Here is a 57218-nt window from a genome sequence, read left to right on the forward strand (position 1 = left end):
ACCCCGACCAACCGGCCTTCACACCCCGCACCAGCAGACTCACCCGCCTCAGCCACCAACTCGCAACCCAAACCCCGAATTAAGCAGCAGAGTCGCAGCAGGCGGCAAAGCACCCGGAGGCAGGGCACCCGGAGGCAGGGCACCCGGAGGCGGGGCACCCGGCGCCCAACCCCGACCACGGTGCGGACGGTAACGACCCCGTCGGCACCGGGTTCGACCTGGTGGTGGCCGGGCCTGGACCCGGCGACCCCAACGACGCATCCGACGCGAAGATGGCGACCATGCGGCGGGTGATCGCGGATCGGCTCGCGGCGCGGCGGCCGCTGCTCGGCGTCTGCCTCGGCCACCAGTTGCTCGCCGGGCTGCTCGGGCTGCGGCTGCACCGGCGCGACGCCCCGTACCAGGGGCTCGCGCGCACCATCGACCTGTTCGGCCGGCCGCGGCGGGTCGGGTTCTACTCGACCTTCACCGCGATCGCCGGCACCGGCGAGCTCGCCACCGCTCATGGGCCGGTCCGGTTGGCCCTCGACCGTGCCGACGGATCGGTGCACGCGCTGCGCGGGGCGGCGTTCGCCGGGGTGCAGTTCCATCCGGAGTCGGTGCTCAGCGAGGACGGCCTGACGGTCCTGCGCGAGCTGCTCACCGAGCTACTGCCATCCACGGACGCGCCAGCCGCCCGCGCCGCCGCGCCGAGCCCGCTGCGCGCGGGGCCAGGAATTGCTGGAGGTTGATGACGGTCGTCGTCGCTCGCGACCGCCACCAACCTCCTGCATCTCCCTGCGTTGATCGTCCACGGGGAGGCGCCCGCCGTCGCTGCCACCCGGCGGTCAGACCATGCCGAGGGATGAGCACGGCATTTCGGACTCAAACCGTACCCAGCCCTCGGCTCGATCCCGTGCCCGACCGACCACGCAGGGATGCTGGCGGTCCGCAGCTCTGTTACGGCCCCGTGACCGGCGCCGGCGCTGTCCCCGCCGGACGTCGGCGCGGGGGATGATCCGCGGACATGGTCACCATCAGGGCAGCGCACCCGTCCGACGCGGCGGGCATCCGGGCGGTCTACGCACCGTTCGTCGCCGGATCGCCGGCGACCTTCGAGGAGGAGCTCCCGACGCGGGCGGACCTCCAAGCGCGGATGCTCGCCTCTCCCCGCCGGCCGTGGCTGGTCGCCGAGGCCGACGGGGAGATCGTCGGTTACGCCTACGCCAGCGCGCACCGCACGCGGGCGTCCTACCGCTGGTCGGTGGACACGTCGGTCTACCTGGCCGCCGCGCACCACCGGCGCGGGCTCGGCCGCCGCCTGTACGACGAGCTGATCGCGCAGGTGCGAACGCTGGGCTACCTCAACCTGTACGCGTGCATCACGCTTCCGAACGCGGCGAGCGTCGCGCTGCACACCGCGGCGGGTTTCCGGCCCATCGGGGTGTTTCCTCACGCGGGACACAAGCTCGGCGCCTGGCATGACGTCGGCTGGTTCGGGCTGACCCTGGTCGACGAGCNCCCCGCCCNCCCCGCCGAGCCACGCCCCTGGCGGCCCGAGGACGCGCCCGACGCCCCCTGAGGGCACAACCAGCGGAACACTGTGGGTGAGCAGAACGACGTTGGGCACGACCGGTTGGGCACGGGACGGCAGACCGGCGGACCGGCGGGTCGGCGGGTCGGCGGGTCGGCGGGTCGGCGGGTCGGCGGGTCGGCGGGTCGGCGGGTCGGCGGGTCGGACGGGTCGGACGGGTCGGACGGGTCGGACGGCGAGTGTGGGGTGGAGGGCGGGAGGGTCGTGCGGGCGGTGGGGATGGTGCTGCATCCGCGGCGGGACTCGGCCGAGGCCGTCGGGGCGGTCCTCGACTGGGCCGCGGAGCGGGACGTGACCGTGCTCGGCATCGACGGCGAGATCGAGCGGCTTCGGTGCACCGCGGTGGCGGTGCCCGCCGAGGAGTTGGCCGAGCGTAGCGACCTGCTGGTCAGCCTCGGCGGGGACGGGACGATGCTGCGCGCGATGCGGTTGGCCGACGGGCGGACGGCCCCCGTGCTCGGGGTGAACCTGGGCCGGCTCGGCTTCCTCGCGGAGGTCGACGTGCCGGAGCTGGCGGCGGCGCTGTCGGCGATCGACCGCGGCGAGTACACGGTGGAGCCGCGCCTCGCCGTCGACGCACGGATCGGCGCGGCGACCGTGAGCGCCTTCAACGATGTCGCCGTCGTCCGGGTGCCGGGGTACGGCGGCAGCGCGGCGGTGGCGCTGCGGGTCGACGGCCGGCCCTTCGTCCGCTATGCCGCCGACGCCGTCGTCGTGTCGACCCCGGCGGGCTCGACGGCATACAGCTTCTCGGCCGGCGGGCCGATCGTCAGCCCGTCCGTGGAGGCGCTGCTGGTCACCCCGGCCGCGCCGCACTCGGCGTTCAACCGTGGGGTGGTGCTGTCCGTGCGGGACGCCCTCGCCCTCGACGTGCTGCCCGGCAGCGCCCGCCTCGCCGTCGAGGTCGACGGCCGGGTGCACGACTACCTGGAGGCCGGCGCGACGGTCGAACTGCACCCGCGGCCCGGCGCGGCGGGGGTCGTCCGCCTCGGCCGGACAACCTTCTACGAGCGGGCCGCCCGCAAGCTGCGCCTCGCCGGCTCCGCCGAGGTCGACGGCCCCCGGGCCGGCCCGACCTGACCCGCCGGCCCCGTCGGGTCGGGTCAGCGGGCGGGTCGGGTCAGCGGGCGGGTCGGGTCAGCGGGCGGGTCGGGTCAGCGGGCGGGTCGGGTCAGCGGCCGGCGGTCCAGCGGCGGTCGGACTCGTCCCAGGCCTCGTTGCGCTCGTCCAACCGCTGCCGCCAGTGGGCGGCCTGCTCGGCGCTGTCGTAGGGACCGAGGCGACGATGTCCCGGCGCGTCCGGCGGGTTCTCCGCCCGCCCGTGATCGAGGCACCACCACCAGCCGGTCGGATTCCATGCCGAGCTGTCCGCCGCCCGGCCACGGCCCCGACCGGACACCCGCTGCAACCACCTGAACATGTCTCGATCAGTACCCCGGATCGCCCCGCCTCCACCCCGGGCAACCGGTCGAGCGTGGGAACCCGCAGGCCTACCATTCGACCTATTTGCGATCTGGCCCATTTCGGCAGCCCTGCGCGCCCCGGGAGTCGCCTCATGCCCGTCGACGGAGAACCAACCACCCCGATCCGCTCCCCCGCGGGGCTCGCCGCGCTGCTCGGCGTGCGGATCCCCATCGTCCAGGCGCCGATGACCTACATCGCCGGGGCCCAGCTCGCCGCGGCCGTGTCGAACGCCGGCGCGCTCGGCGTCATCGAGACGACCTCGACGCAGGGCCGCGAGGACCTCAAGCGGGTCCGCGACCTCACCGACGCGCCGGTCGCGGCCAACATCGCGCTGGCCGCGCGCAACGACCCGTCCACCGTCGACGTGCTCGCCGACGCCGGCATCCGCACCGTGATCACCTCCGCCGGCGACCCCAGGGTGATGACCGGGCGGCTGCGGGACGCCGGGATGACCGTGTTCCACGTCGTCGGCAGCCTGCGCAACGCGCTCAAGGCCGCGGACGCGGGCGTCGACGGGGTGATCGTCGAGGGCGTCGAGGGCGGCGGGTTCAAGAACCCCCAGGCCGCGTCGACGCTCGTCCTGCTGCCCCTGGTCGCCTCCCGGGTCGACCTGCCGATCATCGCCGCCGGGGGGATCTGCGACGGGCCGTCGATGGCCGCGGCGCTCGTCCTCGGCGCCCAGGGCGTGCAGATGGGCACGCGGATGCTGACGTCCGCGGAGTCGCCGATCCACGACAACCTCAAGAACGCGGTCGTCGGCGCGGACGAGACCGCCACCGTGATGCTGTCGGTGCGGGGGCTGCCGACCATGCGGGTTCTGCGCACCCCCACCGCCGAGCGGGCCCTGGCCGCGGGCCGCTCCGACGTGGGCCTCGACGGCATCCCGACGCTCTACTTCACCGGCGACCTAGCCGCCAGCATGGCAAACACGGGCCAGGTGGCCGGCCGGATCGGGCGGGTCGAGGCGGTCGCCGACATCATCGGCCAGACGTGGGCGGGCGCCCGCGCCGCGCTCGACGACGCCCGCGCCCGCCTCGACGCCTGACCGCCTCGACGCCTGACCGCCTGGGCTCAGAGCCCGGCGGCCGCCGGGATGAGGCGCTCGCCGAGCAGCTCCAGCGGACGCAGCGTGTCCACGTCCGGCACCNATCCGTGGTAGTGGGTGACGCCAAGCCCGGCCAGCCGCTGGATCTCCGCGAGCAGGGCGTCGATCTTCTCACCGCCGGGCCCGGGGTCGAGCGGGCCGATCACCGTCTTCTCGATCTCGTCGTAGTCGCGCCCGACGTCCTGGCAGTGCGCGCGCAGCACGTCGAGCTTGTGCTCGACGTCGGGACCGGCGAACAGGTTGCAGGCCTGTGCGTAGCGCGCGACCAGGCGCAGGGTCTTCTTCTCGCCGCTGCCGCCGATGAGGATCGGCGGGTGCGGCCGGCGCAGCGGCGCCGGCACGTTGAGGGTGCGCTCGAGCTGGTAGTGCCGGCCGCTGTAAGGGGCGTCCTTGCCGCTCCACATCTGCAGAATGATCTCCAGCGCCTCCTCGAGACGCTCGAAACGCTCGGCGGTCGGGGGGAACGGCAGGCCGAGACCGCGCGCCTCCGGCTCGTTCCAGGCGGCGCCGATGCCGAGCCAGGCCCGACCCTCGGACAGCACGTCCAGCGTGGTCACGAGCTTCGCGAGNAGGCCGGGCTCCCGGTAGACGACCGCGGTCACCCAGGCGAGCAGCTCGATGCGGGTCGTGCGCGCGGCCAGGTAGCCGAGCGTCGTGTACGCCTCGAGCATGTCGTGCTCGGGCGGGCCGATCATGCCGATCTGCCAGACGTGGTCCATGACGCTGAGCTTCGCGAAGCCCGCGTCCTCGGCCGCGACCGCGACGCGCGTGAGGTCCTGCGCGATGGTCTGCGGCCCGCCGGACCAGGTGAAGTCGGAGACGTGCAGCCCGATTTCCATGGCCGTCCTTCCCGTCGGATGGGACCGGTCCCGGCGCGTGCGGCGCGCGGGGTGGGGCGGAGGAGTACTGGAGGATCCACGCAGTACTGGAGAGTCCTGGAGTACTGGAGTACTGGGAGATCTCGGAAACTGGAGATCTCGGAGTACTGGAGGATCCTCCGTTTACGACCCTACCGCCGTTCGCGACGCAGCCCCGCCCCGGGCGGTCTGCGCCGGAACCGGCCCGGCGCCGAGCTCAGTCGAGGACGACGACGAGCTTCCCGCGCACGTGGCCCGCCTCGCTGATCCGGTGCGCCTCGCCGAGCTCGGCGAGCGGCAGGGCTCGGGCGACCGGCATGGTGAGCCGGCCCGCGGCCGCGAGCGTCGCCGCCTCCCGCAGCGAGTAGAAGGCCCGCCCCTCCGCCCCGGTGGTGAACCGGACGCCGTGCTCCGCCGCGGTGACGTCACCGATGGACACCACCCGGTCCGGGCTGCCGGTCAGCGTGATCAGATCCGGCAGCGCACCCGCGCCCGACACCGCGAGGGCGGCGTCGACCCCGTCCGGGGCCAGCGAGCGGACCCGGTCGACCAGACCCGGGCCGTAGTCCGTCGCCGCCGCGCCGAGCGAGCGCAGGTACTCCTGGTTGTCCCGGCTGGCGGTGCCGATCACCCGCGCCCCACGCGCCTGCGCGAGCTGCACGGCGGCGAGCCCGACGCCGCCGGCCGCGCCGTTGACCAGCAGCGTCGTCCCGGCCGACTCCGACCCGGCCGCCGACTCCTGACCGGCCCCCAGCTCCAGGCCGGCCCCCGACTCCTCGCCGGCGGTGATGCCGAGCAGGTCGAGGCCGCGCGCGGCGGTCTCGACGGCCATCGCCAGGCCGGCGGCCTGCGCCCAGGTCAGCTGGGGCGGCTTCGGCGCCCACTCGTCGAGCACGGCGTACTCGGCGGAGGCGTTCTGCGCCGCACCGAACACCTCGTCACCGACCGACACACCCTCGACACCGGCGCCGACCTCGTCGACCACACCCGCGGCCTCCAGGCCCGGGATGTGCGGCAGCGGCACGGGTATGGTGCGCAGGGTCGAGCCGTTGCGGATCTTCCAGTCGACCGGGTTCACCCCGGCCGCCCGCACCGCGATCCGGATCTGCCCCGGCCCCGNGTGCGGCTGCGGCACGTCGACCAGGTGGAGGACCTCGGGGCCGCCGGTCTCCGCGAAACTCATCGCCTTCATGCGAGCATCCTCGTTGTCCATGCCCTCATTCTGGTCCCGCTCCCTCCGTGCCCCTCGGCGCCGGGTCGCATCCTCGCCGGTCCGGGGCCGGGGCGGCGGGAACCGGCGCGGCCGGCGCGCGTCGCCCCCGCTCCGCACCCGACCGGGCTCGGCGGAGCGGAGACCGTCCGCCATATTTCAAGTTTCTGACACGATGTATTCCTGTAACTCAACAGACTTCACTATCGAGATGATCGGCCGGGCTCGACGCAAGTCCCCTGCCAGCCCTCGATACCCGGCATTCCGGTGGCCCGTCGTCGTCGCGAGCCCGACTCGCCCAGCCGGGTAGGTGCCACTACCACACCGGAGCGGATCGCATACTCTGACATAGATGTCCGAGAACGAGATCCTCCGACGGGCCAGCTACGGTCCGACCAGCCCCGTGGTCGGCGCGCGCGGCACCCGCACTCGTGCGCGCATCGTGACGGCAGCGCTGGACCTGTTCGAGTCGCAGGGCTTCCACNGGACGTCGGTCGACGAGATCGCCACCGCGGCCGGTGTCTCGCGCGCCACCCTCTACCAGTACTTCGAGAGCAAGGAGACGATTTTCGTCGAGTTGCTCAACGAGTGCGGCGGCGCCCTCATGCGGGTCGTGCGCCGGATCGGTCCACTCGGGCCCACCGCTCTCGGCTTCGACAACCTGCACTGGTGGCTCGGCGAGTGGGCCTGGGTCTACGACAAGTACGCCACGATGTTCGTGCAGTGGGCGAACGTCGACTCGCCGCGGACGTCGGTCCGGCCGATGATCAGCGGCTTTCTGGAGTCGTACTACGACCGGATCGCCGAACGCCTGGTCTCCTCGCAGGTCGAGGGCATCGATCCCGTCGACGCCGCGATGACGCTCACCACCCTGGTGAACCGGTTCAACTACTTCCGGCACAGCGGATTCGGGGACNGGCAGCCGGCCGAGGCGCTCGTCGACAACCTCGCCGTCGTACTCCAGCTCATCCTGTTCCCGCACACCCCGGCCAGCGCCTTCGCGCAGCTCGGAGCCGAGCCGGTCGGGTCCGCGCACGCTGTCCGCCCGGTGCGCCGCCCCCCGCTGGCCGCGGTCCCGTCCCCGCCGGTGCCCGAGGTGACCGAGCGGTTCGCGTCCCTGAGCCCGCGGGCGTCGGCGACCGTCCGGCAGATCCTCGACGCCGGCATCCAGTGCTTCGCCGAGCGCGGCTACCACCTCTCGTTCGTCGACGACATCGTCGCGACGGCCGGCCTGGCCCGCGGCACCTTCTACAAGTACTTCGACGAGAAGCTGGACCTGCTGCTGGCGCTGAGCGCCGAGGCGTCGGCGGTCAGCACCCGCCTCGGCGTCGAGATCCGCGGCATCACGCTCGGCCCGGAGGGTCTCGGCCGGTTGCGCGNCTGGCTCGCCGACTTCGTCGCGTTCCACCTGCGCTACGTCGGGGTCACCCGGACCTGGATCGAGTCGGCGCCGCAGGACCCGCGCCTGGACGTGGTGCGCCGCCAGGTGGGGCACGAGATGTGGGCCGACTACGCGGCCCTGCTCGAGCAGGTGGAGCGGACCTATCCCCTCGACCTCGACGTGGCCGGCCTGGTGTTCTTCTGCCTGCTCGAACGGCTGCCGGACACCGCCGTCAACATGGCCCCGCCGAAGACCCCCGACGAGGCCGCCGCACTGCTGGGCACCGTCATCGAGCGGGGCCTGCTCAACGGCCGACCGATCGGCCACGCCGCAGCCTGACGCACCCCGCCGGCACTACCCCGCCGGCACTACCGCGCAGCCACCACCGCGCAGGCAGCCACTACCGCGCAGCCACTACCGCGCACGGGCGAGCACGCGGCGAGCGGCGACGGCCAGCGCCTCGTCGATCATCTCGCCGTCGAGACCGACCGCGCCGGCGCCGCGACGATGCGCGTCCGCCAGCGCCGCGAGCACCGCCCGGGCGCGGGCGACCTCCTCGGGCCCGGCGGTGAACGTCTCCCGTACGGTGCCGATCTGCGCCGGGTGGATGACCCACTTGCCGTCGTAGCCCAGCTCGCGGGCATGCTCGGCGGCCGCGCGCAGCCCGGCGTCGTCCGCGGTGCCGAGGTAGGGCCCGTCGATGGCCCGCAGGCCGTGGGCGCGCGCGGCGGTGAGCACCTGGTCCTGGACGTACAGCCAGCGCTGCGGCGGTGTGCTCGGGGCCCGGCCCAGCGACGCGCCGAGGTCGGCGTACCCGAGGATCAGGCCCTCCAGCCGGCCGCCGTGCGCGGCGATCTCCGCCACCCGGGACAGGCCCTCGGCGTTCTCGATCAGCGCCTGCACCCGCACGGGTGCCGTGCGCCCCGTGGCCGCGATGATCCCGTCGAGCAGCCGCTCGACGAAGGCGAGATCGCCCGCGTCCGACACCTTGGGGATGACGAGAGACAGCGGCCCGTCGCCGGCCGCCACGCAGGCCGCGATGTCGAGATGGCACCACGGCGACCGGATCGCGTTCACCCGCACGGACACCCCGGCCCCGCCCGCCCGGGGCCTCGCGAGGATCTCGGCGAGCACACCGGCCAGCAGCGCGCGGGCGTCGTCCTTGCGCTGCGGCGCCACCGCGTCCTCGAGATCGAAGACGAGCTCGTCGGCGCCCCGGTCGAAGGCGCGCAGGATCCGCTTCTCCTCCGTCGCGGGCACCGACAGGATCGCCCGGCAGCGACCCGCGCCCCCGCCCGGCCCGTCGTCCCCCGGCCCCGCGGGGCCGCCGTCATCCGGACCCGCGGGGCCGTTGTCCCCCGGACCCGCGGGGCCGCCGTCGGCGCTGCCCGTGATCCGCCCCTCGTCGTGCTGCCCCGTCGGGTGTCCCGACACCTCATCACTCCCTCGGACCTGGCGCGCCGGCCACCCACGGCCGTGACGTGTTCGTCAGACGCACGATACATTTCCGCCCGGTTCGCCGGCCGCTCCGGACGGTCGACAGCCGCCCCCGACCAGACTCGCGCCCATCCGGCTCGCGCCGAACCACATGTACGAGCCGTCAGACACGGACACCGACCCCTTGCAGATCATGCCAGATGTGGCATAACGTGCCACGTATGGCAGGTCACGCCGCCCCCGTTGCCGGACGGGGCGGCGCGGCCGCCGTTCACGACGTTCCGCCTGGAGCGGCCGGCGGGCAACCGGATGACGGTCCCTGCGGCAGCCATGTCCGTCCGGCCCCCGTGCCGGCTTCACGCGAGGAGTCCCGATGACGTTGGACCTGAAGGCAGCCGCTTCGACGCTGAACGGGCTGCGGCCGTTCCCCGTGGCGGTCACCACCATTCTGAACGGCCGGGCGAACGGCCTGATGTCGCTGTCGGCCGGCGCCGCGAGCATCGTGCCCGAGGCGCCGCGCGTGACGATCAGCCTCACGAAGTACAACCTGACCCACGACCTGGTCCTCGAGTCCGGCGTCTTCGCCATGCACCTGCTGGCGGCGACTCCGGAGGAGCAGTTCGCGATCTCCCTCGACATCCTCATGGGCCTGGGCGGAAGCTCCGGCCGCGACGGGGACAAGATCAGCCAGTTCCGGACGAAGCCGGGCGTCACCGGCACCCCGATCCTGCTCGACGCGCTCAGCTACGTCGAGGGACGGGTCGTGCACTCCCTCGACATCGACGAGAGCACACTGTTCGTCGCCGACGTCGTCGCCGCGGAACAGCTTCACGACGGCGAGCGGCTGCGCGTCGGCCCGGCGTGGGGCGCCCTGCCCAAGGAGTGGATCGAGCAGTACGACCGCAACCACCACCCTCAGCTCGAAAGCGCGCGCAAGTACCGCGAGCAGGCGAAGTCCTGACGCCCCGGGCCCGGCCTCGCCGCCGGGCCACCGCCCCCATCGACCCCATCACGGGAGTGTGAGTGAGCGACAAGCACGAGCTTCTGGTCCGCCAGTTCCTCGACCGGCTGGTCGAACGGGACTACGACGCGGCGGCCGCCCTCGTCGCCACGACCGCCCGCTACCACGTGAGCGCGTGGCAGCCGGCGGTCGTCGGACGTCCGGCCATCCGCGCGGAGTTCGACCGTCAGGCTGCCCTCTACTCGGCGTTCCAGTACGAGCTGGTCACGGTGGCCTCGACCGACTCCGTGGTCTTCACCGAACGGCTCGACAGCCTCACCATGGGCGGACGGTCCGTCGTCCTGCACTGGTGCGGGGTGTTCACGTTCGACGCCGACGGCCTGATCTCCGTCATCCGCGACTACTACGACATCAAGGAGCTGGAGCAGGCCCTCGCGCCCGCCTGACACGACTTCCCGCGCCCGGGCGCGGACGCGATCCCCGCGTACGGCCGTCGAGGCGTCCGGTACGCGGGGATTCGTCGTCCCGGGGGGCACAGGCCGGCCGCCAGGCTCCGCTTTCTAGCCGCGACCGGGCGTCCCGGTGACGTCCGGGGCCGGTCCGGGGCCCAGTCCGCCGCCGAGCAGGTCGAGCGCCTCCATCAGGTGCGCCCGCAGGCTCCCCCGGCGCGCCGCCCAGCGGCGGGCACCGACGACGAGCGCGGTGGCAGCGCTGATCCCGGCCAGCTCCGGCCACAGATCGTCCGTGGCGAGCCCCGCCCGCCCGGCGAGGGCCTCGGTGAGCATCGGACTGGTGACGGTGACGACGAGCTGCTGCACCCGCTCGTTGCCGTAGCTGTGGGCCATGGCGCGCTGCCAACGGCGCAGGTAGTCGTTGGTCTCCCCGGTCAGCGCGTCGACGGCGTTACGCAGCGCCGCGAACGGCGCCTCCGCCGGCGGGCGGCGGGCGGTCTCCTCGGCGATCGCCGTCGCGAGGCGGACCGGCAGCGCGGTGAGGATCATCTCCTTGCCCGGGTAGTACCGGTAGAAGCTGCGCACCGACACCCCGGCGGCGGCCGCGATCTGCTCGACGGTGACCTCGTCCATCGGCCGGGTGGTGAACAGCTCCAGCGCGGCCTGCTCGATGAGGTCCGCCGCCATCGCGCGGCGCCGCATCGCCAGGGTCGCGGACAACCGCCCGTTCCCGGCCGGGTCGACCGGGGGGACCCGACCGTTCCCGGCCGTCTCGTCCACCGGGCGGACCCGATCATTTCCGGCTGCCACCTCCACCGGGCGGATCCGGCTGTTGCCGCCCGCGTCCACCGGAGGTGTCACGCCGCCGCCCCGGGGCCGGACCCCGCACGCACCGGCACGCGGACCTCCACCGTCTCGAATCCCCTTCGTCGGACCCCGGCAGCCACCCACCGGCGCCGCCGGCCTGGCCGTGATGCCGGCGTCGCACCGTTCGTCACCATGGCCAGGCCTCCATCGTACGGACGGCGATCCCCTCGGACGGCGATCCCCTCGGACGGCGATCCCCTCGCCCCGCGGGCCGGACCCGCCCTCGGCCGCCGTCCGTCACCCGCGGGCGGCTGTCGACCATCGCGGGCCGGCGGCGAGGCTAGCGGACCAGGGCGGCGAGGGCGGTGCCGATCCGCTCGATGNCCTCTCGGAAGGCGGCCAGGCTGCGGCTGGTCGGCTCGATGGTGATCCACGTGACGCCGGCATCCTCGTACGCCCGGTAGGACGCCGCGACCGCGCGGGTGAAGGCGTCGACGTCCGGCAGGAGCTCGGCCTCGTAGGGCACGAACGACACGTCCAGCGGGGCCGCCCCGGCCTCGGCGCGCCGGTCCTGCACCCCGCGCACGGCCTCGGCCAGGGCCGCCACGTCCTCCATCGGCGGCGTCTTGGTGATCTTCGCGACGGCGACGGACTGCCCCATCGGCATCCAGCCGTCGGCAAGGGTGACCGCGCGCCGCCGCGCCGCGTTGCTGTTGCCGCCGATCCAGATCGGCGGGCCGCCGGCCTGCGCCGGGCCGGGCAGCGAGGTGTGCCCGTGCAGCGGGAACGTCGGGTCGTCCCGGTCGACGCTGCGGCCCGTCCACACGGCCCGCATCGCCGGGATGGCCGCGTCCAGCAGGCGCCCGCGCTGGGCGAAGTCGGCGCCGAGCGCGGCGAACTCGGTCTTCAGGTAGCCCGCGGCGACGCCCAGGGTGAGTCGCCCGCCGCTGAGCCGGTCCAGGCTCGCCGCGGACTTCGCCAGCAGGTACGGGCTGCGGTAGCCGGCGACCGCGACGTAGGTCATCACCCGCAGCCGGGTCGTCGCCGCGGCCAGGAAGCTCAGCGAGACGAACGGGTCGAACGCGTGGTGCCCGCCATTGCCGAGCCAGGCGTCGTCGGGGATCGGATGCTCGCTCATCGAGACCGCGTCGAACCCGGCCTCCTCCACCAGCCGGCCGACCTCGGCCAGGTCTCCGTCCCCGATCCAGCGGTCGTAGTGCTTCACCGCGCGCATCGGGAACATCAGGTTCAGGCGCATGGACACCTTCCGTCGTTGCCTGCCGGGGACCGGGCGGTCCCGCAGGCTCACTCGTCATCTGCCGGGGACCTGGCGGTCCCACGGGTCGTCGCTCGCAGGGAACCGGGCAGTCCCACGGGTCGTCATCCGCCGGGAACCGGGCAGTCCCCCGGTCCGCCCGCCGCCGGGCGGGAACCGGCGGCGACGGGCGCGCGGATGCAGGCTGTTCTGACACGGGTCGCCCGACGGGGGTCGGGGGGTGCAGGCCGCCACGGCACCGGTGCGCGTCACCTCCGGCGTGGCTTCGGGCCGCCTGCGCGGCCCCTGCGCACCAGCCGCCGCCCGGCGCGGGTGCTTCCGGAGGCGGATGGGCAGCCATACCCACTATGCTGTTCTGACAGCCACGTCACAAGTGTCGGCGCCGCGGGCCGCTGCCGAGACGCCCGCCCGACGGCGGGAAGCGCGGCCCGCCGCCCGGGCCGCCCGATCTCGTCCTGTCCCCGCGGCCCGCCGCCGGACCCCGCGGCCGCGGGGAGCCCGACGGCGAGGTCAGGGAAGGAAGCCACAACGATGGGTACCCGCCTCGCGGGCAAGACCGTGCTCGTGTCCGGATCGACCCGCGGCATCGGCCGCTCCATGGCGGAACTGTTCGCCGCCGAGGGGGCGCGCGTGGCCGTGACCGGCCGCACCGTCGCCAAGGGTGAGAAGGTCGTCGCGCGCATCCGCGCCGCCGGCGGCGAGGCGGAGTTCTTCCCCCTCGACGTCACCGACGAGACCAGCGTGCACGCCACGATCGACGCGGTGGCCGCGCGCTTCGGCGCGCTGAGCACGCTGGTGAACAACGCCGCCCCGACCGACGCCGTCGCCTCGACGATCAAGAAGATCGCCGACTACACGACCGAGGAGTGGAACCACATCCTGCTGGGCACCCTGACGGGCAACGTGTTCTGGGCGTCGAAGTACGCCTGGCCGTACCTGCGCGAGGCCGACGGGGCGGCGATCGTGAACGTCTCCTCGGGCCAGTCCATCGCCGGGTTCACCGGGTTCGGCGCCTATGCCGCGGCCAAGGGCGGCGTCAACGCCCTGAGCCGTACGCTGGCCGTCGAGGGCGCCGCCGACGGCATCCGCTCCAACACCATCGTCGTCGGGCGGGTCGTGAGCTCGCCGGGTGACTCCGGGGCGCTCACCGGCGGCGGACGGCTCACCCGCATCGGCAACCCGATGGACATCGCGTACACGGCCGCGTGGCTCGCCTCCGACGAGGCCGCCTTCGTCACCGGTGCGACGGTGACGGCCGACGGCGGCTTCAGCGCCAACGGCGACGCCGCCGCCGGCGAGGGCTGAGCGTGCCGGTCGCCACCCACCGGGGCACACGCCACCGGGGAGCACGCCACGAGGGGACAGTGGACATCACTGTCAGATCAAGGATCACCCAAGCCGGGATCGCCCGATCAGGGAGTGCCGGACCCGTCGCCGACGGGTCCGCAAGCGGGCACGGCGGGGCGGGATCCCTGCTGAGCACCGACGAACAGGAGCCATCCATGCCATCAGCACCCGCCGCACCGCGGCGGCAGGTCCGATGAGCGCGCCGGGCAGCGCCGCCACCGTCCCCGCCGCGTCAGGCCCCGCCGCGTCAGGTCAGGGCGTGTCCGGCCCCGCCGCGTCTGTCCAGGGCGTGTCCGCCCCGGCGGGCCCGCTCGGGACCACCGTGCTGCACACGGTCGAGGGGGGGATCGCGACGATCACCCTGAACCGGCCGGAGGCCGCGAACGCGATCCAGCCGGCGATGCGCGACGTCATCATCGATCTGCTCGCCCAGGCCGACGCCGACCCCGAGGTCCGGGTGGTGGTGCTCGCCTCGAACGGGCGGCACTTCTGCTCCGGCGCCGACGTCACCGGGATCGCGGCGAGCCGGGCGCAGGGCGCCGAGAAGCGGGTCACCGACGCCATGCGGCGCATCATGACCGGTGCGCAGCGGCTGGTGTCCTCGGTCCTCGACTGCGGCAAGCCGGTCATCGCCGTCGTCCAGGGGCCGGCGGCCGGCCTCGGCGCGCACCTGGCGTACGCCAGCGACCTCGTCGTGGCCGCGGAGAACGCGGTCTTCGTCGAGTCGTTCGTGCTGCGCGGCCTGGTCGTCGACGCCGGTGGCGCCTACCTGCTGCCGCGGCGCATCGGCATGCAGAAGGCCAAGGAGCTGGCGTTCTTCGGCGAGAAGCTGCCCGCGAGCGAGGCACTCACCCTCGGCCTGGTCAACNGGGTCGTGCCCGCCGAGGAGCTCGCCGCCACCGCCGCCGGGTTCGCCGAGCGCCTCGCCGGCGCCGCGACGAGCGCCATCGCGCTGACCAAGCGGCTGTTCAACGAGTCCCCGGATGTCGACCGGGCCGCCGCCTTCCTGGCCGAGGGCATGGCCCAGGAGCTGCAGTCGCACGCCCACGACTCGACCGAGGGCGTGACCGCGTTCGTCCAGCGCCGCTCCCCCGAGTACCGCGGCTACTGATCCGCGGCCACGCGAACCGCGGCCACTGATCCGAGGAGGACACCCATGGCGACCGGCGCACCCCGGGTCGACCTGCCGACCATCGAGGACGAGAACCGGCCCTTCTGGGACGCCGCCCGCCAGGGCCGCTTCCTGATCGCCCGCTGCGCGTCCTGTGGGCGGGCGCACCACTACCCCCGCCCGTTCTGCCCGTTCTGCTGGAGCGAGGACGTGTCCTGGGAGGACGCCAGCGGGCAGGCGACCCTCTACACCTACTCGACGGTGTTCGTGAACGACCTGCACCCGTTCGCCGAGCGGATCCCCTACGTGGCGGCCCTGGTCGACCTGGTGGAAGGGCCGCGGGTGATGACGAACATCATCGACGCCGACCCGGCGGACCTGCACATCGGCATGCCGCTGACGGTCGCCTACCGCGAGCTGACCGACGAGATCACCGCGCCGGTCTTCCGCCCCGCCGACCCGGCCGCCGGCGGCTGAGCTCGCCCCGTTCCNGCGACACACCCGTTCCAGCTACCCACCCAGGGAGTTCGTATGGCAGGCCTGCTCGACGGCAAGATCGCACTGGTGACCGGCGCCGGCCACGGCATCGGCCGTGGCCACGCGCTCGAACTCGCCAAGCACGGCGCGACCGTCATCGTCAACGACCTCGGCAGCACGGTCAGCGGCGAGGGCCGCGGCCGTGATGCCGAGGAGGTCGTGAAGATCATCGAAAAGCGCGGCGGCACCGCCGTGGCGGACTTCGGGGACGTCGGCGACGAGGAGCAGGTCGAGGCCAGCGTCGCCCGGGCCTTCGACGAGTTCGGCCGCCTCGACATCGTCGTCAACAACGCCGGCATCGTGCGCGACAAGGCCGTGTGGAACATGAGCACGGCCGACTTCGACCTGGTCCTGCGGGTGCACCTACGCGGCACCTGGCTGGTCAGCCGGGCGGTCGCGAAGCGCTGGCGGGCCGCGGCCAAGGCCGCCGACAGCGGCAAGGTCTACGGCCGGATCATCAACACGACCTCCGGCGCGGGCCTGTCCGGCCACTTCGGCCAGACGAACTACAGCGCGGCGAAGGCCGGCATCGTCGGGCTGACCCTGACGCTGTCGCTGGAGCTGGCGAGCATCGGCGTGACCGTGAACGCGATCGGCCCGGGCGGCCTGACCCGGCTGTCGGGCACCATGCCCGGCCAGGCGAAGCCGCTGGAGCCCGACGAGCGGCCCGAGGACGAGTTCGACCCCAAGGACCCGTCGCTGTGCAGCCCGGTCGTCGCCTGGCTCGCCAGCGACGAGGCCGGCCACGTCAGCGGCCAGGTCATCAAGGCCATCGGCGAGCGCATCCAGCTCATGGGCGGCTGGCACGAGCAGGCCGTGGTGAACAACGGCGGCAAGCGCTGGGACGCCACCAAGCTCGGCCCCCTGTTCGCCACCGACATCTTCCGCACCCGCGCCCCCGGCCTGCGCCTCGGCGGCTGAGTGCGCCCAGCTCAGCCCGCGGCCAGCGTGCGCAGGGCGGCGGTGTCCACCTTGAGCATGCTGGTCAGCGGCAGCGCCTCGACGACCTCGAGGCGGTCCGGCGCCTTGTAGTCGGCCAGCCGTCCCCGCACCCAGGCCCGCAGCTCGGCAAGATCCGGCGGGCTCGCGGGGTCGGCCGGCTCGACGAAGGCGACCCCGATCTCGCCGATCACCGGGGCCGGCGCGCCGATGACCGCCGCGCGCCGCACTCGGGGATGCTCCGCCAGCACGTTCTCCACCTCCAGCGGGTACACGTTGTACCCGCCGCGGATGTAGAGGTCGCTGGCCCGCCCGCGCAGCCGCAGGTTGCCGTCGGCGTCGAGCGCCCCGAAGTCGCCGCTGATGAGCCAGCCGTCGCCGCGCAGCACCGCCGCGGTCTGGTCGGCGTCGTTCCAGTAGCCGCGCATCACCGTGTCGCCGCGGACCCAGACCCGGCCGACCTCGCCGGTCGCGACGTCGCGCCCGGCGTCGTCGCGCAGCGCGATCTCGATACCGGTCTGGGGCCGGCCCACCGTGCGAAACTGCACGTCCGGCGGGTCGTCCGGCTCGGTGCCGCAGATGCTCGGCGACTCGGTCATGGCGTAGCGGACGACGAGGGGCACCCCCAGCCGGGTGACGACCCGCTCCACCAGCTCGGGCGCGGCGGGCGCGGTCGCGGCGAGCCCCAGACGCAGCGTCGCGACCGCGCGCACGGTCCGCTCGGCGTCGGGCAGCTCCAGCAGCTTGGCCCACTGGGTGGGCACGGCGCCGGCGACGGTGATCCGCTCGTCACGCAGGATGTCCGCCATCCCCGCTGCCGACCAGGGCACCGGGCTGATCACCATGGTGGTGCCCCAGGCGAGCTGGTCGACGATCTTCGCCATGTACCCGGCGTGCGCGAAGGGCGTCGCGACGAGCCGGCGGTCGAACGGCCGGCTCATCACCCCCGCGGAGGCGACGGCGGCGGCGAGGTTGCGGTGGTCGAACCAGGCCCCCTTGGGCAGCCCGGTCGTCCCGGACGTCCAGATGATCACCACCGGGTCCGCCGGCGCCACGGCCGGGCGGTCGCGGCCGAGCCCGGGGTGGCGCCGCAGCGCCGCGAGCTCGGACCGCGCCAGCACGGGCAGCCCCGCCGGCACCGCCGGCAGGCCCGCGTCCCTGTCGACGATCACCAGCGCGGGCCGGCACCGGTCGAGGATCCCCGTCACCTCCCGGGAACCCAGGCGCGTGTTCAGCCCGGTGGTGACCGCTCCCAGCCGGGCCGCCGCCGCGTAGCAGATGGCGTAGTCGATCGACGAGGGCAGCATCAGCGCGACGACGTCCCCCGGGCCGATCCCCCGCGCGGCGAGCGCCCCGGCCAGTGCGTCGGCGGCCGCCGCCCATGCGGCGAAGCTGATCCGCCCGTCGGGCCCGACGTAGGCCTCCCGCTCACCGAACCGCTCGGCGGCGGCGTCCAGCGCCACCCCGACCGTCGCGTACGAGTCGGGTGCGCCCAGCGGCGGGGAGCCGCCCACGCCGGGCTAGTCCCGCCCGAGGATGACGGTCCCCGACGAGCAGAGCCAGCCGCCGGTGCCGCTGACGCAGGCCAGCCGGGCGTCCGGCACCTGCCGGCCCTCGGCCTCGCCGCGTAGCTGGCGCACCGCCTCGACGATGAGGAACAGGCCGCGCTGCCCGGGATGGCACGCCGACAGGCCACCACCGTCGGTGTTGGTCGGCAGTGCCCCGCCAAGGCGCAGCCGCCCGTCCGCGACGAACGGGCCGCCCTCGCCCTTCTTGCAGAAGCCGAGGTCCTCCAGGGTGACCATCAGCATGTACGTGAACGCGTCGTAGAGCTCACAGACGTCGATGTCCTCCGGGCTCACCCCGGCCCGGGAGAACGCCAGCGGCCCGGAGACGGCCGCGGGACCGGTGGTCACGTCCTCCCACTGGCTGGTCGACACGTGCGTCACGCACTCGCCCGTGCCGAGGACCCACACCGGCGGACGCGGCAGGTCGGCGATGCGGTCCTCGGCGACGAGCACCGCCGCGGCGCCGCCGTCCGAGCGGATACAGCAGTGCAGCTTGGTGAACGGGTCAGCGATCATCGACCCGGACAGCACATCGTCGATCGTGATCGGGTCGCGGTAGTACGCCTCCGGGTTCGGGCCGGCGTTGTAGCGGGCGGAGACCGCGATCTCGGCGAGCTGCTCGATCGTCGTGCCGAACTCGTGCATGTGCCGACGGGCGGCCATGGCGTACTTGGAGATCAGGGTGTGGCCGTAGGGGGCCTCCCACGACTGCGGGCCGCGGCTGCCCCAGTTCAGGCTCGCCGTGCGCAACCGCTTACGCAGGTCGGAACGGGCCGTCGAGCCATAGGTGAGCAGCACCACGTCCGCATGCCCGGCGGAGATCGCATCGGCGGCGTGGGCGGCCATGACCTCCCACGACGCCCCGCCGACGGTGGTGGAGTCGATCCAGCGGGGGCGCAGGCCCAGATACTCGGCGACGTCGATCGGCGCCAGCGTCCCGAGCGAGGTCGACGCGAGCCCGTCGACGTCACCCGGCCCGAGCCCGGCGTCCGCGAGCGCGCGGCGGCTGGCCTGGGCGATCAGCGCGTACGGGGTGGAGCCGTCGGTGCGGCCCACGTCCGACAAGGCGACCCCGGCGATGGCGACCCGTCGGCTCATCGCCCGGCCCCCGCGGGCAGACAGGGGCNCAGGAGGGTCGGGCGGGACGGCGGTCGAGTCATGTGTCCTCCGATCGGGTGCCGGCAGGGGCCGGCTACTGCGCCGCCGGCTGGGCGACCAGGCGCGCGAGATGGTCGGCGGGCTCGCCGAGCAGGTGCTCCAGGACGTGCGCCCGCTTCAGGAACAGGTGCGAGTCGTGCTCGAAGGTGTAGCCCATGCCGCCGTGCACCTGGATGGTGGCGGAGGCGTTCTCGACGGCGTAGCGGCCGGCGACGCTCTTGGCGGCCAGCGCCTGGAACTCGGCGTCGGCCCGCCCGTCCTGGACGCAGATCGCCGCGAACAGCACCTGCGACAGCGCGGCCTCGGCCCGCACCGCCATGTCCGCGCAGGCGTNCTTGATCGCCTGGTTGACCCCGATGGGCCGGCCGAACTGCACCCGTACCTTGGCGTGCTCGGTGGACAGGTCGCGGGTCGCCTCGGCGATCCCGACGCTCATCGCCGCCGTCAGCACGAGCGCACGCAGGCGGATCGGCTCCTCCTGCGTGCTCACCCAGGCGATGATCGGCACCGCCTCCNCGCGCGCCTCGGCCAGCCGGATGCCCGGGTCGATCGCCGGCTCGGAGTGCACATCGGTCAGCGCGGCGGTNTCGACCAGCGCGGCACCCGCGGGGTCGAGCAGCAGGACGTAGCGGGAGTCGGCCGCGTCGAGGAGCTGGAACCGCCCGTCCAGGGTCGAGGGGGTGGTGGCGGCCTCGAACCCGTCCGGGCCGCGGCGCAGGGCCAGGCCCACCGCCGCCTTCCCGGACAGGATCGCCGACGCCGTCTCGTGCTGGCCGGCCAGCGCCGCGACGCGGGCGCCCAGCACGGTCGGCAGGAACGGCCCCGGCACCAGTCGGCGGCCCATCTCCCGGAACAGCAGCGTCTCCTCGGCCAGCTCACACCCGGCGCCACCGAGCTCCTCGGCGATGCCCAGGCCGAACAGGCCCAGCTCCGCGCTCTCCGACCAGACCCGCCGGTCCACGACCACGGGCTCGTCGCGCCGCTCCCGGATGACCGAGATCGGCAGCTCGTTGCCGAAGAAGTCGGCGGCGAGGGAGGCTATCTCCATCTGGCCCGGCGTGGGTAGCAGGTCCACGGTGCGCTCCTCAGGGTGTTTCGATGGCTGCTGGGGGATCGGTGAGCTTCAGCGCGGCAGACCGAGCACCCGATCACCGATGATGTTGCGCTGGACCTCGGACGTCCCCCCGCCGATGGACACCGAGTACGAGTACAGGTAGTTGCCGGACCAGCCGCCCGGCTCCCAGCGCGAGACGAACCGCAGGGCGTCCGCGCCGAGCAGGTCGAACGCCAGCCGGTACACCTTCTTGGCGATGTCGGAGTAGAACAGCTTGACCATCGACCCCTCGGGCCCGGGCTGGTCGCGGTGCATGTTGCGGGAGATGCCGGCGTAGGTCATGGCGCGCAGCGACGCGACCTCGGCGCGCGCGGTCGCGAGGCGTCGCGCGATCTCGTCGTCGGCGATCGCCGGGCGCCGCCCGTCGGGGCCGGTGCGCTCCTTCGCCAGGTCGATGAGCTTCTCCACGGTGCTGGCGAGGCGGACCTGGTTGGCGGTGAAGGCGGTGCCGCGCTCGAACGACAGTGTGGACATCGCCACACTCCAGCCGTTGTTCAGCCCGCCGACAACGTTTTCCAACGGGATGCGGACGTCGTCGTAGAAGACCTCGCAGAACTCTGCGCCGCCCTCGATCGTCTCGATCCCGCGCACCTCGATGCCTGGGGTGTGCATGTCACAGATCACCCAGGAGATGCCGTGGTGACGCGACCCTTCGGGGTCGGTGCGGACCAGCAACTCCTGCCAGTCCGCGAGGGTGGCGAAGCTGGTCCAGATCTTCTGCCCGGACACGACGAGCTCGTCGCCCTCGATGCGGGCCCTCGTGCGCAGCGCGGCGAGGTCGGAACCGGCGTCCGGCTCGGAGAACCCCTGGCACCAGATCACCTCCCCGCGCAGGATGCGGGGTAGGTGATAGGCCTTCTGCTCCTCGGTCGCGCGCGTCATCAGGGTCGGCCCGGCGTGGCTGAGGCCGACGAAGCAGGCATCGATGCCCGGCAGCCCGGCGCGCCCATACTCCTCGAACCAGATCAGCTGCTGCAGCAGGGAAAGCCCACGGCCGCCGTACTCCTGCGGCCAGGAGATACCCGCCCAGCCGCCCTCCCACTGGGTGCGCTGCCAGGCGAGATCATACTCACGCATCGCCGGGCCCATCTCGGGGCGGATCTCCCGGGGGGCGTTCTCCTCGAGCCAGGTTCGCACCTGCTCACGGAACTCGACCTGCTCCTTCGAGAAGTCAAGGTCCATTCGTCGGCCTCCGTCCCACCGCCTGGCATCTCGTGACGCCCTTGTCAGATACTAGCTTTACCAGGAGGCCCGGGCGCCCGCTCGCGAACAGGGCTCGACACGGGGCGCGGGCGCCGCCCCCGAGCCGGAGGACCGATGATCGACCGATGACCACACCGACCAACCCGCCGACGAGCAGCCCCGCCACCAGCGGGGACGCCATCCGCCCGCAGTCCGGCAGCGAAACACCCGCCCGCAACGGCGCGACGGGCGCGGCGACGCCCCCGCTCGTTGCGCGGCGCGGCTGGGAGGGGCGCTACTTCGAGGACTTCGCGGTGGGCGACGTCTACGACCATCCCCTCGGTCGGACGATCACCGCGACCGACAACACCTGGTTCACACTGCTCNCCCAGAACNCCGCCCGCCTGCACTTCGACCAGCACTATGCCGCGCAGACGGGATTCGGCCGCACGCTGGTGAACTCGACCCTCACTCTCGCCCTCGTCACCGGCCAGAGCGTCATCGACGTCTCGCAGAACGTGATGGCCAACCTGGGCTGGGACGAAGTGCGCCTTCCCCACCCGGTCTTCGAGGGCGACACGGTCTACTCCCGCTCGATCGTGCTCGGACTGCGGCCGAGCAAGTCCCGGCCCGACGTCGGAGTGGTGGAGGTTCGCACCCACGGCTACAACCAGGACGGCGACGAGGTGATCAGTTTCCGCCGGACGCTGCTGGCCTACCGCCGCGGTCATGGCCCGAAGCCGCCGGCGCTGCCGCCCCTGCCCGATTCCCCGGCCGCGCGCTGACCCGCCTGCCCCCATCCCGCCCCGACCACCCCGCGAGACCATCCAGGCCCGGCCGACGCGCCGCGGCCAGCGGATGGCGAGGAGACCGCAGTGTCGAGTGTGACCACCCGTCTGAGCCCTGAGGAAGAGCAGATCGTCCGCCTGGTCGCGACCTTCGTCGACGAGAAGGTCCGTCCTGTCGCGCAGGAGCTCGACCACACCAACACCTACCCCGAGGACCTCATCGAGCAGATGAAGGAGATGGGGGTCTACGGTCTCGCGATCCCGGAGCCCTACGGCGAGTTCGGCGTGTCGACGTCCTGCTATGCCCGGGTGACCGAGGAGCTGTCGCGCGNCTGGATGAGCCTTGCCGGCGCGTTCGGCGGCCATTCCGTCGTCTCCAAGCTGATCCTGCGCTTCGGCACCCAGGAGCAGCGGGAGAAGTACCTGCCCCGGATGGCCACCGGAGAGCTGCGCGCCACCATGGCGCTCACCGAGCCCGGTGGCGGCTCGGACCTGCAGGCCCTGCGCACCGTCGCCCGGCCCGACGGCGACGGTTGGGTGGTCGACGGCACCAAGACGTGGATCAGCAACGCCCGACGGTCGGGGCTGATCGCACTGCTGTGCAAGACCGACCCCGCGGCGAAGCCGGCGCATCGCGGCATCAGCATCCTGCTCGTCGAGCACGGTCCGGGCTTCACCGTCTCTCGGGACCTGCCCAAGCTGGGCTACAAGGGCATCGAGAGCTGCGAGCTGCACTTCGACGGGTACCGGGCGCCCGCCGACGCCGTCCTCGGCGGCGTGACCGGCAAGGGCTTCAACCAGATGATGGCCGGGCTGGAGGTCGGCCGGATCCAGGTCGCCTCGCGCGCCCTCGGGGTCGCGCGCGCTGCCTTCGACGACGCGCTTCGCTACGCCCAGGAGCGCGAGACCTTCGGCAAGCCGATCTGGGAGCACCAGTCGATCGGCAACTACCTGGCGGACATGGGGACGAAGATCCTCGCCGCCCGCCAGCTCATCCTGCACGCGGCCGAGGTGTTCGACTCCGGCGCCCGCGCCGACATGGAGGNCGGCATGGCGAAGCTGTTCGCCTCCGAGATGGCGGCGACGGTGACGCTCGACGCCATCCGCATCCATGGCGGCTACGGCTATTCGACCGAGTTCGACGTCGAGCGCTACTTCCGTGACGCCCCTCTCATGATCGTCGGCGAGGGAACCAACGAAATCCAGCGCAACGTGATCGCCCGCCAGCTCGTCCAGCGTCCCAACCCGCTGCGCTGACGGCCGAAGCGCGGCGGACGGCTCACACCGTCGGCGGGCGGGCGGGATCTCTCGGCGCCACGATCCCGCACGCCCGCGACGGCCGGCAGTGCCCCGGCTGCCGCCAAGCCCCCGGGAACGGTATGGGCTGCGCATGTCGAGCTTCATCCGGCGGCGATGCCGTAGAGCAGGTCGTGCGGGTGACGTGCGTAGGGGTTTCGGCGCGGGCTGCGGCTGGCATCGATCCAGGCCGGGGGCAGGAATTCGGGGCGTCGGTCGGGGCCGAGCCGAACGGTCCAACCCTGGTGGTGGATGACCCGGTGGTGATGGCCACAGAGCAGCACGCAGTTGNCCAACGAGGTGTGACCCCCGTCGATCCAGTGTCGAATGTGGTGCGCCTCGGTCCACCCCGCCGGGCGATCGCAGTGTGGGAAAGCGCAGCCGTTGTCGCGGGCGACCAGCGCTCGGCGGATGTCGGCGGTGACGGTGCGCTGGGATCGACCGACGTCGAGGGGGACACCGGCGGGGTCGAGGATGATGCGGCTGACCGAGGCGTCGCAGGCCAGGCGGCGTAGGACCGCGCGGGGCAGGGGCTGCCCCCAAACGGTCGTCGCCGGCACACCAGAGCGGCCGAGGAGTGTCAACCAGGGGACCGTCACGGCCAGGTGCGGGCGGACGCCGCCGCCGACGGGCAGCACGGCGGCGTCGAGGGTACGGGTAAGCAGGTCGACAAGGGCGTCGGCGCGCCGCCGGGCGGGGCTACGCGGGTCGAGCGCACCGTCGACGGCCGGGCGTGGCGCCGCGAGGGGGTCCAGCGCGGTGCGGAGCAGGGCTGCCGCCTCGGGATCGAGCTCGCCGCTGATCCGAGTCATCCCGTCCGGCAACTCGGAGATCCACAGCTTCCGTCGCCCCGCAGGGTCCTCCCCTCCCGCGACCTCAGCACCCCCTCCCGCGGCCTCGGCATCGTCGGGGCCACCGGGCTGACCGTCACCCCCGCCGTCACTGCCAGCTCCACCGTCACCAGGCTCACCGCGAGCAGAGTCACCACCCTCGCTGCCACTGTCGGGAGCCGGATCTGGCGGATCGCCACCGGGGCTGGCATCCGCCCAGGCCAGGGTCTCGCGGAGGTGGCGGGCCAGGCGAGCCAGGGCAGTCGGGTCGAACTCGTCGGCCTGGCGCAGGAGAAACGCCTCAGCCCGCCGCCGCACGTCTACGGTGGCCGTGGCCGGCAGCGAGCGCATACCCGCCACAATCACCTGCGCCTGCTCCACACTGATCTCCCCCGCCGCCAGCCGCTTCCCCGTCGCCGCCAAGGGACCGTCCACGGCCACCGCGACATCGACCAGACGGTTGGCATCCGCCGCGCGGACCCGCAGGCGTTCGCGCAGCAACGCCACGGTGCCGCTCGCACCCACGCGTCGCGCCAACCCACGGCCGTGCACCTCGGCGACAATCTGAAGGCGAAATGCTGCCAGCCTCGTCAACACGGCGGAACAATCCTGCAGAAATTCCAGCAGACCCGCGTCGGACAGCGACCACACCGGACCGTCNACCATTGCATCTATCTGCGTGGACGTCACGGCCAATGCATCGACCAGCACATGAAACCGGCTCGGAGACTCGGGATTCGAGACCATGCGAGAAGCCTAGGCGACCAACACCCTGATGTCGAACGTATGTTCGTATCTGTAATCATCTTGAGAAATGTTCGCGACGAGGACCGACACGGTGACACAACCTAGAATCACGCTTCGGCACGCTCGCGCGAGCCTGCCGACCTGGCCGCCGCGCGACACCNCCGGCCCCGAGGAACCCCTGCGGCAGTCCGGCTTGCCAGGAACGGGAAACGGTGACGGCCCCGCCCCGAGCCGTGCTGGCAAGGGCCTGCGAGCTGGCGAGATCCGCCGACTGGTGCGATCCTCAGCGACGGTGCGGACCGATCGTCGCGACCGCGGCGCCCGGACACGGACGCCCCGGCGGCCACCGGGAACGCGTGCAGCGATGGACCAGAAGCGTCGCCCGCCGCCGTCGCCGCTTGATTTCTCCCGTACTTCTGCTAGAGGCGACGGAGTCGACGCCGCCGGACTTGACGAAGCGGGCGCGAGCGTGCTCCGATATCTCAGGAACGCCACCACGACGCGCACTCTTCAGTGAGCGACATGCCGCGCCAGCAATTGCCTCTCGCTTCCCAGTAACGTGGTGGGATCTCGACGACGAAAAGAACGCGCCCGGCCGCAGGAGAAGGGGCGGCGCCATCCCAAAGGTGGTGAGAAAGAATTGGCCAGCGACCAGACGAGCACAGCGGCGAGTATTCGTGCCAAGGCCGAGTTCGCCCCAGACGGCCCTGGTCACGCCCAGGCACACCACGGCCCCGCCCGGGCCGGGCCTCCGCGCGGGGCTGCAGAAGGCACCAGCGACGCATCAGGCCAGCGAGATCGGCACGGTCAAGTCGAGGACGGCGCCGACGGACCGTCGAGTTCTCCGTCGGACTACACCAGCGGGCAGCGTAGCGGGCCAGCCGGCGCTGACGCAGCCGCCGCGCAGCACGCCGGGACGGCTGAGTGCGTCAGGACGGCGTTGACAGGTCACCGCCCGGCGAACGCGACCACGGTCGCGGCTCGCCGAGCGACTCAGGACCGCACCGGCGGGTCAGACGGCACCGGCGGCGCGCAGGCGGGCCGTGTCGGCGGGGTCGTAGCCGAGCTCGGCGAGCAGCGCGTCGGTGTGTTCGCCGACGGCGGGCACGGCGCCCATCACCGGGTCCACCCCGCCGATGCGGACGGGCGGGCGCACCGCGCGCAGCGGGCCGACCGGCGAGTCCACCTCCCGCCAGCGGTCGCCCACGTCGAGCTGGGGGTGGGCGAGCAGGTCGCCGATGGTGTTGATCCGGCCGTTGGCGATGCCCGCCTCGTCCAGCCGGGCGAGAGTCTGCTCGGTGGTGACCTCGGCGAGGGCCGCCTCGACGTCGGCGGTCAGCGCGGCGCGGTGGCGGACACGGCCCGCATTCGTCGCGTAGCGGGGGTCGGCCAGCAACTCGGGCCGACGCAGCACCTCCTCGCAGAACCGCCGCCACTCCCGCTCGTTCTGCACGCCGAGCTGCACGCTGCCGCCGTCGCCGGTCCGGAAGCCGCCGTAGGGGGCGATCGAGGCGTGGCTGGTGCCGGTGCGGGCCGGGGGGACGCCAGTGTACATGGCGTAGTACATCGGCTGGGCCATCCACTCGGTGAGCGAGTCGAACAGCGACACCTCGAGGGCGGCGCCCTCCCCCGTGCGCTCCCGCATGAACAGCGCGGTGAGGACCGCGGTGTAGGCGTACATGCCGGCGGAGATGTCGGCCACGGAGATGCCGACCTTGGCCGGCGCGTCTGGCGCGCCGGTGACCGACAACAGTCCGGTCTCGCACTGGATCAGCAGGTCGTAGGCCTTCTTGTCGCGCAGCGGGCCGGCCGAGCCGTAGCCGGAGACGTCGCAGACGATCATCCGTGGATCGCGGGCCCGCAGTGTCGCCGCGTCGAGGCCCAGGCGGGCCGCGGCGCCGGGGGCGAGGTTCTGCACGAAGACGTCGGCCCCGGCCAGCAGGCCGGCCAGCACCTCGCGGGCCTCGGGATGCTTGAGGTCGAGGGTCAGCGACTCCTTCGCCCGATTCAACCAGACGAAGTAGCTGGCCAGACCCTTGACGGTCTCGTCATAGCCGCGAGCGAAGTCCCCCGCGCCCGGCCGCTCGATCTTGATCACTCGCGCCCCGAGATCGGCAAGCTGGCGGGTGGCGAACGGGGCCGCCACCGCCTGCTCGATGGAGACGACGGTGATTCCCGCCAGGGGTTTGCCAGCCGCCAGGCCACCCGCCGGCGATGCGGCCCGCCTCGGTGCCGGGACGGCTGCAGCATCGGGCAGCGCGGTGACATCAGGCGGCGCGGTGGGGTCGGGGGTCTCGGTCACTGCGAGCGCCCCTCAGCCGAGGACGAACGGGTCGCGGGTGGCACCCGTCGTCTCGATCCAGACGGCCTTCTCCTGCNGGTACTCGTGCAGCCCCTCGGTGCCGTTCTCGCGGCCGAACCCACTGCTCTTGATCCCGCCGAAGGGCATCGCGTAGTTCAGCGTCCGGTAGGCGTTGACCCACACGGTGCCAACCCGCAGCGCCTTGGTCATCCGGAAGGCCCGGCGGATGTCGGCGGTCCAGATGCCGGCGGCGAGGCCGTAGCGCGAGTCGTTGGCGATGGCGATCGCCTCCTCCTCGGACGAGAATCGCAGCACGCTCAGCACCGGGCCGAAGATCTCCTCCTGGCAGACCATGGCGTCGTTGGTGACGTTCGCGACGATGGTCGGCTCGAAGAACAGCCCGCCGAGTCCGCCGTCGCCGCCACCGCCGACGATGTCGGCGCCCTGCTCCTTGGCCTGCGCGACAAACCGGCGGATCTTCTCGTGCTGGCCGGGGAAGCAGATCGGGCCCATCTCGGTCTCGGGGTCCTTCGGATCACCGAGACGGATGCGGGCGGCCCGCTCGGCCACTCGGGCGACGACCTCCTCGTAGACGTCGGCGTGCACGAGCGCCCGCGAACCCGCGATGCAGGTCTGACCGGCGGCGGCGAAGATGCCGGCGATCAGGCCGTTGGAGGCGGCAGCCAGGTCCGCGTCAGGGAAGACGATGTTCGCCGACTTGCCGCCGAGCTCGAGGGTGACCGGGGCGAGGTGCTTCGCCGCCGCGGCGGCGACCGCCGCACCGGTGATCTCCGAGCCGGTGAACGAGACCCGGTCGACGCCCGGATGGCCGACGAGCCACTCCCCCACCTCGCGGGAGGCGCCGCTGACGGTGTTGAACACGCCGGGCGGGAACCCAGCCTCCTCGAACAGGTCGGCGAACTTCAGGATCGACACCGGGGCCTGCTCGGACGGCTTCGCCACGATCGTGCAGCCCGCCGCCAACGCTGGAGCGATCTTGAAGGTGAGCAGCAGCAGCGGGGAGTTCCACGGCAGCACCGCGCCGACGACACCGATCGGCTCGCGGGTGACGAAGCCAAAGTAGTCCGGGCGGCCGGTGTCGACGACCCGGCCGTCGATCTTGTCGGCCAGGCCTGCGTAGTACTCGTACCAGGCGGACAGGCTGCGAACCTGCCCGCCCATCTCGCGCAGCAGCTTGCCGTTGTCGCGGGTCTCGGCGAGACCGAGCTCGTCGGCGTGCTCTTCGATGACGGCCGCGAGGCGGCGCATCAGCCGGCCCCGCTCCCGGCCCGACAGCTTGCTCCACTCCCCGCCGTCGAAGGCCGCCCGTGCGGCGGCGACCGCGTCGTCGACGTCCGCGCGACTCGCCTCGGCGACCGTCGCCCACGGCTCGCCGGTGTAGGGGTCGATCGAGTCGAAGGTCGTCGTGCCCNCGCGCCGCTCGGCGCCGATGCGCATCGTTACCGTGGTGGTCACAGCGTCGCGCTCCCTGAGTTCGGGGTTGGGCCTGAGGCAGGGACTGAGCCTGAGGTGGGGGTTGAGCCTGACGGGGAGGGTGGTGCCGAGCCGGCGGGCGACGTGGGGCCCGAGCGCAGGGTGGGGTCGCTCTTCTCCGCGACGTCGCGGTAGCGCGCGGCCAGCTCCTCGCTGCCGCGCGCCAGCAGGGTCACGTCCGCCCCCACCAGGATGAACCTGACGCCGAGGGAGAGATAGCGCCGCGCCAGCGGCTCGGCGAACGCGTTCACCCCGGCCGCCTTGCCCGCCGCGTTGACCACCGCGACCGCCGATGTGATCGCCTCGACGACGTCGGGGTGGTCGGGGCGGCCCAGATGCCCGAGGGAGGCGGCGAGGTCCGCGGGGCCGAAGAAGACCCCGTCGACACCGTCGACGGCGGCGATCGCCGCGCACTCGGCGAGCCCGGCCGCGGACTCGATCTGGACCATCACGCAGATCTCGTCGTTGGCGTGGTGCAGGTAGCCCTCGACCCGGGTCCACCGGGACACCCGGGCGAACGCGCTGCCGACGCCGCGGATGCCGGCGGGTGGGTAGCGAGTGGCCGCGACGATCGCCGCGGCCTGCTCGGCGGACTCCACCATCGGCAGCAGCAGGTTCTCGGCGCCGATGTCGAGGAGCTGCTTGATGATCACAGGGTCGTCGGTCGGGGGGCGCACGACCGGGGCGACCGGGTACGGCGCGACCGCCTGGAGCTGGGCGAGGAAGCTGCGCACGTCGTTCGGGGCGTGCTCACCGTCGATGAGCAGCCAGTCCAGGCCGCCCCCGGCGCAGATCTCGGCGTTGTAGGGATTGNCGGTGGCCACCCACATGCCGATCGCCGGCCGGGGGTCGCGCAGCCGGCGCCGGAAGGCCCCGCTGGTCACGCCCGCGGTCCCCGCCGCGCCGGCCGTCATCGCAGTGCTCCACACATCAGCAGAACCTCTCCTCGCCCCGCCCGCTCAGGCGAAGCGGCAGGTGATCGCGCCCAGCGGGCCGTAGTCGGCGTGGAAGGTGTCGCCCGAGCGGGCGAACACCGGCCGGGTGAACGAGCCTGCCAGAATCACCTGGCCCGGGTCGAGACCCACCTTGTACGGGGCGAGCTTGTTCGCCAGCCACGCGACGCCGTTCGCCGGATGGTTCAGCACCGCCGCGGCAACCCCGGACTCCTCGATCGTCTCGTTGCGGTACANCAGCGCCGACACCCAGCGTAGGTCCACCTCGTCGGGACGCACAGCGCGTCCGCCGAGCACGATCCCNGCGTCGGCGGNATTGTCGGAGATGGTGTCGACGATGGTGCGCAGGTGCCCGGTCGCCGGGTCGCTCATCTGCACCCGGGCATCGAGGATCTCCAGCGCCGGGGTGACGTAACGGGTGGCGTCGAGCACGTCGTAGATCGTGACCCCCGGACCGGACAGCGGCTCGGCGAGCACGAAGGCGAGCTCGACCTCGACCCGCGGGCGGATGAACCGGCCCGCGGGCACGACCCCGGAGTCGTCGAAGAACATGTCGTCGTAGATCGCGCCGTAGTCCGGCTCGGTGATCGAGACGGCCTGCTGCATCGCCCGCGACGTCAGGCCGATCTTGCGCCCGCGCAGCTCGCGGCCGGCGGCCAGCTTGCGTTCGGTCCAGGCGCGCTGGACGGCGTAGGCGTCCTCGATCGTCATGTCCGGGTACTGCAGGGACAACTGCGGGATCGGGGTCAGCGTGCGCTCGGCCTCGTCGAGGCGCGCGGCGGCGTCCTCGACGAGTTCGGGATCGAGCGTCATGCGTTCTCGGACTCGTTCTGCCCGCCCAGCAGGAACGCCAGCGCCGCCGGGTTGAACAGCTCCGGGTCCTCGAAGTGCGGCCAGTGCTTGACCTCGGGCATCTCCAGGACCTGCGAGTCCGGGATCAGCCGGGCGACCTGGCGGGCGGTGTTCTGGTACTCGCCGAAGTCCTTGCCGGAGGCGACGACGAGCGTCGGGGCGGCGATGCGCGACCACTGGTCCGGCGGGATGAGGTTGCGCTCGCGGGCGTCGGGGTCCTGCAGGATCAGCACGTGGTCGATGACCTTGCGCGTCTCCGGCAGCCGGTAGATCGCCTGGCGCAGGGCGATGACGTCGGGCAGCCGGTTGGCCTCGTCGGCGATCAGGTGGTTGAACATCGCCTTGGTGGACTCCCAGGTGGGGTTGTCCACCGCGGCGGTGCGCTCGGCCCGGATGCGGGCCATGTTCGACGCGGTCGCGATGAGACCCGCGGGCGACATCAGGATCAGCTTGCGGACCCGGTCCGGCTCGTCGATGGCGAGCCGGGCGGCGACCCACGCGCCCAGCGACATGCCGATGATGTACGTGGTCTGCACGCCGAGCGCGTCGAGCAGGCCGAGCAGGTGGCGCTCGTAGACGGCGATCTCGTAGTCGTAGTCCGGCTTGCTGGAGAAGCCGTTGCCGACCATGTCCACCGCGATGCAGCGGAAGTGCTTGCTCAGCGGGCCGATGGTCGGCGCGAAGGTCTCCCAGTGCCCCCCGGTGCCGTGCAGCATGAGCACGGCCGGGGCGTCGGGGGAACCGGCCTCGACGTAGCGGGTGGACACCCCGTCGATGTCGATCCAGTCCTGGCGGAACGGCACGTCCCGCAGGTAGGTCCAGATGCTGCGGTACGGGACCTCGTCGGTCATGCGCTGCTCACGATCCTCGTTGGTCGGGTCGGGATGACTCGTCGGGCGCTGAGCGATCAGTCGTTCTCGGCGGCGCGCAGGCGCTGCGCCACCGACGCGCTCCACGTCTCCACCGGCGACCAGGTCGCCGTCTCCTCGATGAGAGCCTGGGTCTTCTCCCGGATCACCTCGTCGGTGTCGGCCAGGTCCAGCGCCACCCGCCAGGGCTGGCTGACGTACCACGGCGTCGGGGTATAGAGCTCCAACCGGTTCCCTTCCGGGTCCAGGAAGTAGATGCTCCAACTGTTGCCGTGGTTACGACCCTCCATGCCGGTCGCGCCGAGTTCCAGGGCCTTGTCGTGGAACCAGNGCAGCGAGGTGAGGTCGTCGTCGGTGAGGCGGAAGGAGACCTGGCTGAGCAGCGCGATCTCACCCTCGGGGACCTTACGGCCGGAGACGAGCACGAGCTGGTGGTGCTCGTCGGCGCGGNGGCTGAGGAAGGTCAGCCGGCGGCCCAGGAAGTCGCCCTGGTCGATGACGAGCAGGCCGAGTAGCTCCGAGTAGAAGTTGACCATGCGGTCGACGTCGTTGACGTACAGACCGACGTGGGTGAGCTGAGCGGGCGGGGGAGCAGCCATGATCCATCCCTCGGGGTCGACGGGAACGCTTGTCCTCGGCGGGCAGGCAGGATCCCGCAGCGGGGCCACGACCCGGTCCGGCGGACACCCAGGCCGCGGGCGGCGGGATCGAGCGTGAGTCCAGCACCGTTTCTGACAGTGAGTATACCCTAGGGCCATGAACCGTCCCGCCTCCACCAGATCCCCCGGAGCGCGTCCGTCCGTCACCGGTGCCGCCACCGGCGGGCGGCCGGACCGAGAGGGGCACCGGTGAGCCGGCCGCGCCACGACGGCCTGGAGTCCGCCGAGCTGGCCAACGAGTTCGCCGCCGTGCGGGTTTCGGTGGACCGCCGCGGAAACTCCCCCCGCCTGCTGGTCGAGGACGTCGAGACCGGCGCGTCGATCCTGCTGTCTCCGATCGAGCTGGCGAGCCTGTGCCTGGCCGCGCCCGAAGATCGCCTGGACTGGCTCCGGGTGGGCGCCTACCGGGAGGAGCGCAGTCCCGTGCGGCACTCCGCGCTGGCGGGCCCGGGAGCCCAGAGCTGATGGCCCCGCCCCTCGAGCCCGCGGTTGTCGGCCTCGGTCTGACATCCATGTCGCTTTCGGCCGGCGGCGTGCCCGTCGATCTCGCCATCGAGGCCGTCGCGAGTGCGCTCGCCGACGCGGGGCTCACCGCCCGTGACGTCGACGGCCTGCTCGTCAACTCCAGCCAGGGGGTCCGCCCCGACCGGCTGGGGGTCGCGCTGGCCCGCCAGGGCGGCCTGGGCGACCTGCGCCTGCTCGAGCACGTGGAGATCAAGGGCGCCACCGCGGTCGCGATGATCCAGCGGGCGGTGCTCGCCATCCGGGCGGGCCTGGCCAGCACCGTCGTCTGCGTCTTCGCCGACGCGCCGCTGCGCGCGGGCGGCACGTCGGGGTCGACCTACGCCCACAGCGGCGGCAATGACGGGGCCCGCGGGCTGGAGCGGGCCAGCGGCGTGCTCGGCTCGGTCCCCACCTACGCCCTGCTCGCCTCGCGCTACTTCGCGGTGTCCGGCGGCGACCCCGAGGACCTGTGCGCCGTGGCCGTGTCGACCCGCGCCTGGGCGCTGGGCAACCCGGACGCGGTGGTGCGCAAGCCGCTGGACGCCGAGGGCTACTTCGCCAGCCGGATGATCTCCACCCCGCTGCGCGTGCTCGACTGCGCCCGGCCGGTCAACGGCGCGGTCGCCCTCGTCGTCAGCGGCGCGGCCACGCCCGGCCCGGCCCCGCGCATCCACGTACGCGGGATGGGCCAGGCCCACCCGATGCGCCGGCGACGTGCCCCGGGCGAGTCATGGTTCGGCGGCGGCCGGGCCGCCGTCGACGGCGCGCTGGCGATGGCCGGGCTCACCCGCGCCGACCTTGACGTCATCGAGCTCTACGACCCGTTCAGCGTGGTGACCCTGCTGCTGCTGGAGGAGTACGGCCTGGTCGAGCCCGGGCAGGCGGGCAAGGTGGTCCGTTCCGGCGCCACCGCCCCCGGCGGCGACCTGCCGGTCAACACCGGCGGCGGCCAGCTCTCCGGGTTCTACCTGCAGGGGATGACGCCGCTGGCCGAGGCCGTGGTCCAGTTGCGCGGCGCCGGCGGGGCACGCCAGGTGCCCGGGGCGAGCACCGCCCTCGTCGGCGGCATCGGCGGCCGGGTCGACCACCACGCCTGCCTGATCCTCGACCTGGAGCCGTCCCGATGAACCCGAGCACCGACGCCGCCCTCCCCGCCGCGCTCGCCGCGCCGGACGCGCCGGATGCGCCGGACGCCGGGGACTGGCTGGTCGACGCGGCGCTGGCGCCGCTGGCCGGCGGGTCGCTCGCCCCGCTCTACGCCGGCGCCGCCGCGGGCGAGCTGACGCTGCCGTTCTGCGCGGCCTGCGGGCTGGCCCTCGAACTGGAGCAGCGGGCCTGCGACGGCTGTGGTGCCACCGACATCCGCTGGCGCCCGGTCGAGCGCGCCGGCACCGTGCATGCGGTGACCCTCGTGCACCGGCGGGAGCCGGGCCTGGTCCGGGTCACCGAGCCCTACCCCGTCCTGGATGTCGAGCTCACCAGCGGGCATCGACTGATCATGACCACGCTGACCGCCACCGGGTCCGCGCCCGCGATCGGCCGGCCCGTCACCGTCGGCTTTCGGATCGTCGGCGGGGTGGCGGTGCCTGCCGCAGCCCTCAGTACCTCCGAACCCTCCGAACTCCCCGACCCCTCCGACCCCTCCGAACCCTCCGACGCCGCCACCCCCGACTCGCCCAGGGCAACCGGCACCGCCCCCGCACCAGTTCCATCCGAGACGGAGGTCTCACAATGACCGAGTTGGACACGTCGGCGCCTGTCGGTGTCGGCAAGGTGGACGTCGCCGCGCTCGTCGAACCGGACCGCGTTCACGGCTCCGTGTACACCTCCCAGGAGGTGTACGACCAGGAGATGGACCGAATCTTCCGCAACGGCTGGGTGTTCGTCGCCCACGACAGCGAGGTCCCCGAGCCGGGCGACTACGTCACCCGCCGCATCGCCGGCGAGCCGTGGATCGTCGTGCGGGGCAAGGACGGCGAGGTCCGGGTCCTGGCCAACCGCTGCACGCACCGCGGCAACCGGCTGTGCAACGCCGACGCCGGCAACAGCTCGTCGTTCCGCTGCCCGTACCACGGCTGGACGTTCAGCAACGACGGCCACCTCACCGGCGTGCCGATGCGCGACGGCTACGGGTCGAGTTTCCATGAGGTGCGCGACGCCATGGGGCTCGCGCCGGCCGCGGCCGTCGACAGCTACGGCGGCTTCGTCTTCGCCTCGCTGAACCCGCCGGCGATCACCCTGCGCGAGCATCTGGGCAACTCGACGGTCGCCCTCGACCGGCTGCTGGCGCTGTCCCCCACCGGCGAGCTGAACCTGCGCGCCGGCTGGATGAAGCACGACATGCGCTGCAACTGGAAGATGGTCATGGAGAACAACGTGGACGNCTACCACGCGCTGTTCACCCACGCCTCCGTGTACGACGCGGTGAAGCCGGCGAAGGTCTCCCACGTCCCGTCCAAGGTCGAGGTGTACGTCCGCGACCTCGGCAACGGCCACTCCGAGATCGACTACGCCAAGGAGTACAGNCGCCTCGACGAGGAGTTCATCTGGTTCGGCCGGATCCGCCGGGAGAAGCTGCCGAACTACGTGGCCGCCATGGAGGAGGCGCGCGGAGCCGAGGACACCCACCGGGCGTTCGTCGTCGGCCCCCCGCACACGCTGATCTTCCCGAACCTGTTCCTCGCCGAGATGAACATCATGACGGTGGAGCCGCTGGGACCGGGCCGGGCGATCGCCTACACCACGCCCGCCCTCATCCCGGGCGCGGACGAGGTCAACGAGAAGACCCTGCGCCGCAGCGAGGGTGCCATGGGGCCGGCCGGGTTCCTCATCGCCGACGACGGCGAGATCGGCGCCCGCAACCAGCTCGGCCTCGCGGCGGGCTCGCCCGAGTGGGTCGTGCTGCGCCGCGGCGAGGAGTCCGACATCACCGACGAGACCGGCATCGTCAACCACGACAAGTCGGCCGAGACGCCGCAGCGCGGCTGGTGGAAGCACTGGTCGCAGGTNCTCACCGGGACCACCACCGCCCCCGACGCCTGACCGGGGACGTCCACCGCCCCAGGCAGCCGTCCGCCATCGCAGCAGGGAGCCCGCCCACCATGTCTGACCTCACCAGCCTCGGCGCCGCCGCCGCGGCGCCCGCCGGCGCCGTGCCCGCCGCCGGCGTCGACCCAGCTCTGGCCTCCTTCATCTACACCGAGGCCCGCCTCGCCGACGAGGCGCGGTACTCGGAGTGGGAGGCGCTGTGGGACGACGACGCCAAGTACTGGGTGCCGATGCACCCCGACCACGACCCGAAGGTCAACGTCTCCTACATCTACGACAACCGCCGCCGGATCCGCAGCCGGATCGCGCAGCTCAACTCCGGCAACCGGCACTCCCAGACCCCGCCGTCGGTGCTGCGCCGGCTGATCACGAACCTGGAANTCGTCGCCCAGGACGCCGACACGACGACCGTGGCCGGCAACTTCGTGATCTACGAGTACCGGTTCGATCTGACCGTCTGGGCCGGCCGCTACGAGTACCGGATCCGGGCGCGTGGCGGGGACCTCAAGCTGGCCGCCAAGACCGTCCACCTGGTCAACGCCGGCGGCCCCGTCTCCACGATGTCCTTCCTGGTCTGAGGCGGCCCGTCCTTGATCTGAGACGGCCCTCCTTGGTCTGAGGCGGCCCGTTCGATCCCGGGCCGCCCTTCCTGATCCGAATTCCGGCGCCGCCGGCCCGACCTCGCGTCGGCGCCGGTCGGCTCCGCCCGCCCGAGTTGCGAGGAACGATGCTGATCGGCGACATAGCCCGGCGCAATGCCCGCCGCTACCCCGACAAGGCCGCGGTGGTGTACGAGGACGAGGAGCTGTCCTGGCGGTCGCTGGACCAGCGCGCCAACCGCATCGCGACCTACCTGCTCGGGCGGGGGCTGGTCAAGGGTGACCGGGTCGCCGTCTGCGCGCGCAACACCCCGGAGTGGCCGGAGATCACCTACGGGCTCGCCAAGGCGGGCCTGGTGCTCGTGCCGATCAACATCCGGCTCTCCGGGCCGGAGGTCGACTACGTCCTGTCCGACAGCGGGGCGCGGGCGGCCATCGTGCACACCGACCACGTCGACGGGCCGGGGGCGCCGCTGGCCGCCCTGGACACCGTCATCGAGATCGGCGGGGACTCGGTCGGGGTGAACTACGCCAAGGCACTCGCCGCCGGCCGCGACGCCGACCCCACCCCGGCGGACCTCACCGACAGCGACATCCACCTGCTGCTCTACACCAGCGGGACGACCGGTCGTCCCAAGGCCGTGGTGCACGAGCACCGCACCCTGCTCTCCCAGGTGCTCGACACCACGATCTCCACCGAGTCCCGCCATGACGACGTGTTCCTGGCGACCACCCCGTTCTTCACCGCGGGCGGGATGATCCGGACGCTGTCGTGGATGTACCTGGGCCAGACGATGGTCATCCATCCCCGCTTCGACCCCGTCGCCGTGCTGGAGACGATCGAGCGGTGGAAGGTCACGATGACGACCTTCATCCCCACCATGCTGATCCGCACGCTGCGCGAGCTCGACAACCGACCCGGCATCGACGTGTCCAGTCTGCGACGGATCAGCTACGGCTCGGCGCCCGCCCCGCCCGGCCTCGCCGAGGAGGCGGCCCGCAAGCTCGGCTGNGACCTGCAGCAGCGCTACGGCTCCACCGAGGCCGGCGGGCAGGTCACGATCCTCACTCCCGAGGATCACCGGGCGATCTTCGCCGGGGACGACGCGCTGCGCAGCTCGTGTGGCAGGGAGACGCCGCACGCGGAGATCCGCATCGTCGGCGAAGACGGCGTGGAGCTGCCCCGGGGCGAGGTCGGCGAGATCGTCGTCAAGGCCGACTCGGTCGCCCGCGGCTACTGGAACCGGCCCGAGGCCAACGCCGAGACCTTCCGGCCCGACGGCCTGTGGACCGGTGACCTGGGCCGCCTCGACGAACGCGGTTACCTGCACATCGCCGGCCGCAAGACCGACATGATCATTTCTGGCGGGTTCAACGTCTACCCGGCCGAGATCGAGCGGGTGCTCGGCGCGCACCCGAACGTCGACCTGGTGGCCGTCGTCGGCATCCCGCACCCGGAGTGGGGCGAGACCCCGATCGCGGTCGTGGNGCCCAAGGGCGACATCACCACCGAGGACCTGGAGGCGCAGCTACGCACCCTCTCCCGCGAGCAGCTCGCCGGCTACAAGCAGCCACGCGGCTTCGCGTTCCGCACCCAGATGCCCCTCGGTCCGGCCGGCAAGATCCTCAAGCGGGAGCTACGGGCGGAACTCGCCGCGCCCGAATCCCCGTGAGCCCGGCGTCGGGGGTCGCGTCCGGGGTGGCGTCGCTGTGGGAGCTCGCCCGGACGCGGGCGGCGCTGACACCCGACGCTCTGCTCGCGGTGGACGCGGGCGGAGATCGGGTCACGTTCGCGCAGTTCCGCGACCGGGCCGAGCGGCTCGCCGCGGGGCTGGCGGCCCGCGGCATCGGCCGCGGCGACGTCGTCTCCTGGCAGGTGCCGAACCGGATCTCGACGATGGTGCTCGCCGCGGCGCTCAGCCGGCTCGGCGCGGTCCAGAACCCGCTGGTGACGATGCTGCGGGAGCGCGAGGTCGGGTTCATCACCCGGCAGGCCGGCACCCGGCTGCTCATCGTCCCGGCGAGCTTCCGCGGGTTCGACCACCTCGCCATGGCCCGCGCCGTCGCCGCCGAGGTGCCGGGCCTCGACGTGGTTGACGTGGCCGAGCTGACCGACGTGGCCGAGCTGACCGACGCCGACCCGGCCGGTCTCCCCCCGGACCCCCCGGACCCGGCGGACCCGGCGGACGGGTCCGGGCAGCCGTCGGCGGCGCCGGTGCGCTGGCTGCTCTACACCTCGGGCACCACCTCGGCCCCCAAGGGCGCCCGGCACACCGACCGGGCGCTGCTCGCCGCGTCCACCACGTTCAGCGACGCGCTGGCGGTCACGGCCGACGACCGGGTCGCGGTGCTGGCGCCGATCGCCCACATCGGCGGGCTCGCCCACCTCCTCACGGCGCTGCGCTGCGGCAGCTCGCTGGTGACCGCGGAGGTGTTCGACCCGGCGAGCACGCCGGACCTGCTGGCCGCCCACGGCGTGACGATCGTCGGGTCCGGGGTGCCGTTCATCCGGGCCTACCTGGCCCGCCAGGCCGCCACCCCGGACGCGCGGCTGTTCCCCCGGGCGCGGGTGTTCCTCTGCGGCGGCTCCCCGCGCCCGGCGAGCCTGCACGCCGAGGTCCGCGACACCCTCGGCGGGGTGGGCGTCGTCTCGGGCTACGGGATGACCGAATGCCCCTACGTCTGCTGGGGGCGGGCGGACGACGCCGACGCCGACCACGCGAGCACCGAGGGTCCGCCCGGCGAGGGCGCCGAGGTCGTCGTCGTGCGCCCCGACGGATCGCGCGCCGACCCCGGGGAGTCCGGAGAGATCCGGGTCCGCGGCCCGCAGCTCATGCTCGGCTACGTCGACGCCGCCCTCGACGCCGACGCGTTCGACGCCGACGGCTTCTTCCGCACCGGCGATCTCGGCTTCGTCGACGAGCGGTCCTACCTCACCGTCACCGGCCGACTCAAGGAGGTGATCATCCGGAACATGGAGAACATCTCCGCCCGGGAGGTCGCCGAGCCGCTGGCCGGGCATCCCGGGGTCGCCGACGTGGCGGTGCTCGGCGTGCCGGATCCGGTGACGGGCGAACGGGTCTGCGCCGTGGTCGTACCCGCGGACGCCGCCGCGCCGCCGACGCTGTCCCAGCTCTGCGAGCACCTGCTCGCCGGCGGCCTGAACAAGCGCAAGCTCCCGGAGCGGCTCGAGATCGTCGAGGCGTTGCCGCGCAACGCGATGGGCAAGGTCGCCCTGCCCGACCTGCGCCGGCGCATCGGCGTCTGACAACAGAGTCTGACAGCAGAGGACGATCAGCATGCTCATCATCGGCCGGCCGGCGCTGGTCATCAGCGAGTTCCAACGCGGCATCGTGGATCCGGCGGTGAGCCGGCTACCCGCGCTCGCCGAGCAGGCCGAGTCGCGGGGCGTCGGCGCCCGCATCGGCGCGCTCGCGGAGGCGTTCCGCGCCGCCGGCCTGCCGGTGGTGCACGCCATCATCGAACACCGGCCCGACCTGGTCGGCCTGCGTGCGAACTCGGCGCTGTCCGCGATGGCCATCAAGCGCCGGACGATGATCGCCGGCAGCGTGGACGTCGAGGTCCCCGAACCGGTGACCCCCCGCGAGGGCGACCTGGTCAGCAGTCGCGCAACGGGACTCACCGCGTTCTACGGCACCGACCTCGACGCGATGCTGCGACTGACCGACACCCGGGTCGTGGTCGTCGCGGGCGTGTCGACGAACGTCGCGATCCCGGGGCTCGCGCTGGAGGCGGTCAACCGCGGCTACCACGTGGTGCTGCCCGAGGATGCCACCGCGGGCGCCTCCGCCGAGACCCACCGGTTCATGCTCGACAACTTCCTGGCCATGGTCACGAGGATCACGACCGTCGACGACGTCGTGGCCGAGCTGAAGGCGGGCGCCGGCGTCTGGGACGCCAGCGCCTGATCCCCCGGACCACTCCCCCACCAGATCCAGCCCCGCCCAGCCGGCTCGCCCACTCCCGAGGAACATTCATGCCGCTCAAGGACCTCACGACCGTCCTCTACGAGGTCGACGACCACGTCGCGACCATCACCCTCAACCGCCCCGAACGGCTCAACTCCTTCACGGAGACGATGACGCTGGAGATGGAGGCGGTCTGGCACGAGGTCCGCGACGACGACGACGTGCNCGTCGCCGTCCTGCGCGCCGCCGGCGAGCGCGCGTTCTGCACCGGGCTGGACATCCAGGAGGGCCCCTGGTGGAACGACCAGAACCTGTGGAACCAGGAGGACCCCGGGGTCCGCCTCGGCCCGCGCAAGCAGTTCGTCTGGAAGCCGGTGATCACCGCGGTGCACGGCATCGCCGCCGGCGGCGCCATGTACTTCCTGAACGAGTCGGACATCATCATCTGCTCCGAGGACGCCACCTTCTTCGACCCGCACGCCAACGGCGGCCTCGTCTCCGCGCTGGAGCCGATCGGGATGCTGGCCCGCAACATCCCCCTCGGCGACGTGCTGCGCTGGGCGCTGCTCGGCAACGACGAGCGACTCACCGCCGAGACGGCCCTGCGGCTGGGTATCGTCACCGAGGTGGTGCCCCGCGAGCAGCTCTGGCCGCGGGCCGCGCAGCTCGCCGCCGAGATCGCCGCGCGCCGCCCGGAGGCCATCCAGGGCACCATCCGCGCGATCTGGGAGTCCCTGGACATGACCCCGTCGCTGGCCCAGCGCGCCGGGCTGTCGTACACCCAGCGCGGCAACCGCGGCGGCAGCCCCGTGCCGCCCAACGTGAAGCGCAAGCCCCGGTTCCGCTGACCGCCCCCATCCCCCGGCACGACCTCCCATCCCAGCACGACCTCCCATCCCAGCCGACGAGGACGACCAACGCATGCGTATCCACATGGAGCAGCAGGAGTGCTCCGGCCACGGCCAGTGCTACCTGGTGAACCCGGAGCTGTATCCGCTCGACGACGACGGCTTCACCGCGCTCAACGGCGACGTCGCCGTGCCCGCGGGCGCCGAGGATGACGCCCGCCGCGGCGTCGCCGCCTGCCCCCAGCAGGCCATCTCCGTCCTGGCCGACTGAGGCTACGACGGGCGGCAGGACAGCACAGGACAGCACCGCAGGACAGCGACCGAGCCGCCACGGCGCACGCGACCGCGATCGGCTCCGGGCGGGAACGAGGAGACGGTAATGATCAGCGAATCGGCCGATGTGGCGATCGTCGGCGCGGGACCGTGCGGGGTGACGCTCGCCAACCTGCTGGGTACCTACGGGGTCAGCACCGTGGTGCTCGACCGGGAGTCCGGGGTCATCGACTATCCGCGGGCCGTCGCCGTGGACGACGAGTCGTTAAGGACGTTCCAGGCCGTCGGCCTGGTCCACGAGGTGCTCGCCGACTGCATCCAGAACGCGCCGATCCGCTACCACAACTCGCAGGGCAAGGTCCTCGCGCACGTGGGGCCGAGCGGGCAGCCGTTCGGCTGGCCGCGGCGCAACCTGTTCTTCCAGCCGCTGATGGAGGCGACGCTGCGCCGTGGGCTCGACCGCTTCCCCGGCGTGCGGCTGTTCACCGACACTGAGGTGACCGGGCTGGAGCGCACCGCCGACGGTGTCGTGCTGACCGGCACCCGCGACGGCGAGGACGTCACGGTCAGCGCCCGCTACCTCGTCGGCGCCGACGGCGGGCGCAGCTTCGTGCGCCGCAGTGTGGGCGTCGAGCTCGTGGGCGAGACGAACCCGTCGAAGTGGCTCGTGGTCGACGTCTCCGACGACCAGCTCGACGCGCCCTACTCGGCGGTGCACTGCGACCCGGTCCGCCCGTCGATGACGATCCCGCTGCCCTACGGGCACCGCCGCTTCGAGTTCAAGCTGCTGCCCGACGAGACCGACGAGCGGATGGTGACCGACGAGGTCGTNCTCGGTCTGCTCGCGCGGCACTACCAGGACACGCCGATGCCGCGGATCTCCCGGCGGCGGATCTACTGGCACCACTCCCGCATCGCCACCACCTTCCGGGTCGGCCCGGTGTTCCTCGCCGGCGACGCCGCCCACCTGCAGCCGCCGTTCTTCGGCCAGGGGATGAACTCCGGGATCCGGGACGCGACGAACCTCGGCTGGAAGCTCGCCGCGGTGCTCGCCGGCCGCGCCGACGAACGCCTCCTCGACAGCTACGACGCCGAGCGGCGCGCCCACGCCGAGACCATGGTCTCCTTCGCCACCCGGGTCGGCGCGATGTACGAGCCGCGCAACCGGTTCACCGAACGGGTGCGCGACGCGTTCTTCGTCGGCGTCCAGCGCATCCCCGGGGCTCGGGACTACATCCTGCAGATGAAGTACAAGCCGCTGCCCCGCTACACCGAGGGCGCGGTCCTGGCCCCGGCCGCCCCGGACAAGAACTCCCCGGTGGGCCGCATGTTCGGCCAGCCGTCGGTGGAGACCGCCGACCGGCTGCGGATGAAGCTCGACGATGTCGTCGGGCCGTCCTTCGCCGTCATCGGCATCGGGCGCGACCCGGCGGCCACGCTGTCCGCGGAGGGTCTGGCGTTCTGGCGGGCGTTGGGCGCGCTGACCATCCGGGTCGATCCGGCCCGCACCGCCCGGCGCGGCGCACCCGCGGAGGACAGCGCCGCGACGGCGACCGCCGCCACCGCGAACGCGGAGCCGGCGACCGGGACACTGCTGGTCCGCGACATCGACGGAGCGTTCCGGGACCTGCGCCTGGGCCGCCCCGCCGACGAGATCATCATCCTGCGCCCGGACCGGTACGTGCTGGCGGTCTGCCCGGCCGCGGAGTTGGAGGCCACGACGCGGCGGCTTCGTTCTCTGCTGGGAGTGCCGCCCGCCGCCCTCGGCGACGCCACGGGCCCGGTCTCCCCACCCACGGCCAGCCCGCGTTCCTGACCCGGACGCCTTCCGGCCGCGGTCACCTCCCCACGAGGCGACCGCGGCCGAACCGTCGACGACCATGACCGACGACCGAGCCGATCGCTCCTGGGTATCCGTAGCGTCGCCGGCCGAGGTGCCGCTACCGGCCGGAGTGGCGCTGCTGGTGGGGCGGACGAGCCGTTCCACCTGACCGGCCGAGCAGCGTCGGGCACGGGTCAGCCACAGCTCCTCGGTGGCGGGTTCGGCGACCCGGGTCACCGCCCGCACCTTCGCAGCGGAATCCGCGGGCGGGACGCGGATCCGAGAGGTCAGGCGCTGGCGGTGACGGACTCGCGTAGCTGCTTCTTCAGCGCCTTGCCCATCGCGTTGCGGGGGATGGTGTCGAGGAGCTCCAGCCGCTCGGGCGTCTTGTAGACGGCCAGGCCCTTCTCGCGGCAGAAGGCGGCCAGGTCGGGCAGGGTGAGCGGGCCCGCGCCCTCGGCCTGCACCACGAACGCGGCGCACNGCTCGCCNGTGCGCGGGTCGGGCAGCCCGACGACGGCCACCTCGGCGATGCCGGGATGGGTCAGCAGGACGTTCTCCACCTCCAGCGCGGAGATGTTCTCGGCGTTGCGGACGATGACGTCCTTGAGCCGCCCGGTGATATAGATCCAGCCCTCGGGATGGTGGATGCCCAGGTCACCGGTGTGGAAGTAGCCGTCGGGGGTGAAGGCCTCGGCGTCGAGGGAGGCGTCGACGTAGCCGGCGAACAGTTGCGGGCCGGCGATGCACAGCTCGCCCTCCTGGCCCCGCGGAACCTCCGTGCCGTCGGGGTCGCGGACGCTGATCCGCACGCCGGGGNCCGGGCGGCCCGCTGCGGTGCGCAGCCGCTCGGGCGGATCGCCGGGCGACGGGTAGCCGGCCATCGGGAACTCGGTCAGGCCCCAGCCGTTCATCAGGCCGTCGCCGCCGAGCTCCGCGATGGCGCGGTCGTGCATGCCGGGCTCGCTCGGCGCCCCGCCGGCCATGAAGAACCGCAGCCGGGCGAACAGCGGCTCCGGGCCGTCGGCGCGCTGGGCGTTGAAGGCGGCCTGCGCGTTGAAGTAGGCGTGGAAGTGCGGCGCGGCGCTGCCGAGCATCGTCGAGCCGTGCCGCGCCAGCGCCAGCGGGGCCGTGCGGGGGTCGAAGATGTCGACGAGCACGACCTTGCAGGCCGTCCGCAGGCCCAGCGACAGCACGCTCGACCCGCCGATGTGGGCGATCGGGAAGGCGATCGAGGCGACGTCGGTCTCGTCGAACCCGAGCTGGGACACCATCGAGTTCGACCCGGCGATGACGGAGGCGTCGGTGTGGCGCGCCCCCTTGGGGAAGCCCGTGGTGCCCGACGAGTAGAACACCCAGCGCACGTCGGCGTCGGCGTCGCCGGTGGGCGGGGGTGGCGGCGGCGGCAGGGTCGCGGGGTCCCCGAGCGGCAGCGGGAAGTCGGCGAACCAGTCCGTGTCCACCGGCGGGCCGGTCAGCCGCGCCGTCGCCGGGTCCGGCGGCAGGTAGGGATCGCAGACCATCGTGCGCAGGCCGCGCCGGGCCGCGATGGCCTCGGCCATCGGCCGGTAGTCGTAGCCGCGGAACACCGCCNGGACGATCAGCAGGGTCGTGCCGAGCTGNTCGACGATGAAGTCGACCTCGGCCTCGCGCAGCAGCGGGATGATCGGGTTCTGCACCGCGCCCAGGCGGGACAGCGCGCTCATCAGCACCGCGCTCTCGATGGTGGTCGGCAACTGCCAGCTCACCTGGGTGCCGGCGCCGACCCCGGTCGCGGCCAAGCCTGCGGCCACCCGCAGGGCCAGCTCGCGGAACTCGCCGAAGCTGATCCGGCGGTCGTGGTTGTCCACCAGCATCGGCAGGTCGGGCGTTGCCGCGGCCCGCCACTCCACCAGCTCCCACCACTGCCGCAGCGACGNGTCAGCAGAGCTCATCGACCTGGCCTCCCCACCCGTCCGGACCCCTCGCGGCACAGCCCGCGAGACGCCGCACCACCGCAGCATCTGACACTGTGTCTACAGCAATCAGAAGAATCAGGGAAGTTCCGGAACCGTCGCGGACCCGCTCGACACCCCGGCGGCCGCCGGGCCTGCCGACGCCGCCNGCACCGCCACCGCGAAAGTCACTCTCAGTGATCGAAAGATGGCGGTGTTCGGGGGCACGAAGGGCCGAAAGGGGCATATTTCCGGGCTCCGGCCGATTTCCGTTCCGCGACGACGATTCGCCTGCCGCCTTCGCGCCGAGGGCGCCCCACGCCGAGCCGCGCCAAGCAGCGCCACCGGACCGAGGAAGCGGCTCACGATACCCGCTACCGGGATTAGCGCGTCGCGAAATGCGAAACACCGCCGCCAGAACGGAAAGATTATACGCAGTCATTCCCGGCCCCGGGCCGCCTTCCGGCGTCGCCGCGCAGTCGTGCGGTCCGACGCGCCGCACGGTCGGGTGAGCCGCCCGGGCCGATGCCGGCCCGGCGTTCGATATGCCTGGTGACGGCACCTGTCCCCCTGGTTAGCCGGGCGCGTGCGTTCCACCGGCCGCCGCCCGGCAGACCCCGTACGCACGGCGGCGCCCCGGCCAGGACGCCGCCGTGACCCCTCCCGGATGTGACATTGACGTCAGAACATCCAAGCGGGAAGATGCGGCTCCTGCGGGCGGATCGGCGGGATTCCGGGTCTCCACACGAACTGGCAACCGCCATCCCGCCCGCATTGACAAATCATCACGGCGATCGACCGGCCGCACTGACGACCTTGCGTCGGCTCCGCCGGTCGAGCACACCTGACAAGGGGATACACCGATGGCATCGAGGCGACGACGGACCCTGTCCGGCTGTATCGCAGCCTTCGCCGCTTTATTACTCACCGTGTCGGCCTGCGGGGGCAGCAGCGATGGCGGGGCGAAGGCCGATGCCCCACCCGCCGCCGCCGCCACGGCGGCACCCACCGGAACACCGTTGAAGATCGGTAACGTCGGCCTGTACAGCGGCGCCTTCGGCCCGCAGAACCAGCGCGGGCTCGACGCCCTCGTCGCCTGGTCGAAGTGGGTCAACGCGCACGGCGGCATCGCCGGCCACCCGGTCGAGGTGATCAGCCGGGACGACCAGGGCGACCCGACGAAGTCGATCGCCGCCGTCCACCAGCTCGTCGAGCAGGACAAGGTCCTCGCCCTCGTCGGCAACTTCGCCGGCGCCACCGACGGCTCCTGGCGCAGCTACGTCGAGCAGCACAACATCCCCGTCATCNGCGGGATCACCACGACGGCCCAGTACGGCAAGTCGCCGATGTTCTTCGCCGCGACGTCCAACTCGCTCGAGTACCTCACCGGTGAGGTGTACAGCGTGAAGCTCGCCGGCTCGCCGAAGTTCGGCACCATCGTCTGCGCCGAGCAGGCCGCGTGCGCGGAGGCGAACGGTCTGATCTCCGGCATCTCCGCCCGCCTCGGGATCTCCTCGGCGGGTGTGCAGACCGCGTCGGCCTCGGCGCCGAACTACACCTCGCAGTGCCTGTCGCTGCGCAGCGCGGGCGTGAAGGCCGTCATCACGAACGTGCCCGCGCAGGTCACCGCGCGGCTCATCAAGGACTGCTCGACGCAGCGCTACCAGCCGACGTACGTCTTCTCCGGCGGCGTGTTCCAGCCGAACCTCATCCAGCCGGCCAGCGAGGGCGCATGGCTGACCTCCGGGGCCCCGCTGTGGTTCGGGGACAAGCCCTACCTGGCCGACTTCACCGCCGCACTGAAGCAGTACACCAAGAACGACCCGGACGGCTTCGCCAGCCGCGGGTGGCAGGCGGGGCTGTTCTTCGCCGCCGCGGCGAAGAACGTCTCGGCGACGCCCACCAGCGCCGAGATCCTCGACGGGCTGTACGCGCTGAACGGCCAGTCCCTCGGCGAGTGGTCGCCGCCGCTGACGTTCGCGAAGGGCCAGCCCAACAAGGTCGGCGCCTGCAACTGGTACGCCAAGGTCGTGGGCGGCAAGCTGACGACCCCCAAGGGGGACAAGCCCGTCTGCGTGGAGAACTGATCCCGGCGGCGATCCGCCGCTGACCGCTCCGCCCCGGCTCCGGTCCCGCCGCCGTACCGCGGGACCGGAGCCGGGTGCCAGGTCACCCGGTCGCCGATCAGACGATCAGACGATCAGACGGTCAGGGTGCGGGTGAGCGCGGTGTCGACGAGCGCGTCGAGCGTGGTCAGCTTCACCCGCGGCCGGCCCGCCGGCTCGCCGGACGCCCGCTCCGCCGCGTCGATGAGCCGCCAGCCGGCCTCCGTCACCAGGTCGGGCTGGCGCTCGCGCAGCCAGGACTCGCCCTCGCCGACCGGGTCGACGCCGCCGGCCCGCGGGTGGCGCGCCAGCCGGCCCTCGGCGACGTCGGCGAGCAGCGTGGCGACCGTCTCGACGGCACACTTGCGGTTCGTCCCGATGATCCCGGTCGGACCGCGCTTGATCCAGCCGGCCACGTACTCACGGTCCGCCCCGGCGACCCGCCCGGCGTCGTTGGGGATGATCCCGCGGCGCTCGTCGAACGGCAGGCCGGCCAGTGGCAGGCCCTTGTAGCCCACCGCCCGCACCACCAGGTCGGCCGGGAACACCTCCCGCTCGCCGGTGTCGACGGCGCTGACCCAGCCCTCGGCGTCCACCTCCAGCCGGTTGCGGGCGAACACCACCTCGGCCACCCTGCCCTCCCCGCGGATCTCCACCGGGGAGCGCAGGAACCGCAGCGCCATCCGCCGCGTCCCCGCCGGCGCCGGCTGCGACGTCNGCGACGGCTGCGACGGCAGGGCCGCGGCGTAGTCGCGCAGCACGGCCAGGTTGCGTCGGATCAGCCGGGACAGCTTCTCCTCGCCGGGCTGCTCGGCGACCTCCGCGGGGTCGACGTCCACCGGCGCCCCGGTGAACTCCGGCAGCTCGCGCAGCTCGGCGGTGGTGAACGCCGCCTGCGCCGGCCCGCGGCGACCCACCACCACGACCTGTTCGATGGCGCTGGCGCGCAGGGCGTCGAGGGCGTGGTCGGCGATGTCGGTCGCGGCCAGCCGCTCGACCGGGGAGCACAGGATCCGCGCCACGTCGAGCGCGACGTTGCCCGCCCCGATCACCACCGCGCGCCGGCCGGACAGGTCGGGCGCCCGGTCGGCGAAGTCGGGATGACCGTTGTACCAGCCCACCACGTCCACCGCGGACACGCTGCCCGGCAGGTCCTCGCCCGGAATCCCCAGCCGCCGCTCGCCCTGCGCGCCGACCGTGTACACCACCGCGTCGTAGCGCTCGACCAGCTCCTCACGGGAGACGTGCCGACCCACCTCGACGTTGCCGAAGAAGCGGAAGCGTGTGTCGGCCGCAGTCGCCGCGTACACCGACGACACCGCCTTGATCTTCGGATGNTCCGGCGCCACCCCGGCCCGCACCAGGCCCCACGGCGTGGCCAGCCGCTCGTAGAGGTCCACGCGGACCGGAACGGCGGACTGCTCCAGCAACGCCCCCGCGGTGTAGAAGCCCGCCGGACCGGAGCCGATCACGGCGACGGTCAGGGGGGCGTTCACGGCATCATCGGCCATACGGCGACTCCTTCTGACGGACGGCTACCCGGCCGGATCCCTACCGGGCGACCGCACGGACACGCCCTCGACCGGCCGACGCGTCCCACTGGACGGGATCACAGGCACGATCCTCCGATGACACCGCCCGGCGGGTCGACCGATCGGCTCGAACCGCCGAGTGTCGGCGCGTCGGATGTCGGCGCATCGGGTGTCGGCGCATCGGGTGTCGGCGCGTCGGGGTCACGCACCCGGCGCCCGGCGGCCGGCGGGCACCAGCGGCGAGTCCACGGCGAAGCCCTCGACCGTCACACGGCGGCGGGCGAACCGCCACGTGCCGTCGACCTCGACGACCTCGTCGCGGTAGGTGCCCCAGTGGTCCGCCCCGCGGACGCCGACGAACTGGAAGCAGGCGTACGTGGCGGCGCCGCCCTCCGGGTGGGGGTCGATGTAGACCGAGCTGAGGTGGTGGCGGCCCGGGAGGATGTCGACGGAGCGGAAGCTCTCCCCCGCGCTGCGGAAGTAGGCTTCGATCGCGTCCCGGCCGACGTTGGTGTCGTCGTCGATCCGGAACACCGCGTCGGGCAGGAAGAGGTCCACCAGCGGCCCGAGCCGGCCGGAGTCGGCGAAGTACGTGTAGGACGCCAGCAGGTGGGCGGCGCCGACGCGGGTCCGCAGCTCAGCATTGTCCATGTGGATCTCCGATCGGACTGGCGGGAGCAGGGACGCGGGTCAGGCCCGGCCGGTCGGTGAGGTGGCCGAAGACCGCCGCGGAACCGAGGGTGCCGCCGGCGCCGCGACCAGAGGCGAGTTGTGGGCCTCGGCGTGCCTGCTTGGTCAGGAGCGCGCCTCTGCGGCATCGGGCCGGGTACTGAGGTCCGTTCGGCCGCTGAGACGCTGAGACGCTGCTCATGTTGCCAACAGAGCACTGGCTACGTCTACCTGTATGTGCTTATTGATGACGCGGTGGCCGCCGGCGGGGCGGGTGCGCCGGGGCCGGGCGGGCCCGATGTGACATGAGACGATCTCGCAGGTGACCAGCAGAACCGCCACGGCACAGCAGCCGCGCGACCGTGCGCGGCTGCGCCACCTTGCGCGGCTGCGCCGTGTTCGCGACCGGATCGACCGGGAGTACGCCCGTCCGCTGAGCGTCGAGGCGCTCGCCCGCGGCGTGCACATGTCGGCCGGGCACCTCAGCCGCGAGTTCCGACTTGCCTATGGAGAGTCGCCGTACGGCTACCTGATGACGCGGCGGATCGAGCGGGCGATGGCGCTGCTGCGCTGCGGCGACCTCAGCGTCACCGAGGTCTGCTTCGCGGTCGGCTGCTCGTCGCTGGGCACCTTCAGCAGCCGCTTCACCGAGCTGGTCGGGGTGGCGCCGAGCGTGTACCGGCGTGCGGCGGGGCACACCACGGCGGGAATGCCGTCGTGCGTGGCGAAACAGGTCACCAGACCCGTCAGGAATCGAGAAGCGCAGGTCACCGAGCCGCGCCTAGCCTGACCACCATGGATCTCACCATTCATACGACCTTCCTCCCGCACACCGACGCGGACGCCTCGCTGGCCTTCTACCGCGACACCCTCGATTTCGAGGTCCGCAACGACGTCGGCTACGGGGGAAGGCGCTGGATCACGGTCGGNCCNGCCAANCAGCCCGACATGTGCATCGTCCTGGAGCCGCCGGCCGCCGACCCCGGCATCACCGACGACGAGCGCCGCACCATCGTCGAGATGATGGCNAAGGGTAGTTACGCCCGCATCATCCTGGCCACCGCCGACCTCGACGACACCTTCACCCGGCTGCAGGCCAGCGGCGCCGAGATCGTCCAGGAACCGACCGTGCAGCCGTTCGGGGTTCGCGACTGCGCCCTGCGCGACCCCGCCGGCAACCTGATCCGCATCAACGAGGTCCGCTGAGCGACCCGCGGCCCCCCGCCGTCGCGAACGGCGATGCCCGCTCCACCCGCACCGGCGAGCATCTCGCGACCCACGTCGGCACCAGATCCATGAACAGGAGGTCAGATGCTCCGTAGTCGACCACAACCGGAAGGCGCCCATCCTGGCCCTTTTCCCTGCGGCTGACGCGGGTGGAGCATGTTGACGCGAGCGTCAGATTCGGGCTAGCGTGCGGCTCATGCTNACCGGCGACCTCGAGGATCTCGATGTCCTGATCGTCGGCGCGGGCTTCGCCGGCATGTACGCGGTGCACCGCCTGCGCGGGCAGGGGCTGCGGGTGCGGGCCTACGACGCGGCCGACGACGTCGGCGGCACGTGGTACTGGAACCGTTACCCGGGCGCCCGCTGCGACATCGAGAGCCTGGAGTACTCCTACTCGTTCTCCGAGGAGCTCCAGCAGGACTGGGAGTGGAGCCGGCGCTTCCCCGAACAGCCGGAGATGCTCGCCTACGCCCGGCACGTGGCCGACCGGTTCGACCTGCGCCGCGACATCGTGTTCGCCACCCGGATCACGTCGGTGACGTTCGACGAGGGCGACGGGCGCTGGCTGGTCACGACCGACCGGGGCCAGCGGGTGCGCGCCCGGTTCTGCGTGATGGCGACCGGCTGCCTGTCCGTGCCGAACGTCCCCGACCTCCCGGGGGCCGACCGCTTCGCCGGGCGTGTCCTGCACACCGCGACCTGGCCGGCCGAGGACGTCGACCTGGCCGGCCAGCGGGTGGGGGTCGTCGGCACCGGCGCCTCGGGCATCCAGTGCATCCCGCTCATCGCCCAGGTCGCGGACCACCTGACCGTGTTCCAGCGCAGCGCGAACTTCAGCGTCCAGGGGCTGAACGTGCCGCTGGACCCGGAGCTGGCCCGCGAGCGCAAGGCGCACTACGGCGAGTACCGCGAACGGGCCCGGCGGTCGTTCGGCGGGATGCTCCTGCGCCAGAACCGCGTCCATGCCCTCACCGCCTCGGCGGAGGAACGCGACCGGGAGTTCTCGGCGCGCTGGGGGCTGGGCGGCTTCGAGTACATGGCCGCCTTCGACGATCTCATCTTCGACCCGGCGGCCAACGACCTCGCCGCGGACTACGTCCGGGACAAGATCCGCCAGATCGTGCGCGATCCCGAGGTCGCCGCGACGCTGACGCCGACGGACCACCCGATCGGCACCAAGCGGATCTGCGTCGACACCGACTACTACGACACGTTCAACCGCGACAACGTCACCCTCGTCGACGTCCGCCGCGACCCGATCACCGAGATCACCGAGACCGGGGTGCGGGCCGGCGGGCGGGTGCACGAGCTGGACATCCTCGTCTACGCCACCGGCTTCCACGCGATGACCGGGGCGCTGCTGGCGATGGACGTCCGCGGCCGCGGCGGGCGCCGCCTCGCCGACCACTGGGCCCACGGGCCGCGCACCTACCTGGGGCTGGGGATGAGCGGGTTCCCGAACCTGTTCGTCGTGGCAGGCCCCGGGAGCCCCTCGGTGATCTCCAACGCGTTCGTCTCCCTGGAGCAGCACGTCGACTGGATCGGCGACTGCCTGGCCTACCTCGACGCCCACCGCCTGACCACGATCGAGGCGGACCCCGCCGCCGAGGACGACTGGGTGGCCGACGTCAACGCCGCCGCCGCGCGCACGCTCTACCCGCAGGCGAACTCCTGGTACCTGGGAGCCAACATCCCGGGCCGGCCACGGGTGTTCATGCCGTACGTCGGCGGGGTCGGCCGTTACCACAAGCGCTGCGCCGCCGTCGCCGCCGACGGCTACACCGGGTTCACGCTCAGCGCCTAGCGCGGCCGCTCAGGACCCGGACAGGACCCGGACAGGACCCGGCCGGGTGTTCTCCCCTGCACAGGCGCCGCCGACGCATGAGCCTCGGACCGCGCGTAGCGAGCCGGAACCGGCTGCGCCCTGGTCGTCGACGGCGATGCCAGAACCACACCCCATTGAAGATCATAAAATGCCTGCAGCGGGCCGCTGATGCTATAAACAGAGTGTCAGATGAGCTCTGTCGAGCCGCTCTGGACACCCAGCTGGCCGGCGAAGGCCGCCGGCGACGATCCCGCCAGTCGCGCACGGCGGGAACCAGGAGGAGGGACGGGCGTTGCCCGAAGGGACGAGCGCCGCGGGCCCACTCGCCGGCATCCGGGTTGTCGAGCTCGCCGGGATCGGCCCCGGCCCGCACGCGGCGATGATGCTCGCCGACCTGGGCGCGGACGTGGTCCGGGTGGCCCGGCCGGGTTCCGTGCCGGCGCCGGGGGTGCCGGCCGAGCCGGTGCAGCGCGGGCGCCGCCTCGTCGAAGCCGACCTGGGCGACCCCGTCGCCCGCGACGGCGTGCTGGACCTGATCGCCGGCGCCGACGTGCTGATCGAAGGCTTCCGCCCCGGCGTCACCGAGCGCCTCGGCCTCGGCCCGGAGGACTGCGCGCGGCGCAACCCGCGGCTGGTCTACGGGCGGATGACCGGCTGGGGCCAGCAGGGACCGCTGGCGGACCGGGTCGGCCACGACATCAACTACCTGTCGATCACCGGCGTGCTCAACGCGGTCGGCCGCGCCGGCGAGCCGCCGGTGCCGCCGCTGAACCTGGTCGGTGACTTCGGCGGCGGCTCCACCTACCTGGTGGTGGGTGTCCTCGCCGCGCTGGTCGAGCGGGAACGCTCCGGGCGCGGCCAGGTCATCGACGCCGCCATCGTCGACGGCGCGAGCCTGCTCGCGCACATGGTCTGGGGGCTGCGCGGGCGTGGCCGCTGGAACGACGAGCGCGGCTCCAACCGCCTCGACACCGGCGCGCCGTTCTACGATGTCTACGAGACCGCCGACGGGCGCTACATGGCCGTCGGCGCGCTCGAACCCCGCTTCTACACCACGTTCGTCACCGGCCTCGGCCTCGACCCGGCCGCGCTGCCCGGCCAGGACGACCGGGCCCGCTGGCCGGAGCTGCGCGAGGCGTTCACCAAGGCCTTCGCCGGGCGCACCCGCGACGAGTGGGCGGCTGTGTTCGATCCCCTCGACGCCTGCGTCACCCCGGTGCTGGACTTCGACGAGGCCACCGCGCACCCGCACATGGCCGCCCGGGAGATCCTGATCGACGTGGCCGGCGTGACCCAACCCGCCCCCGCGCCGCGGTTCTCGCGCAGCGTCCCCGCCGCGCCACGGGTTCCGCCGCGCGCCGCGGTCACCGTGGCCGAGGTCCTGGCCGGGTGGACCTGATCCCCCGCCACGCCCCCGAGCCCGATCTCGATCTCGACCTCAGACCTCGATCTCGACCAGACAACGAAGGAGGCGCCGTGTCCGTAACGGCAGCGCCGTCCAGCGGCTCCGACACGTTCCCCACCGGCGCCTGGGAGCTCCCGGACGAGTTCCGGATGCTCGCCGACACGGTGCGCCGGTTCATGGAGACCGAGGTCCGCCCGCTGGAGGACACGCTCCCCCACGACGCGGCCGGCCTGCCGCCCGAGCTGCTGAAGCCACTGCAGGCCAAGGCCCGCGCGGCTGACCTGTGGGCGCTGCAGACGCCGGCGGAGTTCGGCGGTGCCGGGCTGAGCGTGCTCGGCCAGGTCGTCGTCGCCGAAGAGGCGGCGAAGTGCCGGATGGGCGCGTTCTTCCCGGCCTGCGGGGCGTTCGGCGGCAATCCGCCGACGGTGATGTTCTCCGCGACCCAGGAGCAGTTCGAGACGTACGCCCGTCCCATCATCGAGGGTAAGGCGGGCCGGGCGTTCACCGCGATCAGCGAGCCGTCCGGCGGCTCCGACCCGGCGCGGGCGATCCGCTGCCGCGCCGAGCGCGACGGCGACCACTACGTCATCAACGGCACCAAGATGTGGACGACCCACGCCGGTTCCGCGGCCTGGGGGGTGCTCTACGCGCGCACCGGCGAGCCGGGCCGCCGCGACGGGATCACCTGCTTCATCCTGCCCAACGACGTCGAGGGGCTGACCAAGTTCCCGATCGACGTGATGACCTCCTACGCGCCGTACGAGCTGCACTTCGACAACGTCCGGATCCCGGTGGCCAACCGGATCGGCGAGGAGGGGCAGGGCTTCCGGCTCGCCTCGCAGTTCCTGGTCTCCGGGCNCATCGCCTACGCCGCCGGCCCGATCGGCATCGCCCAGCAGGCGCTGGGGATGGCGATCGACTGGGTCAAGCAGCGCGAGGTCTTCGGCTCCCGGCTGGCCGACAAGCAGGGCATCCAGTGGATGATCGCCGACAGCGAGGTGGAGCTGCGCGCCGCCCGTCTGCTGATGTACCAGGCGGCCTGGAACGCCGACCTCGGCAAGGATGTGCGGGTCGACGCGTCGGTGTGCAAGATGTACGGCACCGAGGCCGCCTACCGGGTCCTGGACCGCTGCGTGCAGATGTTCGGCGCGCTCGGCCTGTCCAAGGAGATGCCGCTGGAGCGCTGGTTCCGCGACCTGCGGGTCAAGCGCCTCGGCGAGGGCGCCTCCGAGGTCCAGAAGATGATCATTGCCCGCGAGCTGCTCCGGTGACGCGCGCATGACCGAGACCGGAACCTCGCTGCCCGCCGACGCGTCCGCGGGCGGCCTCGTCCCGGCGGCCCGCGCCGAATCCGCGCAGCTCGCCCCGGTCGGGGTCGCCCTGCCGGCACGGGAGTACGCCGAAAGCCGCTTCCGGCTGAGCCAGGTGATCCGCGACGAGCGCGGCGTGCGCGTCACGATGCAGCTTGGCCCGTGGCTCGACGGGCCCGACGGCGTCGCGACGATCGGTTCGCTCGGCGTCCTGGTGGACTCCGCGATCGGGATGGAGGTCTACGACGCCCGGCCGGAGAACTCCCACTCGGTCACCGCCGAGCTCTCCGTCGACGTCGTCGGCCCCCCGCCGTGGTCCGGCGGGCTGCTGACGGCCAGCGCCGAGCTGCTCGGACGGGATCCCGCCGGCGGGACGGCCCGCTGCGAGGTCCGCGACGACGCCGGCCGGCTGATCGCCGTCGGCATCGGCCGCTGCCGCTTCGTCAGCATCCCGGGCACGGCCGCGGGTTACCTCGACGGCGAGCCGCAGATGCTGCCGCCGGCCGCGCACCACTCGCTGCTGGCGGCCCTCACCCGGGCCGACGCCGGGGACGCGGCCATCGCCGGCCCCGTGCGCGACGGTGACCTGGGCCGGTTCCTCCTGCCCGCCAACCCGGCGTTCGAGAACGGCGGCGGCACGGTGCACGGCGGCATACTGTTCTGCGCCGCCGAGCTCGCCACCGAGGCGCTCGCCGACCCGGCGGTGCCGGAGCGCACGACGGCGATCCGGGTGAACTACCTGCGCCCGGCCGACCTCGCCGCCGAGGTCACCGCCACCGCCGAGCTCGTCCACCGCGGCCGCACGGTCTCGCTCTACCGGGTGACGACGGNGGGTCCGTCCGGCAAACCCGCGACCCTGGCCACCATCACCCGCGAGCGCGGCACCCCGGTGTTCTGACCCCGACCTCGCCGCCGCCCGGTGCATCCATCGGCGCCGGGCGCGGCGCGGCGGGGCTGCTGTGGCCATGCCCGACGCTGCGGCACGTCGACCGTTCGTGACGTTCTGGCTACTGTTGGGCCATGCCTCGCGAGTGGGACGCCCGCACCTACGATTCGTTGCCTCTCCCCCACCTGTTCTGGGGTAAGAAGACGCTCGGCCGACTCACCCTGACCGGCGCCGAGACGGTCCTCGATGCCGGTTGCGGCACCGGGCGCGACACCAGCGCCCTGCTCGACCTGCTGCCCGACGGGCGCGTGATCGCCCTGGACGGCTCCGCCGCCATGCTCGGCCAGCTACGGGCCCGTCTCGCCGACCGCCTCGACCGCGTCGAGGTGATCCAGGCCGATCTGCTGAAGCCGCTGCCCGTCCACACCTCGGTCGACGCCGTCGTCAGCGTCGCCGCCTTCCACTGGCTGCCCGATCACGACACGGTCTTCAGGAATCTGGCCGCGGTCATGCGGCCCGGGGCCCAGCTCGCCTTCGAATGCGGCGGCCAGGGCAACGTCGCGAGCATCGTCCACGCCATCAACGAGGTGCTGCCGGACGCGCCCCGGATCTGGAACTTCGCCGGCGTCGAGGACACCACACGCCGCCTGCTCGCCGCGGAATTNACCGACCTCGAGGTGACCCTGACGCCAGATCCCGCCCGACTCGAACAGGGCGAGCAGCTCAGCAGCTTCCTGGCGACGGTGATGCTGGGNGCACACCTCGACTTCCTCCCCGAGGATGAGCGGGTGGCCTTCGTCGACGCGATCACCGCCCGCCTCCCGGAACCCGTCGTCGACTACGTCCGTCTCCAGGTCCGCGCCACCCGAGCCGGCACCTGACCGTTGCCCGGCCGCGACCCGGACACCGACCCCTCCTACGGCCGCATGACGGACGGCCACATCCCGGCCATGTCCCGGCCACGTCCGCCTATCCCGCCGGCTTCCACCGCCGTGGTTCCTGTGTCGTCTCCGCTCACAGCGTACGAACATGT

Annotated in this window: 44 protein-coding genes and 40 pseudogenes; 50 read left to right on the forward strand and 34 right to left on the reverse strand. The window is 72.7% G+C overall.

Annotated features, from left to right (window positions below; genetic code table 11):
- Positions 1–209 precede the first annotated feature (209 nt).
- The 3 genes and pseudogenes from FF86_RS20015 to FF86_RS20025 all read left to right on the forward strand — a co-directional run.
- Positions 210–731 (forward strand): annotated as a pseudogene (locus FF86_RS20015) (chorismate-binding protein); the annotation flags it as partial.
- A 275-nt stretch (positions 732–1006) separates the two neighbouring features.
- Positions 1007–1499 (forward strand): GNAT family N-acetyltransferase (locus FF86_RS20020; protein ID WP_242419130.1); only part of this gene is annotated, 493 nt, incomplete at its 3' end.
- A gap of 278 nt (positions 1500–1777) precedes the next feature.
- The gene (locus FF86_RS20025) at positions 1778–2653 is read left to right on the forward strand and encodes an NAD(+)/NADH kinase (RefSeq protein WP_044886473.1); all 876 of its coding nucleotides are present in this window, start codon (positions 1778–1780) and stop codon (positions 2651–2653) included.
- A 91-nt stretch (positions 2654–2744) separates the two neighbouring features.
- Here FF86_RS20025 and FF86_RS20030 read toward each other — a convergent pair whose 3' ends face one another.
- Positions 2745–2993: a hypothetical protein gene (locus FF86_RS20030; RefSeq protein ID WP_044886410.1), complete on the reverse strand. Its 249-nt coding sequence runs from the start codon at positions 2991–2993 to the stop codon at positions 2745–2747.
- 135 nt (positions 2994–3128) lie between these two features.
- On the opposite strand from FF86_RS20030, the gene FF86_RS20035 reads away from it, so the two are divergent.
- Positions 3129–4082 (forward strand): nitronate monooxygenase family protein, encoded by a 954-nt coding sequence (locus FF86_RS20035; protein WP_044886411.1) that lies wholly within the window; start codon positions 3129–3131, stop codon positions 4080–4082.
- A 103-nt stretch (positions 4083–4185) separates the two neighbouring features.
- Here the strand turns inward: FF86_RS20035 and FF86_RS53030 are convergent.
- The 3 genes and pseudogenes from FF86_RS53030 to FF86_RS20045 all read right to left on the reverse strand — a co-directional run.
- Positions 4186–4711: pseudogene (locus FF86_RS53030) on the reverse strand (LLM class flavin-dependent oxidoreductase); the annotation flags it as partial.
- A 1-nt stretch (position 4712) separates the two neighbouring features.
- A pseudogene (locus FF86_RS53035) lies at positions 4713–4981 on the reverse strand (LLM class flavin-dependent oxidoreductase); the annotation flags it as partial.
- 235 nt (positions 4982–5216) lie between these two features.
- Positions 5217–6118, reverse strand: a 902-nt coding sequence (locus FF86_RS20045) for an NADP-dependent oxidoreductase (RefSeq protein ID WP_304438163.1), incomplete at its 5' end; no start/stop codon positions are given.
- A gap of 443 nt (positions 6119–6561) precedes the next feature.
- Between FF86_RS20045 and FF86_RS62840 the strand changes: the two genes are divergently transcribed.
- The 3 genes and pseudogenes from FF86_RS62840 to FF86_RS53045 all read left to right on the forward strand — a co-directional run.
- Positions 6562–6693: hypothetical protein (locus tag FF86_RS62840; RefSeq protein WP_255355855.1), on the forward strand; the 132-nt coding region annotated here is incomplete at its 3' end.
- 1 nt (position 6694) lies between these two features.
- Positions 6695–7125 (forward strand): annotated as a pseudogene (locus FF86_RS53040) (TetR/AcrR family transcriptional regulator); the annotation flags it as partial.
- A gap of 180 nt (positions 7126–7305) precedes the next feature.
- Positions 7306–7588 (forward strand): helix-turn-helix domain-containing protein (locus FF86_RS53045; protein WP_242419150.1); only part of this gene is annotated, 283 nt, incomplete at its 3' end.
- 416 nt (positions 7589–8004) lie between these two features.
- Here FF86_RS53045 and FF86_RS20055 read toward each other — a convergent pair.
- Positions 8005–9024, reverse strand: coding sequence for a CoA ester lyase (locus tag FF86_RS20055; protein WP_242419131.1), 1020 nt, complete (start codon positions 9022–9024; stop codon positions 8005–8007).
- 376 nt (positions 9025–9400) lie between these two features.
- On the opposite strand from FF86_RS20055, the gene FF86_RS20060 reads away from it, so the two are divergent.
- Both FF86_RS20060 and FF86_RS20065 read left to right on the forward strand, forming a co-directional pair.
- Positions 9401–9988 (forward strand): flavin reductase family protein, encoded by a 588-nt coding sequence (locus FF86_RS20060; protein WP_044886415.1) that lies wholly within the window; start codon positions 9401–9403, stop codon positions 9986–9988.
- Between the two features lie 62 nt (positions 9989–10050).
- Entirely contained in the window at positions 10051–10434 is a 384-nt protein-coding gene (locus FF86_RS20065; RefSeq protein ID WP_044886416.1) for a limonene-1,2-epoxide hydrolase family protein, read from the forward strand.
- 114 nt (positions 10435–10548) lie between these two features.
- On the opposite strand, the gene FF86_RS20070 is transcribed toward FF86_RS20065, so the two are convergent.
- Complete coding sequence (locus tag FF86_RS20070) at positions 10549–11301, reverse strand: TetR/AcrR family transcriptional regulator (protein WP_044886417.1); 753 nt, start codon at positions 11299–11301, stop codon at positions 10549–10551.
- 330 nt (positions 11302–11631) lie between these two features.
- Positions 11632–12505, reverse strand: a pseudogene (locus FF86_RS20075) (LLM class F420-dependent oxidoreductase); the annotation flags it as partial.
- Between the two features lie 549 nt (positions 12506–13054).
- On the opposite strand from FF86_RS20075, the gene FF86_RS20080 reads away from it, so the two are divergent.
- The 5 genes and pseudogenes from FF86_RS20080 (at position 13055) to FF86_RS20095 (ending at position 16439) form a co-directional block, all read left to right on the forward strand.
- A complete protein-coding gene (locus FF86_RS20080) occupies positions 13055–13828 on the forward strand; it encodes an SDR family NAD(P)-dependent oxidoreductase (RefSeq protein ID WP_044886419.1) in 774 nt (257 codons plus the stop codon).
- Positions 13829–14063: 235 nt separating this feature from the next.
- On the forward strand, positions 14064–14738 hold a 675-nt coding region (locus FF86_RS53050; RefSeq protein ID WP_242419132.1), incomplete at its 3' end, for an enoyl-CoA hydratase/isomerase family protein.
- 1 nt (position 14739) lies between these two features.
- Positions 14740–14981, forward strand: a pseudogene (locus FF86_RS53055) (enoyl-CoA hydratase/isomerase family protein); the annotation flags it as partial.
- 45 nt (positions 14982–15026) lie between these two features.
- Positions 15027–15458: a Zn-ribbon domain-containing OB-fold protein gene (locus FF86_RS20090; protein ID WP_044886420.1), complete on the forward strand. Its 432-nt coding sequence runs from the start codon at positions 15027–15029 to the stop codon at positions 15456–15458.
- 54 nt (positions 15459–15512) lie between these two features.
- Positions 15513–16439, forward strand: coding sequence for an SDR family NAD(P)-dependent oxidoreductase (locus FF86_RS20095; protein ID WP_011604567.1), 927 nt, complete (start codon positions 15513–15515; stop codon positions 16437–16439).
- Positions 16440–16450: 11 nt separating this feature from the next.
- On the opposite strand, the gene FF86_RS20100 is transcribed toward FF86_RS20095, so the two are convergent.
- The 6 genes and pseudogenes from FF86_RS20100 to FF86_RS20115 all read right to left on the reverse strand — a co-directional run bounded on the left by FF86_RS20100 (position 16451) and on the right by FF86_RS20115 (position 21479).
- Positions 16451–17971 (reverse strand): class I adenylate-forming enzyme family protein, encoded by a 1521-nt coding sequence (locus tag FF86_RS20100; protein WP_173667268.1) that lies wholly within the window; start codon positions 17969–17971, stop codon positions 16451–16453.
- Positions 17972–17977: 6 nt separating this feature from the next.
- Positions 17978–19123 carry an acetyl-CoA acetyltransferase gene (locus FF86_RS20105; protein ID WP_044886422.1) on the reverse strand — a complete coding sequence of 382 codons (1146 nt, stop codon included), beginning with the start codon at positions 19121–19123 and terminating at the stop codon, positions 17978–17980.
- A 94-nt stretch (positions 19124–19217) separates the two neighbouring features.
- A partial coding sequence (locus FF86_RS53060; RefSeq protein ID WP_255355851.1) for an acyl-CoA dehydrogenase family protein occupies positions 19218–19516 on the reverse strand: 299 nt, incomplete at its 5' end.
- A gap of 1 nt (position 19517) precedes the next feature.
- Positions 19518–19698: pseudogene (locus FF86_RS67200) on the reverse strand (acyl-CoA dehydrogenase family protein); the annotation flags it as partial.
- Between the two features lie 72 nt (positions 19699–19770).
- Positions 19771–20231: pseudogene (locus FF86_RS53070) on the reverse strand (acyl-CoA dehydrogenase family protein); the annotation flags it as partial.
- Positions 20232–20306: 75 nt separating this feature from the next.
- Complete coding sequence (locus tag FF86_RS20115) at positions 20307–21479, reverse strand: acyl-CoA dehydrogenase family protein (RefSeq protein WP_055868205.1); 1173 nt, start codon at positions 21477–21479, stop codon at positions 20307–20309.
- Between the two features lie 146 nt (positions 21480–21625).
- Between FF86_RS20115 and FF86_RS53075 the strand changes: the two are divergent.
- From FF86_RS53075 to FF86_RS53095, 5 genes and pseudogenes are all read left to right on the forward strand, one after another.
- A pseudogene (locus FF86_RS53075) lies at positions 21626–21865 on the forward strand (MaoC family dehydratase); the annotation flags it as partial.
- A 10-nt stretch (positions 21866–21875) separates the two neighbouring features.
- Positions 21876–22264, forward strand: a 389-nt coding sequence (locus tag FF86_RS53080; RefSeq protein WP_242419133.1) for a MaoC family dehydratase, incomplete at its 5' end; no start/stop codon positions are given.
- Positions 22265–22354: 90 nt separating this feature from the next.
- The coding region (locus FF86_RS53085; RefSeq protein ID WP_242419134.1) for an acyl-CoA dehydrogenase family protein at positions 22355–22598 on the forward strand (244 nt) is incomplete at its 3' end.
- A gap of 1 nt (position 22599) precedes the next feature.
- Positions 22600–23312, forward strand: a pseudogene (locus tag FF86_RS53090) (acyl-CoA dehydrogenase family protein); the annotation flags it as partial.
- A gap of 1 nt (position 23313) precedes the next feature.
- Positions 23314–23524, forward strand: a pseudogene (locus FF86_RS53095) (acyl-CoA dehydrogenase family protein); the annotation flags it as partial.
- 143 nt (positions 23525–23667) lie between these two features.
- Here the strand turns inward: FF86_RS53095 and FF86_RS53100 are convergent.
- The 13 genes and pseudogenes from FF86_RS53100 to FF86_RS64250 all read right to left on the reverse strand — a co-directional run.
- Positions 23668–23854 (reverse strand): annotated as a pseudogene (locus FF86_RS53100) (HNH nuclease); the annotation flags it as partial.
- A 1-nt stretch (position 23855) separates the two neighbouring features.
- Positions 23856–25053: pseudogene (locus tag FF86_RS20130) on the reverse strand (DUF222 domain-containing protein); the annotation flags it as partial.
- Between the two features lie 1099 nt (positions 25054–26152).
- Complete coding sequence (locus tag FF86_RS20135; protein WP_044886427.1) at positions 26153–27442, reverse strand: CaiB/BaiF CoA-transferase family protein; 1290 nt, start codon at positions 27440–27442, stop codon at positions 26153–26155.
- 77 nt (positions 27443–27519) lie between these two features.
- Positions 27520–28874, reverse strand: a pseudogene (locus FF86_RS20140) (aldehyde dehydrogenase); the annotation flags it as partial.
- Positions 28875–28914: 40 nt separating this feature from the next.
- Positions 28915–29749 (reverse strand): aldolase/citrate lyase family protein (locus FF86_RS20145; RefSeq protein WP_255355852.1); only part of this gene is annotated, 835 nt, incomplete at its 5' end.
- A 1-nt stretch (position 29750) separates the two neighbouring features.
- Positions 29751–29850 (reverse strand): annotated as a pseudogene (locus FF86_RS67205) (2-dehydro-3-deoxyglucarate aldolase); the annotation flags it as partial.
- A 45-nt stretch (positions 29851–29895) separates the two neighbouring features.
- A pseudogene (locus tag FF86_RS53105) lies at positions 29896–30125 on the reverse strand (2-oxo-hepta-3-ene-1,7-dioic acid hydratase); the annotation flags it as partial.
- 1 nt (position 30126) lies between these two features.
- A pseudogene (locus tag FF86_RS53110) lies at positions 30127–30192 on the reverse strand (hypothetical protein); the annotation flags it as partial.
- Positions 30193–30204: 12 nt separating this feature from the next.
- Positions 30205–30702 (reverse strand): annotated as a pseudogene (locus tag FF86_RS53115) (2-oxo-hepta-3-ene-1,7-dioic acid hydratase); the annotation flags it as partial.
- The gene (locus FF86_RS20155) at positions 30699–31592 is read right to left on the reverse strand and encodes an alpha/beta fold hydrolase (protein WP_044886430.1); all 894 of its coding nucleotides are present in this window, start codon (positions 31590–31592) and stop codon (positions 30699–30701) included. The gene FF86_RS20155 and the pseudogene FF86_RS53115, both read right to left, overlap by 4 nt.
- 56 nt (positions 31593–31648) lie before the next feature.
- Positions 31649–31940 (reverse strand): VOC family protein (locus FF86_RS53120; RefSeq protein WP_396229960.1); only part of this gene is annotated, 292 nt, incomplete at its 5' end.
- A 1-nt stretch (position 31941) separates the two neighbouring features.
- A pseudogene (locus tag FF86_RS53125) lies at positions 31942–32060 on the reverse strand (ring-cleaving dioxygenase); the annotation flags it as partial.
- 1 nt (position 32061) lies between these two features.
- Positions 32062–32368: pseudogene (locus FF86_RS64250) on the reverse strand (VOC family protein); the annotation flags it as partial.
- Between the two features lie 90 nt (positions 32369–32458).
- Between FF86_RS64250 and FF86_RS20165 the strand changes: the two are divergent.
- The 18 genes and pseudogenes from FF86_RS20165 to FF86_RS53185 form a co-directional block, all read left to right on the forward strand.
- A complete protein-coding gene (locus FF86_RS20165; protein ID WP_044886432.1) occupies positions 32459–32734 on the forward strand; it encodes a hypothetical protein in 276 nt (91 codons plus the stop codon).
- A complete protein-coding gene (locus tag FF86_RS20170; RefSeq protein ID WP_044886433.1) occupies positions 32734–33900 on the forward strand; it encodes a thiolase family protein in 1167 nt (388 codons plus the stop codon). The genes FF86_RS20165 and FF86_RS20170 overlap by 1 nt, the downstream gene beginning before the upstream one ends.
- On the forward strand, positions 33897–34508 hold the full coding sequence (locus FF86_RS20175) for a Zn-ribbon domain-containing OB-fold protein (protein WP_052681217.1): 612 nt from the start codon (positions 33897–33899) through the stop codon (positions 34506–34508). Before FF86_RS20170 ends, FF86_RS20175 begins: the two co-directional genes overlap by 4 nt.
- Positions 34505–35156 (forward strand): aromatic ring-hydroxylating dioxygenase subunit alpha (locus FF86_RS53135; RefSeq protein ID WP_396229961.1); only part of this gene is annotated, 652 nt, incomplete at its 3' end. The genes FF86_RS20175 and FF86_RS53135, both read left to right, overlap by 4 nt.
- Before the next feature lies 1 nt (position 35157).
- Positions 35158–35298 (forward strand): annotated as a pseudogene (locus FF86_RS53140) (ring-hydroxylating oxygenase subunit alpha); the annotation flags it as partial.
- A gap of 1 nt (position 35299) precedes the next feature.
- Positions 35300–35781: pseudogene (locus FF86_RS53145) on the forward strand (ring-hydroxylating oxygenase subunit alpha); the annotation flags it as partial.
- Between the two features lie 93 nt (positions 35782–35874).
- Positions 35875–36201: aromatic-ring-hydroxylating dioxygenase subunit beta (locus tag FF86_RS53150; RefSeq protein ID WP_304438164.1), on the forward strand; the 327-nt coding region annotated here is incomplete at its 3' end.
- A gap of 1 nt (position 36202) precedes the next feature.
- A pseudogene (locus FF86_RS53155) lies at positions 36203–36399 on the forward strand (aromatic-ring-hydroxylating dioxygenase subunit beta); the annotation flags it as partial.
- Positions 36400–36548: 149 nt separating this feature from the next.
- On the forward strand, positions 36549–37432 hold an 884-nt coding region (locus FF86_RS53160; protein WP_242419135.1), incomplete at its 3' end, for a class I adenylate-forming enzyme family protein.
- A 1-nt stretch (position 37433) separates the two neighbouring features.
- Positions 37434–37908, forward strand: a pseudogene (locus FF86_RS53165) (AMP-binding protein); the annotation flags it as partial.
- Between the two features lies 1 nt (position 37909).
- A pseudogene (locus tag FF86_RS53170) lies at positions 37910–38093 on the forward strand (long-chain fatty acid--CoA ligase); the annotation flags it as partial.
- Positions 38090–39688 carry a class I adenylate-forming enzyme family protein gene (locus tag FF86_RS20195; protein WP_242419136.1) on the forward strand — a complete coding sequence of 533 codons (1599 nt, stop codon included), beginning with the start codon at positions 38090–38092 and terminating at the stop codon, positions 39686–39688. The pseudogene FF86_RS53170 and the gene FF86_RS20195, both read left to right, overlap by 4 nt.
- Positions 39689–39719: 31 nt before the next feature.
- Entirely contained in the window at positions 39720–40349 is a 630-nt protein-coding gene (locus FF86_RS20200) for a cysteine hydrolase (RefSeq protein ID WP_044886437.1), read from the forward strand.
- A 68-nt stretch (positions 40350–40417) separates the two neighbouring features.
- The coding region (locus tag FF86_RS62850) for an enoyl-CoA hydratase-related protein (protein ID WP_255355856.1) at positions 40418–40574 on the forward strand (157 nt) is incomplete at its 3' end.
- A gap of 1 nt (position 40575) precedes the next feature.
- Positions 40576–41197: pseudogene (locus FF86_RS20205) on the forward strand (enoyl-CoA hydratase/isomerase family protein); the annotation flags it as partial.
- Positions 41198–41270: 73 nt separating this feature from the next.
- Positions 41271–41468: a ferredoxin gene (locus tag FF86_RS20210; RefSeq protein WP_011604543.1), complete on the forward strand. Its 198-nt coding sequence runs from the start codon at positions 41271–41273 to the stop codon at positions 41466–41468.
- 108 nt (positions 41469–41576) lie between these two features.
- Positions 41577–42301 (forward strand): FAD-dependent monooxygenase (locus FF86_RS53180; protein WP_242419137.1); only part of this gene is annotated, 725 nt, incomplete at its 3' end.
- Position 42302: 1 nt separating this feature from the next.
- Positions 42303–43286, forward strand: a pseudogene (locus FF86_RS53185) (FAD-dependent monooxygenase); the annotation flags it as partial.
- 293 nt (positions 43287–43579) lie between these two features.
- On the opposite strand, the pseudogene FF86_RS53190 reads toward FF86_RS53185, so the two are convergent.
- The 4 pseudogenes from FF86_RS53190 to FF86_RS53210 form a co-directional block, all read right to left on the reverse strand.
- Positions 43580–43775 (reverse strand): annotated as a pseudogene (locus tag FF86_RS53190) (cyclohexanecarboxylate-CoA ligase); the annotation flags it as partial.
- Positions 43776–43784: 9 nt separating this feature from the next.
- A pseudogene (locus FF86_RS53195) lies at positions 43785–44111 on the reverse strand (AMP-binding protein); the annotation flags it as partial.
- A gap of 1 nt (position 44112) precedes the next feature.
- A pseudogene (locus FF86_RS53200) lies at positions 44113–44885 on the reverse strand (AMP-binding protein); the annotation flags it as partial.
- Between the two features lie 30 nt (positions 44886–44915).
- A pseudogene (locus FF86_RS53210) lies at positions 44916–45205 on the reverse strand (AMP-binding protein); the annotation flags it as partial.
- 884 nt (positions 45206–46089) lie between these two features.
- Here FF86_RS53210 and FF86_RS53215 point away from each other — a divergent pair.
- Positions 46090–46533: ABC transporter substrate-binding protein (locus FF86_RS53215; RefSeq protein WP_242419138.1), on the forward strand; the 444-nt coding region annotated here is incomplete at its 3' end.
- 1 nt (position 46534) lies between these two features.
- Positions 46535–47313 (forward strand): annotated as a pseudogene (locus FF86_RS53220) (ABC transporter substrate-binding protein); the annotation flags it as partial.
- A 113-nt stretch (positions 47314–47426) separates the two neighbouring features.
- Here FF86_RS53220 and FF86_RS67210 read toward each other — a convergent pair.
- From FF86_RS67210 to FF86_RS20235, 4 genes and pseudogenes are all read right to left on the reverse strand, one after another.
- Positions 47427–48048, reverse strand: a pseudogene (locus tag FF86_RS67210) (NADP oxidoreductase); the annotation flags it as partial.
- Position 48049: 1 nt separating this feature from the next.
- Positions 48050–48668, reverse strand: a pseudogene (locus tag FF86_RS53230) (NADP oxidoreductase); the annotation flags it as partial.
- Between the two features lies 1 nt (position 48669).
- Positions 48670–48842, reverse strand: a pseudogene (locus tag FF86_RS53235) (FAD/NAD(P)-binding protein); the annotation flags it as partial.
- Positions 48843–49064: 222 nt separating this feature from the next.
- Positions 49065–49514: a nuclear transport factor 2 family protein gene (locus FF86_RS20235; protein ID WP_044886443.1), complete on the reverse strand. Its 450-nt coding sequence runs from the start codon at positions 49512–49514 to the stop codon at positions 49065–49067.
- Positions 49515–49854: 340 nt separating this feature from the next.
- Here FF86_RS20235 and FF86_RS20240 point away from each other — a divergent pair, with 340 nt between their 5' ends.
- The 11 genes and pseudogenes from FF86_RS20240 to FF86_RS20270 form a co-directional block, all read left to right on the forward strand.
- Positions 49855–50322, forward strand: a complete 468-nt coding sequence (locus FF86_RS20240; protein WP_044886444.1) for a helix-turn-helix transcriptional regulator — start codon at positions 49855–49857, stop codon at positions 50320–50322.
- Positions 50323–50327: 5 nt separating this feature from the next.
- On the forward strand, positions 50328–50461 hold a 134-nt coding region (locus FF86_RS53240; protein WP_242419154.1), incomplete at its 3' end, for a VOC family protein.
- A gap of 10 nt (positions 50462–50471) precedes the next feature.
- Positions 50472–50560, forward strand: a pseudogene (locus tag FF86_RS53245) (VOC family protein); the annotation flags it as partial.
- A 1-nt stretch (position 50561) separates the two neighbouring features.
- Positions 50562–50738 (forward strand): annotated as a pseudogene (locus FF86_RS53250) (VOC family protein); the annotation flags it as partial.
- 223 nt (positions 50739–50961) lie between these two features.
- Positions 50962–52563, forward strand: a pseudogene (locus FF86_RS20250) (flavin-containing monooxygenase); the annotation flags it as partial.
- Between the two features lie 313 nt (positions 52564–52876).
- Positions 52877–53983, forward strand: a complete 1107-nt coding sequence (locus FF86_RS20255) for a CaiB/BaiF CoA-transferase family protein (protein WP_044886446.1) — start codon at positions 52877–52879, stop codon at positions 53981–53983.
- Positions 53984–54060: 77 nt separating this feature from the next.
- On the forward strand, positions 54061–54847 hold a 787-nt coding region (locus tag FF86_RS53255; protein WP_396229962.1), incomplete at its 3' end, for an acyl-CoA dehydrogenase family protein.
- A 1-nt stretch (position 54848) separates the two neighbouring features.
- A pseudogene (locus FF86_RS53260) lies at positions 54849–55260 on the forward strand (acyl-CoA dehydrogenase family protein); the annotation flags it as partial.
- Positions 55261–55789: 529 nt separating this feature from the next.
- Positions 55790–56129: PaaI family thioesterase (locus FF86_RS53265; RefSeq protein WP_242419157.1), on the forward strand; the 340-nt coding region annotated here is incomplete at its 3' end.
- A 1-nt stretch (position 56130) separates the two neighbouring features.
- A pseudogene (locus FF86_RS62855) lies at positions 56131–56197 on the forward strand (hypothetical protein); the annotation flags it as partial.
- Positions 56198–56319: 122 nt separating this feature from the next.
- Positions 56320–56849: trans-aconitate 2-methyltransferase (locus FF86_RS20270; RefSeq protein ID WP_242419140.1), on the forward strand; the 530-nt coding region annotated here is incomplete at its 3' end.
- Positions 56850–57218: the final 369 nt, after the last annotated feature.

Origin of the sequence: Frankia sp. CpI1-P (assembly GCF_001421075.1) — a bacterium.
Lineage (GTDB): Bacteria > Actinomycetota > Actinomycetes > Frankiales > Frankiaceae > Frankia > Frankia torreyi.

Coding starts and splice junctions, on each gene's coding strand:
- FF86_RS20200 (WP_044886437.1), top strand. CDS start 39,720: ATGCTCATCATCGGCCGGCCGGCGCTGGTCATCAGCGAGTTCCAACGC.
- FF86_RS20210 (WP_011604543.1), top strand. CDS start 41,271: ATGCGTATCCACATGGAGCAGCAGGAGTGCTCCGGCCACGGCCAGTGC.
- FF86_RS20095 (WP_011604567.1), top strand. CDS start 15,513: ATGGCAGGCCTGCTCGACGGCAAGATCGCACTGGTGACCGGCGCCGGC.
- FF86_RS20170 (WP_044886433.1), top strand. CDS start 32,734: ATGGCCCCGCCCCTCGAGCCCGCGGTTGTCGGCCTCGGTCTGACATCC.
- FF86_RS20235 (WP_044886443.1), bottom strand. CDS start 49,514: ATGGACAATGCTGAGCTGCGGACCCGCGTCGGCGCCGCCCACCTGCTG.
- FF86_RS20030 (WP_044886410.1), bottom strand. CDS start 2,993: ATGTTCAGGTGGTTGCAGCGGGTGTCCGGTCGGGGCCGTGGCCGGGCG.
- FF86_RS20155 (WP_044886430.1), bottom strand. CDS start 31,592: ATGACCGACGAGGTCCCGTACCGCAGCATCTGGACCTACCTGCGGGAC.
- FF86_RS20175 (WP_052681217.1), top strand. CDS start 33,897: ATGAACCCGAGCACCGACGCCGCCCTCCCCGCCGCGCTCGCCGCGCCG.
- FF86_RS20105 (WP_044886422.1), bottom strand. CDS start 19,123: ATGAGCCGACGGGTCGCCATCGCCGGGGTCGCCTTGTCGGACGTGGGC.
- FF86_RS20090 (WP_044886420.1), top strand. CDS start 15,027: ATGGCGACCGGCGCACCCCGGGTCGACCTGCCGACCATCGAGGACGAG.
- FF86_RS20060 (WP_044886415.1), top strand. CDS start 9,401: ATGACGTTGGACCTGAAGGCAGCCGCTTCGACGCTGAACGGGCTGCGG.
- FF86_RS20080 (WP_044886419.1), top strand. CDS start 13,055: ATGGGTACCCGCCTCGCGGGCAAGACCGTGCTCGTGTCCGGATCGACC.
- FF86_RS20035 (WP_044886411.1), top strand. CDS start 3,129: ATGCCCGTCGACGGAGAACCAACCACCCCGATCCGCTCCCCCGCGGGG.
- FF86_RS20115 (WP_055868205.1), bottom strand. CDS start 21,479: ATGGACCTTGACTTCTCGAAGGAGCAGGTCGAGTTCCGTGAGCAGGTG.